This window comes from Curvibacter soli, from assembly GCF_029211125.1.
In the GTDB taxonomy this organism is placed as follows: Bacteria; Pseudomonadota; Gammaproteobacteria; order Burkholderiales; family Burkholderiaceae_C; genus Curvibacter_A; species Curvibacter_A soli.
On sequence record NZ_JARGEN010000036.1, the window covers coordinates 1 to 53419 of the forward strand.

Consider the following 53419-nt stretch of genomic DNA (forward strand, 5'->3'; position numbering starts at 1 on the left):
CCCCATCAATCAGCCATGCGACCCAAAACCAAGCATTTGTTTTAACTAAACAGTATTGGGCTCATACCTGAATTGGAAAAGACTGCAATTTGCCTATCGCGTCATCGACGCGAAATGCACTCTCGCACATTGGGAATCTTCGCACAATCTGTCAGACTGACTGACTTGGCCACTTAGGTTTATGTGCTGCTTAGCGTTGAACACTGCACCAGGTTATCGTGGCGCCGTGAACCGCCAGCCTTCCCGCCAGCCCCGCTCTTCGCCACCCCGCCGCTTCGACACCGTGGACGCCCTGCGCGGCGGCGCCATCGTTTGGATGACGACGTTCCACTTCTGCTTCGACCTCGCGCACTTCGGCTACCTGCGGGCCGATTTTTATGCCGATGCGCTGTGGACCATGCAGCGCACGGCCATCGTGAGCCTGTTCCTGTTCTGCGCCGGGTTGGGGCAGGCCATCGCCGTGCACCAGGGCCAAGGCTGGCCGCGCTTCTGGCGGCGATGGAGGCGGGTGGCGGGCTGCGCGCTGCTGGTGACGCTCGGGTCGATGCTGATGTTTCCGCGCAGCTTCATCTATTTCGGCGTGCTGCACGGGCTGGCTGCCATGCTCGTCGTGGTGCGCTGCACGGCGGGTTGGGGGCGCTGGCTGTGGCTTGTGGGTGCATTCGCAATTGCTATGCCTTTCATAGCTGCAAGCGCTTTATCCACAAGCGCCGGGGCCGATTTTTCTGCATATTTCGATGCACCCATGCTGAACTGGCTGGGCCTCGTCACGCGCAAGCCGATTACCGAGGACTACGTGCCCGTGCTGCCCTGGCTAGGCGTCATGTGGTGGGGCATGGCCGCGGGGGAATGGCTGCTGCGCACGCGGTCGGCATGGCTGGCGGCGCGGCTGCCGCGCATGCTGGCGCCGCTTGCATTACTGGGGCGCTGGAGCCTGCCGTACTACATGCTGCACCAACTGGTGCTGATGGGGGCGCTGACCGCCTGGGGCTGGGTGGCCGGCCGCTGAGCCGGAAAACTAAAACGCGGCCCCGGGCCGCGTTTGTCGTGCATGCGCAAGAAACAGGCGGGGGTTTATCCTATTTCCGGCAGTTGAATCCCCAAAATTCGAGCAAGTGCCTGTCACGCATTGAGTTTCCATGCTTTCCAGACTCACCCATCTGGAACTGCTCTGCAGTCACGCGAAGTCTTTGGAAACCCGCATGGATATTGGGTTTCTTCAGTTTTTCGGTTGGTTCAACTGCCGTTTCCAGGTTTATTCCACCTTGGCCTTGCTGCGCAGCTCCTGCTGGAATTGCGCCAGCTTCTGCTGCTGCAACTGCTGCAGGATCTGGGGCTTGACCTGATCGAGCGGGGGCAGCTTGGCATCGCGGATGTCGTCGAGGCGGATGATGTGCCAGCCGAACTGGCTTTTGACCGGCGTCTCGGTGGTCTGGCCCTTTTGCAGCTTGACCATGGCTTCGGTGAATTCAGGCACGTAGCTCGACGCGTTGGCCCAGTCGAGGTCGCCGCCCTTGGCGCCCGATCCGGGGTCCTTGGATTCCTTCTTGGCGATGTCCTCGAACTTGCCGCCCTTCTTCAGGCGCGCCAGGATGTCCTTGGCCTTGGCCTCGGTTTCGACCAGGATGTGGCGGGCCTTGTATTCCTTGCCGCTGTTGGCGGCAGCGAACTTGTCGTACTCGGCCTGCACTTCGGCGTCGGTCACCGGATTTTTCTTCTGGAAGTCGGCGAACAGTTCGCGGATCAGGATGGTCTGGCGGGCCAGCTCCATCTGGTTCTTGAAGTCCTCGGTGGCGTCTAGGCCTTCCTGCTGGGCCTGCTGCATGAAGATCTCGCGTGCGATGACTTCTTCCTTGATCTGGCCTTCGAGTTCGGGCGTGACCGGGCGGCCCGACTTGGCAACCTGCTGCGCCAGCACGTCGGCGCGGGCCTTGGGCACCGCCTTGCCGTTCACGACGGCGATGTTCTGAGCCAGGGCCGGAGCGGCCATGGCGCCTGCCAGGGCGGCCACGGCCATGCCCGCCAGAAACTTGTTCTTCATGTTGAGTCCTGAGATTGTTGGGGTGGAGTGCGCTGGCGACCGGGGCGGCGCATCAGGAGAAAATGGCATGTGATCGATGCGTTGTCAAAGAAGGTCCAGCGCTAGCGCGTGGACGCCCTGGTCGATATATTCGCGAAGCGCATCATACACAAGGCGGTGGCGTGCCAGCCGGGGCAGGCCGGCAAACATCGGTGACGCGATGCGCACGCGGAAATGCGTGCCCGCGCCTGTGCCGCTGGCGCCCGCGTGGCCGGCGTGGGCCGCGCTTTCGTCGATCACTTCGACCAGGCTGGGCTGGAGCCTTTCGCGCAGGCGCTGCTCCAGCAGCCGCGCCGTGATCGGGGCCACGGCATCCGCATTCATGGCTCGGGCGTGTTTTCGGGCTGCCGCACGTGGCGGCCCAGGTAGACGGCTTGCGCCACCACGAACGCGACCATCAGCCCCATGCCGCCGAAGAGCTTGAAGTTGACCCAGGCAGCGGTGTCGTAGTGGTAGGCGACCCAGAGGTTGAGCGCGCCCATCATGCCGAAGAACGCGGTCCAGCTCCAGTTGAGGTTGCGCCAGATGGGTTCGGGCAGATCGATCTGCGTGCCCATGAGCGACTCGATGAAATTCTTGCGGAAAAACACCTGTCCGCCCGCCAGCACGGCGGCCATGAGCCAGTAGAGCACCGTGGGCTTCCACTTGATGAAGGTTTCGTCGTGCGCCAGCAGCGTGGCGCCGCCGAACAGCACGATCACGCCCAGGCTGACCCACTGCATGGGCTCGACCTTGCCATGGTGCCAGCGCAGCCAGGCGATCTGCACGATGGTGGCGGCGATCGCCACGCCCGTGGCGACGTAGATGCCGGCGAACTTGAAGGCCGCAAAGAACAGGATGATGGGAAAGAAGTCGAGCAGCAGTTTCATGGGGGCAGGGTCACTCCGGGGTGAAGTCCAGCGAAGCGGAATTCATGCAGTAGCGCAGGCCGGTGGGGGCCGGGCCGTCCTCGAACACGTGGCCGAGGTGGGCCCCGCATTGTGCACACACGGTTTCGGTGCGCACCATGCCGTGGCTGCGGTCCACGATCTCGCGGATGGCCCCCGGCACGGCCTGCGAGAAGCTCGGCCAGCCGCAGCCCGCATCGAACTTGGTGCCGGAATCGAACAGCTTGGCGCCGCAGCAGATGCAGTGGTAGCTGCCGTCGGCCCAGAAGGCCTCGTACTTGCCTGTGAAGGGCCGCTCCGTGGCGGCATGGCGCGTGACTTGGAAGGCCGCAGGCTCGGCGCCTTTCTCGGCCAGCACGGCCTTCCACTCGGCATCGGTTTTCTGGATGGGTTGGTGGTTCATGAGGAGCAACTGATTTCTATGGAGGACGCCCAGTCGGGCGGAAAGCCGGCATGGGCGTCATGGCCGGGGTGTTCGTCATATGGCGTCGCCAGCAAGCGCTGCAAGGTCTGCAGTTCGCCGAAGTCCCGGTGCTCCCGCGCGCTGCGTATGGCCTGTTCGCCCAGGTGGTTGCGCAGCACGAACTTCGGGTTGGTCTTGCACATCAAATCGGCCGCCAGCGCTTTATCCACCTGCGACAGGCGCTCCTGATACGATAGCATCCAGGTATCGAACGCGGCGCGGTCCAGAAACAGGTCGCGCACGTCCTCCACGGGCGCGCCGGCCACGTGGCGCGACAGGCGGCGCCAGAAGATGGTGTAGTCGGTGCGCTCGCCGGCCAGCAGCCGCAGCGTGGCATCGGCGAGTGCACCGTCCCCTGGACGGGCCTCGTCCGCCAGGCCCAGCTTGGCGCGCATGCGGGCCTCGAACGCGGCGGGGAACGCGCTGCGGTAGGCCGCCAGCGCGGCCAGGGCGGTTTCCTCCTCGCCGACCAGCGGCAGCAGCGCCTGCGCCAGGCAAAAAAGGTTCCAGTACGCCACCTGGGGCTGCTGGCTGAAGGCGTAGCGGCCCTGGGTGTCGCTGTGGTTGCAGATGTGGCCGGGGTCGAAGCCGTCCATGAACTGGAACGGGCCGTAGTCGATGGTCAGGCCCAGGATGCTCATGTTGTCGGTGTTCATCACGCCGTGGCAGAAGCCCACGGCCTGCCACTGCGCCACGAGCGCCGCGGTGCGCTCGCCCACCGCTTCCAGCAGCGCCGCGTAGGCGTTGCCGGCAAAGCGCCCGCCGCTGCGGCAGGCGGGGTAGTAGCGGTCGATCACGTAGTCGGCCAGCGTGCGCAGTTCGTCGACGCGGCCGGTGGCGGCGAAATGCTCGAAGTGCCCGAAGCGGATGAAGCTGGGTGCCACGCGCGCGACCACGGCGGCGGTCTCCACTTCCTCGCGCCGCACCGGCGCGTCGGAGCCGGTGACGCACAGCGCGCGCGTGGTGGGAATGCCGAGCGCGTGCATGGCCTCGCTGGCCAGGAATTCGCGGATGCTGGAGCGCAGCACCGCGCGACCGTCGCCCATGCGCGAATATGGCGTGCGCCCGCTGCCCTTGAGCTGCACCTCCCAGCCCCCGGAGGTCTCGCCGAGCAAGATGGCGCGGCCATCGCCGAGCTGGCCGGCCCAGACGCCGAACTGGTGGCCGCTGTATACGCTGGCCAGCGGGGCGGCGCCCGCGATGGAGCGGCTGCCGGTGAAGGCATCCAGCGCGCCGGGCGCGTCCTGCCAGCCCGCTGGCAGGCCGAGCAGGGCGGCGACCTGCGGGCTCGTGCCCACCCAGTACGGCGCGGGCAGCGGCGTCGGGCGCAGCGCGGTGGAAAAGCGCGGGCCCAGCGCCGCGAAGCCGTTGCGCCATGCCAGGCCGCTGGCGAAGGGCAGGGCCGTGTCGGCGGGGCGGTCAATGGTGGCGGCAGTGTCCATGCACGGATTGTCCCGCAGGCCCGCAAAACCTCTGCGCCCCAGGGGCTTGGGCATCCAGGTGGCCGCACCTGCCGCCTTGGAGACATCCCTGGGGACAGTCCCACTGCGCGGGGGCGGATGCAGGTGCCAGAATGGCCCGTACATGCACGCCGCGCCGCGCGCCGGCCCGGCCATCCGCCATCACGAGGAGCCTTCCATGCTAGGCCTGATGCAAAGACAGCCCCTGTCCATTTCGAGCTTGCTCGTCTTCGCCGAGCGCCACCACGGCGACGCCCAGATCGTCTCGCGCCGCGTGGAGGGCGACATCCACCGCTACGACTACCGCGCCCTCGCGGCCCGCGCCCGGCGCGTGGCCCGCGCGCTGGACGCCTGGAAGCTCGAACCCAGCGACCGCGTGGCCACCCTGGCCTGGAACGGCTATCGCCACCTGGAGCTGTACTTCGGCGTCAGCGGCTCGCAGCGCGTGCTGCACACCATCAACCCGCGCCTGCACCCGGACCAGACCACGTGGATTGTCAACCACGCCGAGGACCGGGTGCTGTGCTTCGACATGACCTTCCTGCCCATCGTGCAGGCCATCCATGCCAAGTGCCCCACGGTGCGGCGCTGGGTGGCGCTGTGCGCCAGTGATCGGCTGCCCGCCGGCAGCGGCATACCCAACCTCGTGGCCTACGAGGACTGGATAGTCGCGCAGAGCGACCGCTACGACTGGCCGGTGTTCGACGAGAACACCGCGTCGAGCATGTGCTACACCAGCGGCACCACGGGCCACCCCAAGGCCGCGCTGTACAGCCACCGCTCCAGCGTGCTGCATGCCTATGGCGCCGCGCTGCCCGACGCGATGAATCTTTCGGCCCGCGACGCGGTGCTGCCCGTGGTGCCCATGTTCCACGTCAACGCCTGGGGCATTCCGTACTCGGCGCCGCTGACGGGCTGCAAGCTGGTGTTCCCGGGGCCGGCGCTCGACGGCAAGTCGCTCTACGAGCTGATCGAGGCCGAGGGCGTGACCTTCGCCGCCGGCGTGCCCACCGTGTGGCAGATGCTGCTCACGCACGTGAAGACCGGCGGCCTGAAGTTCCATGCGCTCAAGCGCACGATGATCGGCGGCTCGGCCTGCCCGCCGGCCATGATCCACAGCTTCCAGGACGACTACGGCGTGGACGTGCTGCATGCCTGGGGCATGACCGAGATGTCGCCGCTGGGCACGGTGTGCAGCCTGAAGAACAAGCACCTGGACATGCCCGGCGACACGCAGATGGCCATCCGCCTGAAGCAGGGCCGCGCGATCTACGGCGTGGACATGAAGATCGTGGACGGCGAGGGACGCGAGCAGCCGTGGGACGGCAAGTCCTACGGCGACCTGCTGGTGCGCGGACCGTGGATCGTGGACCGCTATTACAAGGGCGCGGGCAGCCCGCTGGTGGATGGCTGGTTCCCCACGGGCGACGTGGCCACCATCGACGCCGACGGCTACATGCAGATCATCGACCGCAGCAAGGACGTGATCAAGTCCGGTGGCGAATGGATCAGCTCCATCGACATCGAGAACATCGCCATGGGCCACCCCGCCGTGGCCATGGCCGCGTGCATCGGCATGCCGCACCCCAAATGGGACGAGCGGCCCATCGTCGCGGTAGTGAAGAAGCCCGGCGCTGAGGTCACGCGCGAGGATCTGCTGAAGTTCTACGAAGGCAAGATCGCCAAGTGGCAGATACCGGACGACGTGGTGTTCGTCGAGGCCATTCCGCTCGGCGCCACCGGCAAGATGCTCAAGACCCGACTGCGCGGCGAGCAACTGAAGGACTACCGCCTGCCGGGGCTGTAGGCGCGCGGCGCCTGGACGGCCGCGCAAGGCTGGGGCCGGCGCTGAAGGATGACACGCCCTAAACTCGCTGGCCAACCCAGGCTGGGGGCCGCGCCGCGCCCCTTTCACCCGCTTGCCATCCGCGATGAATCTAGAGCTTCTCACCATTTCGCTGCTCAACGGCGTCAGCTACGGCCTGCTGCTGTTCATGCTGAGTTCGGGCCTGACGCTGATCTTCAGCATGATGGGCGTGCTGAACTTCGCGCATGCCAGCTTCTACATGCTGGGCGCGTATGTCGCCTACACGCTCTCGGGCCTGGTCGGCTTCTGGCCCGCGCTGTTCGCCGCGCCGCTGCTGGTGGGAGGGCTGGGTGCGGCGTTCGAGCGCTACTGCCTGCGGCGCGTGCACCGCTTCGGCCCGATGCCCGAGCTGCTGGCCACCTTCGGCCTGTCGTACCTGGTACTCGAAGTGGTGCAGCTTGCCTGGGGCCGCTCCACCGTGCCCTACGGCCTGCCAGCGGCGCTGCAGGGGCCGCTGTTCACGCTGTACGGCACGCAGTTCCCGAAGTCGCGCGCGTTCATCATGCTGGTGGCGTTGCTGATGCTGGCATCCATCTGGCTGCTGCTCACGCGCACGCGCACCGGGCTGGTGGTGCAGGCCGCGCTCAAGCACCCCGGCATGGCGCAGGCGCTGGGCCACGACGTGCCGCGCGTATGCATGCTGGTGTTTGGCGGCGGCTGCGCGCTGGCCGGGCTGGCGGGGGTGATCGGCGGCAACACCTATGTAACCGAGCCGGCCATGGCTGCGTCGGTGGGCTCGATCATCTTCGTGGTGGTGGTGGTGGGCGGCATGGGCTCGCTGGCGGGGGCCTTCATCGCGTCCCTGCTCATCGGGGTGGTGCAGACCTTTGCCGTGGCGCTCGACTATTCGCTGGCCGGCGGCTTGCAAAGCCTGGGTTTGCCGGTGGGCGGGCGGACCTTCGGCTTTCCGGTGCTCAGCCTCACCATCGCGCAGGTGGCGCCCATCCTGCCGTACCTGCTCCTGCTGCTGATACTGATTTTCCGGCCCAGGGGGCTGCTGGGCACGCGGGAGGACTGACCATGGCCGCGTCCACCCACCGCTTACGGCTGCCTGGCACCGGGCGCATCACCGTCTGGGGCCTGTTCGCGCTGGTGCTTGCGGTGGCGCCGCTGCTGCTGCGCAGCAGCCTGGCGCTGGCCATGCTGTCGCAGACCGGCTACCTCGTCATCATCTGCCTGTCCTACAACATCCTGCTGGGGCAGGGCGGCATGCCGAGCTTCGGCCACGCCGTCTATACCGGGCTGGGCTCGTTCATCGCTGTCCATGCGATGAACATGGCGGGCCAGGGCGGGTTAGCGGTGCCGCTCACGCTCATCCCCATCGTCGGCGGGCTGGCGGGCATGGGCTGCGCCATCCTGCTGGGCTATGCGACGACCAGGAAGTCGGGCACCGCCTTCGCCATGATCACGCTCGGCGTGGGCGAGCTGGTGGCGTCCATGGCGCTGATGTTCCCGGGCTTCTTCGGCGGCGAGGGCGGCATCGCCACCAACCGGGTGTACGGCAGGCCGCTGCTGGGCATCACCTTCGGGCCGCAGATACAGGTGTACTACCTGATCGCCGTGTACTGTTTCGTCTGTACTGCGCTGATGTTCGCCTTCACCGCCACGCCGCTCGGGCGCATGCTCAACGCCGTGCGCGACAACCCCGAGCGGGTGGAGTTCATCGGCTACGACACGCGCCGCGTGCGCTACCTGGCGTTCATCGTGGCGGGGTTCTTCGCGGGCATCGGCGGGGGGCTCGCGGCCATCAGCTTCGAGATCGTCACCGCCGCCGACAGCATGGGCATGCTGCGCTCGGGCAGCTACCTGCTGTTCACCTTCCTGGGCGGGGCCGGGTTTTTCTTCGGGCCCATCATTGGCGCGGTGCTGCTGGTGCTCGCCACGGTGCTGCTGTCGGAGCTGACCCGAGCCTGGCTGCTGTACCTGGGCCTGGCGTTCCTGTGCATGGTGATGTTTGCGCCCGGCGGTATCGCCAGCCTGGCGATGCTGAACCTGCGCCTGGCGCGCCACGGGCGGTTGCGCCCGCTGGCATGGCTGTATGCCGGCCTTTTTGCCGCGGCACTGCTGGCGGCGCTGGGGGCCGCCGCGATGATCGAGATGCTCTACCACCTGCGGCTCGACGCCGCGCTGGGTACCACGCTGCGCTTCATGGGCGCCACGCTGGATGCCGGGGCCGCCGCGAGCTGGGCCGGCGCGGCGCTGCTGCTGGCGCTGGGCGCAGGGCTGTTCGAACACGTGCGCCGCCGCTTCATGCGGCGCTGGGACGCCATCCAGGAAGACATCGAGCTGCAGGCGCGGTGCAGGGAGGGCGCGGCATGACGGGCGCTGCTGCAGGGCCCCCTGCGCTGGAACTGAGGGGGCTGCGCAAGAGCTTCGGCAAGACCGAAATCATCCGCGGCGCCAACCTGACCGTTGCGCGCGGCGAGCGCGTGGCCATCATCGGCCCCAACGGCGCGGGCAAGTCCATGCTGTTCGACCTCGTCAGCGGGCGCATCCGACCCTCGGGCGGCGAGGTGCTGCTGGGCGGGCGGCGCATCGACGGTCTGCGCCCGTGCGAGATCAACCGCCTGGGGCTGGCGCGCAGCTTCCAGATCACCAACATCTTCCCCGCCCTGAGCGTGTTCGAGAATCTGCGCTGCGGCGTGCTCTGGCACCTCGGCTACCGCTATGCGTTCTGGCGCTTCCTCTCGCGGCTGCAGGACGCCAACAACCGCACCGAGGAGTTGCTGGACATGCTGCGCCTGGAAAGGAAACGCGATGTGCCCGCCATGCACCTCACCTACGCCGAGCAGCGCGCGCTGGAGATCGGCATCGCCATCGCGGGCGGCGCCGAGGTGGTGCTGCTCGACGAACCCACGGCGGGCATGGGCCACGGCGAGACGGCGCACTTCGTCGGCCTCATCCGTCAGGCGACCGAGGGCAAGACGCTGCTCACGGTGGAGCACGACATGGGCGTGGTGTTCGGCCTGGCCGACAGGATCGCCGTGCTGGTCTGCGGCGAAGTGATCGCCTTCGACACCCCCGAGGCAGTGCGCGCCGACCCGCGCGTGCAGGAGGCATACCTCGGCGCGGGGATGGCAGCCGTCCAGGCTGGGGAGAATGCATGCTCGCGGTAGAAAACCTGCACGCCTACTACGGCAAGAGCCACGTGCTGCATGGCGTGGACTTTACCGTGCGGCCCGGCGAAATCGTCGCGCTGCTCGGGCGCAACGGCGCGGGTCGCTCCACCACGGCGAAGGCTGTCATGGGCCTCGTGGACTGGCAAGGCGGCCTGCGCTGGAAGGGTCAGCCGCTCGCGGGCCGGAAGACCCACGAGATCGCCCGCCTGGGCATCGGCTACGTGCCCGAGAGCCGCGACATTTTCTCCGGCCTCACCGTCCACCAGAACCTGCTGCTGGGCCAGAAGGGCCGCGGCGGCCGCTGGGGATTCGGCGACATGTACGCGATGTTCCCGCGCCTGAAGGAGCGCGAGCACACGCCCGCGGGGGCGCTGTCGGGCGGCGAGCAGCAGATGCTCACGCTCTGCCGCACGCTGATGGGCGACCCGGAGCTCATCATCATCGACGAGCCCGCTGAAGGACTCGCGCCCCAGCTCGTGGAGCAGGTGGCCCAGTACCTGCGGCGCCTGAAGGCGCGCGGCGTCTCGGTGCTGCTGATCGAGCAGAAGCTCGCCATCGCCATGGCGATTTCCGACCGCGCGCTGGTCATGGGCCGCGGCCGCATCGTGTTCGACGGCACGCCCGACGGGCTGCGTGCCGACGCGCAGGTGCGCAGGGAGTGGCTGGAGGTCTAGGTGCAGTGTTCGATGCTTGGCGGCACCAATGAAAGCGATGCGTTGTGGCGCAGGGCAAGGCGCAAACCACAGCGATGGCCGACGCTAGCGGGAGGATTTGCAACGCCGCCATGCGGCAAAAGGCGCGGTTTCATGTGCTGCTTGGCGTTGAACACTGCACTAGTATTTACTGAGCGCTCTCACCCACGAGGCGAACGTCATCGAAGCCGTCAACGCTCGATTGCATGCGGCCTGGCAAGGGATACGAAGCGGTCAACTGCCGTTTCCAGGATCAATGCATTGGGCGAAGCGAAGGTGACCGCGTACGCGCCGCTCAACCGCCTGGGCGACGACGAGGAACTGAAAGACCTGTGCCTGCTGTATGCGAGCGAGCGACGCGGGCAAACACATCACGGGGCAGTCGATGGCGGTGGACGGCAGGCATGCGCGCGGTGGTGGGCGGCTGAATGCGCGCTAAGCTCGCGGTTTTGTCCCCTCCTGGAACTGATCGCATGGACTTCAGCGTAGACATCCCTTTCGTCACCTATCTCGGCTTCAGGCTCGAACGCTTCGACGGCGGCCACGCCGAGCTGGGTTTCGAGCCCCGGCCCGAACACCTGAACTCGTTCGCCGTCACGCACGGCGGCGCGTTGATGACGCTGATGGACGTGACCATGGCGCACGCCGCGCGCAGCGTGCAGGCCGACATGGGCGTGGTCACCATCGAGATGAAGACCGGCTTCATGCAGCCTGCGCGCGGCAAGCTGCGCGCCGTGGGCCGGCTGCTGCACCGCACGGTCACGATGGCGTTCACCGAAGGCAGCGTGTTCGACGCCGACGGTAAACTCTGCTGCCACGCCACCGGCACCTTCAAGTACGTCAAGCGCCTGCCCGTCGGCCCCGGGGAGGCCAATGCGCTGAACCCACAGGGCGTGATATCGACCGACTGATCGCCAGAACCGGCAAGCGGCGGACACGGGTGCTGCGCAGCAGCGCAGCAGGGGCGCGGTGCCTCAGCGGTGGTGGACCTTCATGGCCCGTTCCACCTCGCGCTTGCCTTCACGTTCCTTGATGGTGTCGCGCTTGTCGTGCTCGGCCTTGCCCTTGGCCAGGGCGAATTCGCACTTCACCTTGCCGCCCTTCCAGTGCAGGTTCAGGGGCACCAGGGTGTAGCCTTTCTGTTCCACCTTGCCGATCAGGCGGCGTATCTCGTCCTTGTGCAGCAGCAGCTTCTTGGTGCGCACGGCGTCGGGGCTGACGTGCGTGGAGGCGGTCTTGAGCGGGTTGATCTGGCAGCCGATCACGAACAACTCGCCGTCGCGGATCACCACATAACCATCGGTCAGTTGGACCTTGCCCTGGCGCAGCGCCTTCACCTCCCAGCCGTGCAGCACCATGCCGGCCTCGAAGCGCTCTTCGAAGAAATAGTTGTACGCAGCCTTCTTGTTGTCTGCGATGCGGGCGGGCAGGGTGGTTTTTTTATCGGAGGACATTACGGGCATGTGGGGGCACCGTAGTGCTATGCCAAGGTGGCGGTGGGCGGCTTTCCTACAATGGAGCCGGGCAAGACGCCCCGATTCTATGGCTTCGCCCCCAACCCCGCGCCGGCCCCCTGCCGGCCGAGTCTGAATGAAAACCGTCCACAAATCCGTCCTGCTCTGGTACAGCCCCGAGGAAATGTTCGCCCTGGTGACCGACGTCGCCCGCTATCCCGAATTCCTGCCGTGGTGCGACCGTGCCACGGTGCTCGCCACCGACGCGGACGGCATGACGGCGGAGGTTGGCATCTCGCTCGGCGGCATCCGTCAGGCATTCGTGACGCGCAATACCCACGAGGCGGCCCGGCGGGTGCACATGCAGCTCATCAAGGGGCCGTTCTCCAAGCTCGAAGGCGACTGGCGCTTTCTGCCCGTGGGCGACGGGCAGCAGCGCGCCTGCAAGGTGGAACTGCAATTGCAGTACGGCTTCAGCAGCGCCACGCTGGCCGCGCTGGTGGGGCCCGTTTTCGACCGCATCGCCGGTAGCCTGGTGGATGCGTTTGTCCAGCGGGCCGAGCAGGTGTATGGCGCATGAGGCCACCATGCTGCGGGTGACGGTGGCGTACGCGCCGCGTGCGCGCCAGGTGGTGGAGATCGCCCTTGAACTGCCGCGCGGTGCCACGGTGGCCGATGCGCTGCGCGCCGCCCTGCGGACGGAGCCGGCGCTGGCGGATGCGCCGCCGGATGTGGGCGTGTGGGGCCGCAAGGCGCAGCCGCGGCAGGCGCTGCGCGACCATGACCGGGTGGAAATCTACCGTCCCCTGCTGGTGGACCCGAAGGTGGCGCGACGGGAGCGTTTCCGCAAGCAGGGCGCCCGTGCGACGGGGCTGTTCGCCCGGCGGCGACCCGGCGGGAAGCCGGGTTATTGAACCGCGTTACCGCGCGCCGCAGTCCGACGCGATGATGCTCTGGGCACGGGCGGATTCGGATGCGCGCGCGGTGTCGTCCATGATGATGCGCTCACCCTGCGCGTTGACGCGCGCGATGCGCATGCCCGAATCAAGCGATGCCTTCGATTCGCGGGCGCGGGCGCAGTTTTCGGCCCGGGCCTTCGCCACCTTTTCCTCCTCGGCCTTCTTTTTCGCGACTTCGGCGGCCTCGGCCTGCTTCTTCATTTCTTCCAGTTCCTTGTCCACGCCGTCCTTGGCCGCCGGTTTGGTGGCCGCAGGCGCAGCAGCCATGGCGCTTTCGGCCGCCGCCTCTGCCTTGGCCGGCGCGCCCGCATGGGACCCGGGGGGGTACTTCAGAATGCTTTTTTCGGGGATGTCGGGCGGCGGCGGCCGGTCGCTGAAGACCTTGCGTCCATCCTTGTCGACCCATTGCCATTGGGCGGCGGCACCGAAGGAGCATGCGCAGGCAAGCGCAAACAGCAGGAAATGGCGGAGTTTCATGGCTTGACAGTTTAGCGCCCGGACCGGGGAATCGCCAGACTGACTGACTGAGTCTCCCTCGGTTGCGCTTCATGGGCCACGCGCTCACCGACAACCGCCATGGGCTGGTGGTCAGTGCCGTGGTCACCCAGGCCGACGGGCATGCAGAGCGTGAAGGGGCCAAGGCCATGATCACGATGCGCGCCAGGCACTACCGGGTGATGAACCAATCACCATCACGCTGGGAGCAGACAAAGGTTACGACGCCAAGCCTGGCACCACGGCATCCCGCAGTTCGATGGTGCGTAGCCACCGGCAAAATGCGTGGTGAACCTAGGATTTTTATGCAGATCGCCACCTGGAACATCAACTCCCTCTCCGTGCGCCTGCCGCAGGTGCTCGGCTGGCTCGCGGCCCATCCGGTCGACGTGCTGTGCCTGCAGGAGCTCAAGCTCACCGACGACAAGTTCCCGTTCGACGCCATCGAGGCCGCCGGCTACGAGGCTGCGGCGTTCGGCCAGAAGACCTACAACGGCGTGGCCATCCTCAGCCGCGCGCCGCTGCGCGATGTGGTGCGCAACATCCCCGGCTTCGGCGACGAACAGGCGCGTGTCGTCGCCGCCACGCTGGACGCACCGGGCGGGCCGCTGCGCATCGTCAACGGCTATTTCGTCAACGGGCAGGAGCCCGGCAGCGAGAAGTTCGCCTACAAGATGCGCTGGATGGAGGCGCTGCACGACTGGCTGCGCGGCGAACTGGCGGCGCACCCGCGGCTGGCGCTGCTGGGCGACTTCAACATCGCGCCCGAGGACCGCGACTCCTACGACCCCGTGGGCCTGCGCGAGACGATCCACCACACGAGCGAGGAGCGCACGCATTTCCGCGCCCTGCTCGCGCTGGGGCTGACCGACGCGTTCCGCATGTTCGAGCAGCCCGAGAAGACCTTCTCGTGGTGGGATTACCGCATGCTGGGCTTCCAGAAGAACCGCGGCCTGCGCATCGACCACATATTGGTGAGCGAAGCGCTGAAACCGCTGGTCGAAAGCTGCACGGTGGACCGCGCGCCGCGCAAGAACCAGCAGCCCAGCGACCACGCGCCGGTGGTGGCGGAGCTGCGCGGTTGAGGCGGCTTCGACGCTATCGAAAGAGTAGCTGCCGCCGCAGGTTCCAAAAGGGTTTCAGTATGAAAACCATCTGAAAACCCCTGAAACCCTGCGGTGGCAGCTACTATTTCAGGAGCACAGGCTATTCGAGCCCCAGTTCCTGGATCTTGCGCGTGATGGTGTTGCGGCCGATGCCGAGCTTCTGCGCGGCCTCGATGCGGCGCCCGCGCGTGTTGGCCAGCGCGGTGAGGATCAGGCGCGACTCGAAGCGGCGCGACAGCTCGTCCCACACGTCGTGGCGGCCGGTGGCCAGCAGTTCCTGCGCCTCGGCTTCGAGGCCCTGCTCCCACGCACTGCCCGGGCCGGCGGCCACCACCGGCAGTCTGCTGCCGCCCATGGTGATCGACGCCAGCGCGGTGGCCAGCGGGTCGTCCTGCGCATCGGCCACGGCCGGGGGCCGCGCCAGCGGCTCCACGCGCAGGGGCACGGGCTGCAGCGTGCCCAGCGCCTCGCTGCGCGGCGCGGCGGCGTGGGCGTCCTCGCTGCCCAGCACTTCGGGGGGCAGATCCTTGGGCTCGATCACCTGCGCGGGCGCCATCACGGTCAGCCAGTGGCAGATGTTCTCCAACTGCCGCACGTTGCCGGGAAAGCCGAAGGTCGCCAGCCGCACCAGCGCGGCGTCGGAAATGCGCTTGGGCTCCACGCCGAGCTGCTTGGCGCTTTGCTGCAGGAAGTGGCGCGTGAGCATGGGCACGTCCTCGCGGCGCTCGCGCAGCGCGGGCAGGCGCAGGCGGATGACGTTGAGGCGGTGAAACAGGTCCTCGCGGAACACGCCGTCCTTGACGCGCAGCTCCAGGTCCTGGTGGGTAGCGGCGATCACGCGCACGTTGGCCTTCACGGCGTTGTGGCCGCCCACGCGGTAGAAGTGGCCGTCGCTGAGCACGCGCAGCAGGCGCGTCTGCAGGTCGAACGGCATGTCGCCGATCTCGTCGAGGAACAGCGTGCCGCCCTCGGCCTGCTCGAAGCGGCCGCGGCGCATGGTCTGCGCGCCGGTAAAGGCGCCGCGTTCGTGGCCGAACAGTTCGCTTTCCAGCAGGTCCTTCGGGATCGCGGCGGTGTTGATGGCCACGAACGGGCCACCCGCGCGCGGCGAGTGCTTGTGCAGCGCGCGTGCCACCAGTTCCTTGCCCGAGCCCGATTCGCCGGTGATGAGCACGGTGACGTTGCTTTGCGACAGCCGCCCGATGGCGCGGAACACGTCCTGCATGGCGGGCGCCTGGCCCAGCATCTCGGGCGTCTCGGCCATGCGTTCCTCGGCCACTTCCTCGCGCTGGCTTTCCTCCACGGCGCGGCGGATCAGCTCGACCGCCTTGGGCAGGTCGAACGGCTTGGGCAGATATTCGAACGCGCCGCCCTGGAAGGCCGAGACGGCGCTGTCCAGGTCGGAGAACGCGGTCATGATGATGACCGGCAGCCCCGGGTGCATCTGCTTGACCTTCTCCAGCAGTTCCAGGCCCGAGCCGCCGGGCATGCGGATGTCGCTGACCAGCACCTGGGGGCCGAGGTTGTCGGGGTCGTCCTCGCCCAGGTCGGCGAGCGCCGCGAGCACCTCGCGGGGGTTGGTGAAGCTGCGCGTGGGCAGTTCCTCGCGCAGCAGCGCCTTTTCCAGCACGAAGCGGATGGATTGGTCGTCGTCTACTATCCAGATCGGCTTCATGGGTATCTCGTCATCTCTATCTATTGGTCTCGTTATGGGGCTTCAAGGCAGCGGTATCAGGATCTTGAAGTCCGTCCTCCCTGGTTCGGAATCGCACTCGATCAGGCCATGGTGCTGCTGGATGAAGGTTTGCGCCAGCGTGAGCCCCAGGCCCGAACCGCCGTCCCTCCCCGAGACGAGGGGGTAGAAAATACGGTCCTTGATCGAGTCCGGTACGCCGGGCCCGTTGTCGATGACATGCAATTCCAGTGCCAGTCGATAGCGCTGCTTGCCAAAAGTTACCTGTCGCGCAATGCGCGTGACGAACATGATCTCCGCGTCGCCCGCGGCAATGCGTTCGGCCAGTGCCTGCGCGGCGTTGTGGGTGATGTTGAGCACGGCCTGGATGAGCTGCTCGCGGTCGCCACGGAACTCGGGCACGGAGACATCGTAGTCGCGCACCACGCGCAGCCCGCGCGGAAACTCCGCCAGGATGAGCGAGCGCACACGTTCGCAGACTTCGTGGATGTTCACGTCGCCCACCACGTGCGGACACCGGTGCGGCGCGAGCAGCCGGTCCACCAGGGTTTGCAGCCGGTCGGCCTCCTGGATGATGACCTGGGTGTATTCGATGAGGTCGCGCGACTCGATCTCCATCTGCAGCAGTTGCGCCGCCCCGCGGATGCCGCCGAGCGGGTTCTTGATCTCGTGCGCGAGGTTGCGGATCAGCTCCTTGTTGGCCTGGGCCTGGTCGATCAGCCGCTCCTCGCGGCCCTGCCGTACCTGCTGCTCCAGCGGCAGCAGTTCGATGACGATCTCGCCGACCCGCTCGGTCTGCGCCACGATCACATGCACGGGCACGGGCTCGTGGTTCAGGCGCTTGAGCCAGGCGTCGTAGCGCAGCGCGGCAAACTCGTTGCTGGCCATGCCTGCGAGGGCGTTGCCGAGCAGGTGCGGCTCGGTGAAGAAGTCGTTGAGCGACGAGCCCTCGATCGTGCGGCGCGAGGTGCCCACGGCGTCTTCCAGGGCCGAGTTGGCAAAGAGCACCTTGCCGTTGGAGCGCACCACCGCCACCAGCGTGGCGAGCAGGTCGAAGGACTGGAAACGCGACGCCTTGAACGCGGGGATCTTCAAAGCGGGACTACTTTGCGGCGGACAGGCGACTCAGCTCGCGCTTGATGCCGGCGATGTCGCTCTCGTTGCGCGCGATGCTGGCCTTGAGCTCGGCCACGCGGTCGAGGTACTTCTGGTAATTGCGCTCGTTGCCCTGGCGTTCGGGTTCGCCGTTGTTGTATTCCTTCTGCAGTGCGGCCTGGCGCTCCTCGGCCTTGCGCAGTTCGGATTCGAGGATGGCGCGCGCATCGGCGTCGCGCGCGCGCTGCGCGTCGGCGTCGACCCGGGGCGCGCTGCCCGGCGCCGTCACCACGGGCGCCGAGGACGACGGCGCCGCCGTGGGCCGCACACCCTGGATGACGGTCACGTTACCGCCTTCCACGAGCTTGCAGCCGCGCTGCTGGGCCTGGCTGGCGTTGTTGGTGTATTCGTTGCCGCAGCGGTAGATGCGGTCCTGCGCCCACGCAGGCGCGGCACAGGCCGCAGTGGCGGCGCACAGCAGGATCGGAAGAAATGGCTTCATAGGTTGTTCCTCGCACCGGACATGCAGGGGCTCGGTCTGTGCCGAGTATCCCGCATCGATAGCCATCCACAAAATCGCGGCGGGAAAGCCCCGGGGCCCGCATCTGTCTGCGCGCACCCAAGAAAAAAGGGCAGCCTGCGCTGCCCTTTGCCCCGGCATGGAGCCGCCGCGCTTTACAGCGAGTAGTACATGTCGTATTCGACCGGGTGCGTGGCCATGCGAAAACGCGTGACCTCGCCCATCTTCAGCTCGATGTAGGCGTCGAGCATGCTGTCGGTGAACACGCCGCCCTTGGTCAGGAACGCGCGGTCCTTGTCCAGGTAGTCGAGCGCCTGGTCGAGGCTGTGGCACACGGTGGGCACCAGCGCGTCTTCCTCGGGCGGCAGGTGGTACAGGTCCTTGGTGGCGGCTTCTCCGGGGTGGATCTTGTTTTCCACACCGTCGAGGCCGGCCATCAGCAGGGCCGAGAACGCCAGGTACGGGTTGGCCAGCGGATCGGGGAAGCGCGCTTCGATGCGGCGGCCCTTGGGGTTGGCCACGTAGGGGATGCGGATCGAGGCGGAGCGGTTGCGCGAGCTGTAGGCCAGCTTCACCGGAGCTTCGAAGCCGGGCACCAGGCGCTTGTAGCTATTGGTGCCGGGGTTGGTGATGGCGTTGAGCGCGCGTGCGTGCTTGATGACGCCGCCGATGTAGTACAGCGCGAAGTCCGACAGGCCGGCATAGCCGTCGCCGGCGAACAGGTTCTTGCCGTCCTTCCACACGGACTGGTGCACGTGCATGCCCGAGCCGTTGTCGCCCACGATGGGCTTGGGCATGAAGGTGGCCGTCTTGCCGTAGGAGTTGGCGACGTTCCACACCACGTACTTGAGCACCTGCGTCCAGTCGGCGCGCTCGACCAGCGTGCTGAACTTGGTGCCGATCTCGTTCTGGCCCGCGCCCGCCACTTCATGGTGGAATACCTCGACCGGGATGCCCAGCGATTCGAGGATCAGAACCATCTCGGCGCGCAGGTCCTGCGTGCTGTCGACCGGGGGCACGGGGAAGTAGCCGCCCTTGACGGCGGGACGGTGGCCGCGGTTGCCGCCTTCGAGCACGGCGCCGCTGTTCCAGGGCGCCTCGTATTCCTCGATCTTGAAGAACGAGCCCGACATGTCGTTGCCCCAGCGCACGCCGTCGAAGATGAAGAACTCGGGCTCGGGGCCGAAATAGGCCGTGTCGCCCAGTCCGCTGGCCTTCAGGTAGGCCTCTGCACGGTGCGCGATGGAACGGGGGTCGCGGTCATAAGCCTTGCCGTCGCCGGGCTCAAGCACGTCGCAGGTGAGGAACAGCGTGGTTTCCTCGAAGAACGGGTCGATGTTGGCGGTGTTCGGGTCCGGCATGAGCAGCATGTCGGAGGCTTCGATACCCTTCCAGCCGGCGATGGAGGAGCCATCGAATGCGTGGCCCGACGTGAACTTGTCCTCGTCGAAGTGCGAGACCGGCACGGTCACGTGCTGTTCCTTGCCCCGGGTATCGGTGAAGCGGAAGTCGACAAACTTGACTTCGTTTTCCTTCACCAGCTTCATCACGTCTGCGACGGTCTTGGCCATCAGGTTTCTCCTGGTTGAACGCTTAAAAAAGAAAGACTCGGTTGGTATGCAGTTTTTGTGCCAAACGTGGTGCATGGCAACCGCACCAGCGCAGGGGATTTTGCCTGCAAGATGGCGGATTTACCGCAAAGATGAGCATATTTGCGACAAAACGCCCACCATGCACCATGAACATGGCAAAACGCACTGACAAGAAGCAATGGAATAGCCCTGTTTTGGTGCGATTTAATTTCGCACCAATTCGGGGCCAAGCGTGAACGCCATGGAGCGCAGTACCGCCGTCATGCGGGCATAGGCGGCATCCACCAGCGCGGGCGCGCCCTTCACGCCCAGCTCGATGTGGTGGCCATATTCCGGATGGTCCACGCTCGGCAGACTGAAGACCTTGACGCCCTCGTGTGTGCGCTCTATCTCTTCCATGAGCGGGATGAGCAGCGACTCCATGGAGCCGAACACGATCACCGACTTTTCCACATAGGGCACGGTGCCGTGCAGGTGCGCATAGTAATGGTCGAGCGCCCAGGCGATCATGGGCCAGGCCATGATCGGGAAGCCGGGCACGAAGTGCACCATGCCGCCGCCCGACCCTGCGCAACTGAAGCCCGGGATCTTGTTGTAGGGGTTGGGGATGATGCGCGCGCCCGCCGGGAACACGCCCATGTGCAGGCGGTGCAGGTTGTCGGGACGGTCGGGCTCGAAGGGCTGGTCCTGCTCGCGCGCCGTGTCCTGCATGCGCTCGCGGATCAGCGCGGCGGCCTCGGGGTGCAGGGCCAGCTCCACGCCCAGCGCCCGCGCGGCGCACTGGCGCGTGTGGTCGTCGGGCGTGGCGCCGATGCCGCCGCAGGAGAACACCGCGTCGCCGGATGCGAAGGCGCGGCGCAGCGTGGCGGTGATGCGCTCGGGCGCATCGCCCACGTAGTCGGCGTACCCGAGTTGCAGGCCGCGCTCGCCCAGCAGTTCGATGACCTTGGCGAGATGCTTGTCGGCGCGCTTGCCCGAGAGGATTTCGTCGCCGACGATGACGAGGCCGAAATGAGTGGTCATGGGGGAAAATCCCTTGCGGTTCAGGAGGATGGTGGCGGCAGGGCCGGGTCCGTCGGCGGCGCCAGCGGCAGCGGCACATCCACCGCCTGCGGCGGCTCCACAGGCGGCGTGGCCGCGCGCAACTGCACCAGCGCAGCCAGGCAGTAGTGCGCGAACCACAGCGAGGAAAAGGCGAACACCAGCGTATAGACCCAGATCGCGACCGGCACCAGGATGACGAAAGCCGCCACGAACAGCGCCCCCGAGGCCCAGACGATGCTCGGCGCCGCGCCCATGTAGCCCGTGAGAATGCCGATGCCCAGCAGCCAGCCGCGGTGGCGGCGGAAGATCGCCAGCCGCTCGTCGCGCGAGGCATGCTCGGCCAGCGCGTCGAAGGCCATCACGCGGTAGGTCAACCAGCCCCAGATCAGCGGCGGCAGCACCAGCACGAGGGGCGGCACGAACCACAGCGGCACCGAGAGCACCAGCGCCACCGTCGCCAGCAGCGTGGAGCCCAGCGACCACAGCACGCTGGCCGCGAACGAGCCGCCGCGCCTGCGCTCCAACTGGGGGAAGCGCCGCTCCGCCACCACGGCGGTGAGCGCGGGCGTCATGAACACGGCAACGACGAGCAGCGACAGCACGACGACGGCGGGAGTGACCACGAAGATGACGATGAGCGGCGCCAGCACCGTCTTCATGTCGCCCGCGCCTGCGCTCTGCAGCCAGCCCCAGAAGCTGCGCATGAGGTCCGACGCCTCCAGCAGCCCCTGCACCTGCTGCAGCGCCCAGTCCCAGTAGAAGTAGCCCAGGCCCAACGCCAGCGCGACCATGACGAGGAGAGGCAGGAACGACAGCACGATGACGCGCGGACGCAGGCAATAGACAACGGCCCGCCAGAACGAATCGAGGAAAAGGCGCATGGGGCGCCAAGCATAACTGCTGAGCAGATCAGAAGGATCGTACAGATTGAGTAGCCGCAGACCCAGCCCAGCAGGACGGGACGCACTCCCTGCACAAAACTTCAACCGAAATTGTTCAACCTGGAAACGGCAGTTGGATGCGCCTGCCGGTGCCGTGATCGGGGTGCCAGGCAAGACCGGGCGACGCGGCGGGCTTGCTGCCCGCAAGGAGGAGCAACGCCGCATGGCGCGCCGAGCGCGGTGCTGGCAGGTGCATGGCGCTCTCACCCACGAGGTGAACCCCATCGAAGCCGGCAACGCTCGATTTCATGCGGCCTGACAAGGGATACGAAGCGGTCAACTGCTGTTTCCAGGTTCATTAGCCCTCCTCCCGCGCCCTTCACGACAACGGAGCCGCGGCTCCGTTTTTTTCTGCCCGCGCCCGTCGGTGCCTACCTACAGGGCACGGCCCGCGCGTCCTACTACGCGGCCGAGCATCGCTACTTACAGTGACATCACCTGCTGCCGACGAACGACAGCCGGCTCACACATAAAAGGAGTGCACATGAACAAGGACACCGTCGAAGGCAACTGGAAGCAGTTCAAGGGGAAGGTGCAGGAGCAGTGGGGCAAGTTGACCAACGATGACCTAGATGTCATCGAAGGCCGGCGCGAGCAACTGCTGGGCCGCATCCATGAACGCTATGGTGTCACGCGGGACGCGGCCGAGCAACAGGTTTCGGACTGGGAATGCAAGAACCCTGACTTCTTCCAGAAGTCCGTCTGACGCAGCACCACTACCATCAATACATAGGTCAATCTTCAAGGAATTACAAGCATGCAAACCTCTTTATTCAAGCAATCGTTGATCGCCTTGTGCGTGGCCCTGTCCTGCGGCTTCGCGGCACAGGCTAGCGCCATGACCAGTGCGGAATACAAGGCTGCGGAAGACCGCATCTCGGCCGACTACAAGGCTGCCAAGCAGCGCTGCGACGACCTGGCTGGCAACACCAAGGACGTATGCGAGAAGGAAGCCAAGGGCAATGAGAAGATCGCCAAGGCCGAGTTGGAAGCTCAGTACAAGCCCAGCGACAAGACACGCGCCAAGATCGCGGAAGCCAAGGCCGACGCTGCCTATGAGGTAGCCAAGGAAAAGTGCGATGCTCTGGCCGGTAACGCCAAGGACGTCTGCCAGAAGGAAGCCAAGGCAGCCCGTTCGGCTGCCAAGACCTGACGGAGCGTGCACAGCGCGAAGAGTGCGGCCCGGTTGGCGTGCGATAGCACGAGGCAGACCCTGTTCGGGCCGATGCCTTCGGCGACGCAGGCTACCAAGGCGTAGACCTGCGCCCGGATGCCCGGGCGCAGGTCGAGTGGCACGTGGCGCGATGAAGCCGTCCAAGCGCCGGTCGCGGGATGGCGTAGAACAAGGCGCCGTGTCGTCCGGGTGGCTCAGCCCAGCCGGGCGCGGTGGCGCCCGATCTGCAGCCGCACCTGCTCGGGCGCGGTGCCGCCGAGGATGTTGCGGGCGTTGAGCGAGCCGCGCAGGCTCAGCACCTCGTACACGTCCTCGCCGATCTGGGGGTTGAACTGGCGCAGGGCTTCCAGCGGCAGCTCCGACAGGTCCACGCCCTGCCCGATGGCGGTCTTCACCGCGTGCGCGACCACCTCGTGCGCGTCGCGGAACGGCAGGCCCTTCTTCACCAGGTAGTCGGCCAGGTCGGTCGCGGTGGCGTAGCCGCGTCGAGCGGCGCGCTCCATGGCCTCGCGCTTGACGGTGATGCCGCCCACCATCTCGGCGAAGATGCGCAGCGTGTCCTTCAGCGTATCCACGGTGTCGAACAGCGGCTCCTTGTCCTCCTGGTTGTCCTTGTTGTAGGCCAGCGGCTGGCCCTTCATCAGGGTGATGAGGCCCATCAGGTGGCCGACCACGCGCCCGGTCTTGCCGCGCGCCAGCTCGGGCACGTCGGGGTTCTTCTTCTGCGGCATGATGGACGAGCCGGTGCAAAAGCGGTCGGCGATGTCGATGAAGCCGAAAGCCTGGCTCATCCACAGCACCAGTTCCTCGCTGAAGCGGCTGATGTGCACCATGGCCAGCGTGGCGGCGGACGTGAACTCGATGGCGAAGTCGCGGTCGCTCACCGCGTCCAGGCTGTTCTGGCATACGCCGCCCATGTCCAGCGTGGCGGCCACCCGCGCGCGGTCCAGCGGGTAGCTGGTGCCCGCCAGCGCGGCCGCGCCCAGCGGCAGGCGGTTGACGCGCTTCCTCGCGTCCTGCATGCGCTCGGCGTCGCGGCTGAACATCTCCACGTAGGCCAGCATGTGGTGGCCGAAGCTCACCGGCTGCGCCACCTGCAGGTGGGTGAAGCCCGGCAGGATCACGTCGGCGTTCTTCTCGGCCAGCGCCAGCAGCGCGCGCTGCAGGTCGCCGAGCAGGCCGACGACGAGGTCGATCTCGCCGCGCAGCCACAGCCGCACGTCGGTGGCCACCTGGTCGTTGCGGCTGCGGCCCGTGTGCAGGCGCTTGCCGGCGTCGCCCACGAGCTGGGTGAGGCGCGCCTCGATGTTGAGGTGCACGTCCTCCAGGTCGAGCTTCCACTCGAACGCGCCGGACTCGATCTCCTGCCGGATCTGCGCCATGCCGCGCTCGATGGCCGCGAGGTCGTCCGCGCCGATGATGCCCTGCGCGGCCAGCATGTCGGCGTGCGCCAGGCTGCCCTGGATGTCGGCCTGCCACAGCCGCTTGTCGAAGAACACGCTGGCCGTGTAGCGCTTGACCAGCTCGCTCATGGGCTCGGAAAACAGCGCCGACCAGGCTTCTGATTTCTTGTCGAGCTGGCTTGCCGCAGGGGGTGGGGGAACGGACGGGCTGGAGGACATGAAGGGGGCAATAATGGGGTTCGAGACACCCGGCTGCGCCGGCTGCCCGCAATGAAGAATCCTGAAATTTTATCGGTCTTGCCCGAATCGCCCGATGCCGTCCTGCCCGCGCACGATATGCCGCGGCAGGCGCTGGTGTTCGACGCCTGCCACGCCGGCGTGGTACTGCGCGCCGTGCTGTTCGTGGAACTGGTGCTCGGCGCGGGCGCGCTGTTCGACGCCGGCACGCCGCTGGACTGGCTGGTGCAAGTGGCCTTTCTCACCGGTGGCGCCCTGCCCGCCACGCTGGCCTGGCTGATCGCGGCCTGCAGCCTCAAGAAGATCCTCGCGCGGCTGCCCGAGCGTGCGCAGTGGGTCTGCGGCATGGCGCTGGGCGCGCTGGCGGGGCTGTACGCCTGCGCCATGCTGGCGCTGGTGGAGCCCGAGCGCGCCGCGCCCTGGTTCGCCAGCGCCGCAGCGGGCGCGCTGCTGTCGGCGGCGCTGGTGGGCGCGCTGATGATGCGTGCGCGCGGGCGCACGCCCGCGGCCACCACCGCGCGTCTGGCCGAGCTGCAGTCGCGCATCCGCCCGCACTTCCTGTTCAACACGCTCAACAGCGCCATCGCCCTGGTGCGTGCGGAGCCGGCACGCGCCGAGGCGCTGCTCGAAGACCTGAGCGAGCTGTTCCGCCACGCCCTGGTGGAGCAGGACGGCGCCGCCACGCTGGGCGAGGAGATCGCGCTGGCGCAGCGCTACCTCGACATCGAGCAGGTGCGCTTTGGCCCGCGCCTGCGTGTCAACTGGTCGCTCGACCCCGCCGCCGTCGGCGCGCGGCTGCCGCCGCTGCTGCTGCAGCCGCTGGTGGAGAACGCCGTCAAGCACGGCGTGGAGCCCAGTGCCACCGGCTCGGAGTTGCGCATCGCCACGCGCGTGCGCAATGGCCAGGCCATCGTCGACATCACCAACACCCTGCCCGTTGCCACCGCGCAGCGGCGCGGCCACGGCATCGCGCTGCGCAACGTGCGCGACCGGCTGCACCTGCTGCACGACGTGCAGTGCGAGTTCGCCGCCGGCACGCGCGACGGCCTGTACCATGTGCGCATCGCGCTGCCGCTGGCATGAAACACCCCCGAAGCGCCTTTGGCACTTCCCCCTCAAGGGGCGATGCCAGCGGCCCGGCGGAGCCGGTTCTGCGGCATCCCAGGCATGGCCTGCTCCGCGGCCTTCGGTACGGCTTGATCTCATATGCTGCGGGTGGCACATAGCGCAATGGATGACTGAGAAAGTGTGATGCACATCCTCATCGTCGATGACGAACCCCTGGCCCGCATGCGCCTGCGCACGCTGCTGGGCGATTGCGCCGACGCGGGCGCCAGCCCGCTGGAAGTCGCCGAGGCGCAGCATGCCCAAGAGGCGGTCACGTGCGTGCGCGAGGCGGCGCTGCGCGGGCAGCCGTTCCAGCTCGTGCTGCTCGACATCCACATGCCCGGCGCCGACGGCCTGCAGCTCGCGCAGGCCCTGCATGCACAGCCGCAGGCGCCCGCAGTGGTGTTCGTCACCGCGCATGCCGAGCACGCCGTGGCGGCGTTCGAGATCGACGCGGTGGACTACCTGACAAAGCCCGTGCGCCTGGAGCGGCTGCAGCAGGCGCTGGCCAAGGCGCGCCGCAAGGCGCCCGCGCCGGCCGCCGCCGCCGAGCACCTGGTGATCCACGACCGCGGCCGCACCGAGCGCGTGCCGCTGGCCGAGGTGGTGTACTTCAAGGCCGAGCTGAAGTACGTCACCGTGCGCACCGCCGCGCGCAGCTACATCCTCGACGGCTCGCTGTCCGAACTGGAAAGCCGCTACGGGCCGCGCTTCCTGCGCATCCACCGCAACGCGCTGGTCGCCCGGCATGCGATGCGGGCGCTGGAAAAGCACTACGACGCCGAGGACGGCGAAGGCTGGGCCGTGCGCCTGCTCGGCGTGGCCGAGCCCGTGCCGGTGTCGCGGCGCCAGGTGCAGGCGGTGCGCGAAGCGCTGTCGCGCTAACTCCGCAACCACAATCGAAAGCGCCGCCCACGATGGGGCGGCGCCTGCCCGGCCCGCATGCGGGCCGGGTTGCCTTGGCCCGTCAGTCGGATGCCGGCGGGCTGGCGGGCTTACGCCTGGCCCGGACGGCGTCCACCCGCCTGGCTGGGGTGCTGGCTGTCCTGGTTCTGCTGGTGCTGAGGGTTATTCTGGGCCCCCTGCCCTGCCTGCTGGTCACGCTGCGGCTTCTGCGCGTCCTGCTGGCGGTTGTTGTCCTGGCCTTCGCGCCCGGCCTGGTTCTGCCGGTTGGGGCCGTTGGGTTGCTGCTGGTTGCCGCCGGGCGTCTGGTTCTGGCTCTGGGTCATGGTCGATTTCCTTTGGAAGTGAAGTGGATGGGAACAGGTGGCCGTTCTTGCCAGCCACCGCGTTCACGGTAGGCCCCAGACCCCGGCGCCCGCGTAGGCAACGGCCTACCTTGCAGTAGGAGAGGCGGCGCGTTACCCAATCTCACATTCATATACTCCTTGGGAGTATGTACAAATAGTTATTGTATTTAGTGCGGTGCAAGACTGCCTATAGGGGAGTATCCTGCCACCCGCCCGCCATGAGCCCGTCGCGCACATGGGGATGGCGCAACACCAGGCGCAGTTCGCGCCGCATGCGCATGTTGTCGAGCTGCCGCGATTCGCCCATGAAGCCCAGCAGCGCCATGGGCAGCGCGCGTTGCGCCGCGGCGCGCTCCACGCGCGGCGGGCGCGGCATGCCGTACAGGTCGGCGGCCAGGTCGAAGTAGTCGCCCATCTTCATGCGCGTGCCGTCGCACACGTTGTAGATGCGCTGCGCCCGTCCGCGCCACAGCGCCGCTACGCAGGCGCGCGCCAGGTCGTCGGCATGGATGTGGCTCGTGTACACATCGTCCGCCGCGTGCAGCACCGGCGTGCCTTTTTCGAGCCGGACACGGGCGCCGCCCGCGCGGTCGTCCGCATAGATGCCCGGAATGCGCAGGATGCTGGCGCGCACGCCGGCACGGCCCAGGAAACGCACGGCGGCCTCGGCGTCGGCGCGGCGGTGGGCGCGCGGCGTGGCCGGGGCCGGGGTGCGCACCTCGCTGACCAGCGCCCCCCCGCAGTCGCCGTACACGCCGCTGGTGGAGCCATAGACTAGCGCCGCGGGCGGCGTGCGCATGCGCAGCGCCCGCAGCAGGGCCACAGTGCGCAGGTCGCGCCACCAAGGGTGCCGACCCTCACCAGGCGGCGGCGCCAGGTGCACGGCGTGCGTGGCGATGCCGGCCAGGCGCCGCAAGGTGGCGGGCCGGTCCAGGTCGCCGCGCAGCGGCACGATGCCGCGCGCGCGCAGCGCCGCCACGCGCTCCTTCGACGAGGTGAGCGCCAGCACGCGCGCGCCGCGCAGGCCGCGCGCCACGCGCAGCCCCACGTCGCCACAGCCCACGATCAGCACGCGCGGGCGCCGGAACCGCGCGGGCAGGGATCCAAGAGGAGTTTGGTTTGAAGGCAAAATCACGGCTCCGCTTGCATGACAACAATTCCAGAGGATAGCCAAAAGATGTCCAGCGCCACGCCCGCCGCCCCCGTGTTCCAGATCACCGTCCAGCCCAGCGGCCGCACCTTCACCGCTGCCCCCGGCGAGGCCATCCTGGCCGCGGCCATCCGCCAGGGTGTGGGCCTGCCCTACGGCTGCAAGGACGGCGCCTGCGGCTCGTGCAAGTGCAGGAAGATCGATGGCGCCGTGGCGCACGGCGAACACCAGGCCAAGGCCCTGAGCGCGGAGGAGGAAGCCGCCGGCTTCGTGCTGACCTGCTGCGCCCGGCCTCTGAGCGACGTGGTGCTCGAATCGCGCCAGGTGACCGACGAAGGCGCGTTCCCAGTCAAGAAGATGCCCGTGCGCGTGGCCCAGCTCGAAAAGAAATCGCCCGATGTGATGCTGGTGCGCCTGCTGCTGCCTGCCACCGACACGCTGCGCTACCACGCAGGGCAGTACGTCGAGTTCATCTTGCAGGGCGGCGCCCGCCGCGCCTATTCGATGGCCAATGCCCCGTACACGCAGGCCGAGCACCCCGGCGTGGAACTGCACATCCGCCACCTGCCGGGCGGCAAGTTCACCGACCACGTGTTCGGCGCCATGAAGGAAAAGGAAATCCTGCGCATCGAAGGGCCATTCGGCAGCTTCTACCTGCGCGAGGATTCGGACAAGCCCATCGTGCTGCTGGCGTCGGGCACGGGCTTTGCGCCGATCAAGGCCATCGTCGAGCACATGCGGCACCTGGGACTCACCCGCCCCGCCACGCTCTACTGGGGTGGCCGGCGCCCGCAAGACCTGTACATGGACGGCTGGGTGCGCGAGCAGGTCGCCGCCATGCCGAACCTGGCCTACGTGCCCGTGGTATCCGACGCCCTGCCCGAGGACGGCTGGACGGGCCGCACGGGCTACGTGCACCAGGCCGTGCTGGAGGACTTCGCCAGTCTGGCGGGCCACCAGGTCTATGCCTGCGGCGCGCCCATCGTCGTGGACTGCGCCCGCGCCAGCTATACGGAGCAGCGCGGCCTGCCGGCGCAAGAGTTCTATGCCGACGCCTTCACCACCGAGGCCGACAAGCACGCAGGCTGATTCATGTATCAAAAAGGCCCGCAGCGCTTATTCCACCTGCGGTAGCAGCTACTAAAACAATAGCATCCAGCCCTGCCTGCCCATGCCGCGCGAGGTCAGGCGGCGCCCCCCGCATACCAGGCGCGCGAGCGGTTGACCACGCGCACCACCAGCAGCATCACCGGCACCTCGACCAGCACGCCGACCACGGTGGCCAGCGCCGCGCCCGAATGGAAGCCGAACAGGCTGATGGCGGCCGCGACGGCCAGCTCGAAGAAGTTGGATGCGCCGATCAGCGCCGACGGGCAGGCGATGCTGTGCTGCTCGCCGACCCGGCGGTTGAGCCAGTACGCGAGTCCGGCATTGAACAGCACCTGGAGCAGGATCGGCACCGCCAGCATGGCAATCACCAGCGGCTGCCGCAGGATGGCCTCGCCCTGGAAGGCGAACAGCAGCACCAGCGTCAGCAGCAACGCCGCGATCGACAGCGGGCCGATGCGCTCCACCGCGCGGTCGAACGCGGCCTGGCCCCGGCGCAGCAGCGCGCGGCGCCAAAGCTGGGCGATGATGACTGGGATCACGATGTACAGCACCACCGAGGCCAGCAGCGTGGCCCAGGGCACGACGATCGACGACAAGCCCAGCAGCAGGCCGACGAGGGGCGCGAAGGCGAACACCATGATGGTGTCGTTGAGCGCCACCTGCGACAGCGTGAACGCCGGGTCGCCGCCGGTCAGCCGGCTCCAGACGAAGACCATCGCCGTGCAGGGTGCGGCGGCCAGCAGGATCAGGCCCGCGACGTAGCTGTCCAGTTGGTCCGCCGGCAGCCAGGCGGCAAACAGATGGCGGATGAACAGCCAGCCCAGCAGCGCCATCGAGAACGGCTTGACCGCCCAGTTGACGAACAGCGTCACGCCGATGCCGCGCCAGTGCCGGCGCACCTCGCCCAATGCGCCGAAGTCCACCTTGAGCAGCATCGGGATCACCATCACCCAGATCAGCAGGCCGACCGGCAGGTTGACCCGGGCGATCTCCATGCGGCCAACGGCCTGGAACAGGCTCGGCGCGAGCTGCCCGAGCCCGATGCCGGCGACGATGCACAGAACGACCCAGACACTCAGGTAGCGCTCGAAGAAGCCGAGGGCGGGCACCGGTGCCGTCGGGGCAGGAAGAGGGGTGGCAGCGGCCATGGCGGGCGTCAGCTCCTGGAAATGATGTCCAGCGTGGTCTGCAGATCGGCGTTGGACATCGTCTCCAGCGGCAGCATCAGCAGTTGCATCATGCGGTAGGCCATGGCCTGCCGCGTCAGCTCGAAGGCGATGCGCCGGTCCTCGTCGCTGCCGGGTGCGTTCGACGGATCGGGATAGCCCCAATGCACCTTGACCGGGCTGCCCGGCCAGTGGGGGCAGACCTCCTGCGCCGCGCTGTCGCACACCGTGATGACGATGCGCATGGCGGGCTTGTCCGGACCCACGAACTCGTCCCAGCTCTTGCTGCGCAGGCCGCTGGTGGCTATGCCCGCGTCGGCGAGCACCTGCAGGGCGAACGGGCTGATCCGCCCGCTGGGCGCGCTGCCGGCGCTGTGGGCCCGGACATCCTTGCCCATCACCCGCGCGAGTTGGTTGAGCATCGCCTCGGCCAGCACGCTGCGCGCCGAATTGTGGGTGCACAGAATCAGCACCTGGGTCGATGCCTGCGTCCCAATCTCGCGCACCTGCTTCTGGATCGCCAGGCGGTCGAGCTTTTCCAACGGTAGTTCGAGCATCAGCTCCAGGCGGCGCTTGAGCGCCAGGGCCGTGCCCATGAAGGCGCGCTTCCTGACCTCCTCGCTGCCCTCGACGGCGGCAGGGTCCGGCAGGCCCCAGTGCGCCGTGATCGGCTGGCCCGGCCAGACGGGGCAGACCTCGCCGGCGGCCTTGTCGCACACCGTGATGACGAAATCCATCACCGGCTGCCCGTCCTGGCTGAACTCGTCCCAGCTCTTGCTGCGGAACCCGGAGCCGCCGACATGCAGCGTATGCAGAGTCTCGATGGCAAGCGGGTGCACGGCGCCCTTGGGGTGGCTGCCCGCCGAATATGCCTGGAAGCGCCCGCCCCCCAGATGGTTCATGAGTCCTTCGGCGAGGATCGAACGCGCGGAATTGCCCGTGCAGATGAACAGGACGTTGAGTTTCTTGTCCGACATGGGAGCCTCCTCAGCAGCAAGAAGTGGTCGTGACGGCCACGGCGACCGGCTTGCCGCGCGGCGCCGCACCCGTGCAGCATGCGCTGGCGGGTTCGGAGCCGGCCGCACGCGATGCGCCAAACACCTCCGCGGCGCCCATCGTGCGGTAGTGCTCCCAGGCCACGCCCTGCGGGTCGGTGACCCAGTGCTTCTCGCTGCGCGCATAGCAGCACACCGTTTCGCCCTCGTCTAGCAAGGCGCTGTCCGCGGCCTGGGCGCGGGCCTTCAATTCCGCCAGTTCGGCCTCGTCCTCGGCCTGGATGCCCAGGTGGTCCAGGCCGCTGGCGTGGCCGCGCGTGGAGATGGCGAAGTTGACGCGCGGGTCTTCCAGCATCCACTTTGCATAGTCGGCCTCGACGCGGGCCGGCTGGGCGGCAAACAACCGGGAGTAGAAGGCGATGCTCCGGGCCAGATCATCGACGTGCAGGTGGACGTGAAAGCGTTTCATGGCGATCCTTGTGGGAGTTGGTTGCAGGAGGTCAACAATGGGTGCAGGCGCTGGCGCCTGCGGTGAGATCGCAGGCCCCGCCCTCGCAGCAGTGCTCGGTCAGGTAGCCCAGCAGGGCGTTCATGCGCACGAAGTCGGCGCGGTAGATGAGGTTGCGGCCCTGCGGCTCCACGCTGACCAAGCCGGCGTGCGCCAACTCCTTCAGGTGGAACGACAGCGCGTTGCGCGCCACGCCCAGCAGGCCGGCCAGCACGCTGGGCACCAGCCCGGACGGGCCGGCCACCACCAGCGCGCGAAACACGCGCAGCCGCTGGGCATGGGCCAGCGCGGCGAGGGAGGAAACGGCCTGATCTTCATCCATGGTTCAATGATACAACATTCATTGAATCATGGAAAGAAAAGCCTGAATGCCGATGTAGGACAATCCACCCTCATGAAACGCCGCCACATTCTTCTGGGCGCCACTGCCGGCGCCGCCACCGCCGCCTTCGGCCAATCGTCCCGTGTGATCCGCCTCATCGTGCCCTATGCGCCGGGCGGCCCGCTGGACATCACTTCGCGCGCGCTGGCCGAGGCCGCGCGCGGCGACCTGGGCACCATCATCGTGGACAACAAGCCCGGCGCGGGCGGCAACATCGGCGTGGACATGATCGCCAAGGCGCCCGCCGACGGCCTGACCATCGGCCTGGCGGCCACGGCCACGCACGCGGTGAACCCCTGGCTGTTCAAGAGCCTGCCCTACGACCCCATCAAGGACTTCGCCCCCATCACGCAGATGGTGCGCGTACCCAACGTGCTGGTGGTAAACGCCGAAGTCGCCCAGCGCCTGTCCATCCACACGCTGGCCGACCTGATCGCCTACGCCCGGAAGAACCCCGCCAAGCTCAACTACGGCAGCGGTGGCACCGGCAGCGCGGGGCACCTGGCCGGCGAAATGTTCAAGCAGCAGGCCGGCATCTACGCCCTGCACATTCCGTACAACGGCGGCAACCCGGCGCAGCTCGCGCTGCTGTCGGGGCAGGTGGACTTCAATTTCGACAACCTCGCCACCGCCGCGCCCAACATCCGCTCGGGCAAGCTCCGGGCGCTGGCCGTCACTTCGCTGCAGGCCAGCCCCGCGCTGCCGGGCGTGCCGCCGGTGGCCGATACGCTCAAGGGCTTTGCGATCGACACCTGGTGGGGCCTGGTGGCGCCGGCGGGCACGCCGCGCGACGTGGTGGCGCACCTGAACCAGGGCTTCGTCGCCGCGCTCGGCACGCCGGAGACCAGGACGCGCTTCGCCAGCATGATGGCCGAGCCCGTGCCCACCACGCCCGAGCAGTTCGGCGCCTTCATCAAGGCCGAGCTCGCCAAGTACGAGAAGGTGGTGAAGGCGTCGGGCGCGAAAGTCGAGTAGCCCACAAAACAAAACGCCCCACACGGGCACAGCGCGTGCGGGGCGGGGTCCCGGGCCCGGCGCCATGCCGGGGGGCTTTTTCTCTTCGCGTCAGAGCGCTTCGTTGACGCGCTCCTGCGGCATGCGCCCACCCTCCACCATCACCTCCTCGGCCACGGAAGCCCGTGGGCGCCCTCGCTTCCTGCCGCGCAGGCACGAGGGCGGCAGCGCGCGGCGGAAGTTCTCCTCCACCATCGGCCCGAGCACGAAGCCCAGCATGATCAATAGTGCAGTGTTCAACGCTAAGCAGCACATGAAACCGCGCCTTTTGCCGCATGGCGGCGTTGAACCTGGAAACGGCAGTTGCATAGCGCTCTCAGCCACGAGGTGAACGCCATCGAAGCCGTCAAGCATTGATCATCCTGGAAACGGCAGTTGGATGCGCCTGCCGGTGCCGTGATCGGGGTGCCAGGCAAGACGCGACGACGCGGCGGGCTACTGCCCGCAAGGAGGAGCAACGCCGCATGGCGCGCCGAGCGCGGTGCTGGCAGGTGCATAGCGCTCTCACCCACGAGGTGAACGCGATCGAAGCCGTCAACGCTCGATTTCATGCGGCCTGGCAAGGGATACGAAGCGGCCAACTGCCGTTTCCAGGTTCAAGTGAAATCTTGCTCCAGCGCTTGTATATCAAGCGCTGGCAGCTATTTTTTCAATAGCAATCACCAGGCATCGGGCAACCGCTCGATGCGCTGGCTGCGCACCGCCGCGAGCGCGGCGGCATCGACCAGGCCCGGCGCGATCTCGGCCAGCGGCAGCAGCGCGAAGGCCCGCTCGTGCAGGCGCGGGTGCGGCAAGGTGAGCTGCGGGTCGGCGCTGCACACGCCCTCGAAGCACAGGATGTCCAGGTCCAGCGTGCGCGGCGCGTTGCGGTAGGGGCGCTGGCGGCCCTCGGCCTGCTCGATGGCCTGCAGGGCGCGCAGCAGTTCCAGCGGTGCGAGGATGGTGGCCGCCTGCACCACGGCGTTCAGGTAGTCCGGCCCCGCGGCATCGACCGGCGCGCTGCGGTAGAGCGACGAGCGGGCCCGCAGCGCGGTGCCCGGCAGCGCGGCGATGGCCGCGGCGGCGCGCCGCAAGGTGGCCGCCGCATCGCCCAGGTTGGCGCCCAGCCCGATGGCAGCGATGGCGGCGATGGCGGCCATGGGCCTGCGCTCAGGCGTCGGCGTCGCCCGGCGCGGGCGGCGTGCCGGCACGGGCGCCGGCGGGCTTGCGCCGGCGGCGGCGCTTCCTGGCCGGGGCGTCGCCCAGGGTGGGCGGCGGCGCGCCGTCGTCATCGTCGCCAGCGGCTGCAATGTCCTCCTGCGCGTTCTCGGAGCCCGCGGCGCGCGGCCTGGCATGCACGCGCGGCCCGGGGGCGAGGCGCTGCTGGCGGGGCTTCTGCTGCTGCTCCTCGCGGGCCTGGGCGATCAGGTCTTCGCGGCGCGCGTCGTCGGCCTCCTGGAAGTCCTGCCACCAGGCGGCCAGGGATTCCTCCACCTCGCCCACGTCGGCGCGCAGGCGCAGGAAGTCGAAGCCGGCGCGAAAGCGCGGCTGCTGCACCAGTCCGTGCGGCGTGCTGCCGGCACGCTTGTCGAAGCGCGGCTGCATGACCCAGATCTCGCGCATGTCGGCGGCCAGCTTGCCGCGCCCGGAAACGTCGCCGATGCGCGCGTCGAACACGCTGTCGATGGCCTCGTGCAGCGCGGGGATGGTGTGCTGGCCCTGCGCCAGGCGCTGGTTCCAGCCGTCGTGCACGTCCGACCAGAGCACGCAGGCGAGCAGGAAGCTCGGGGCCACGGCCTTGCTCTCGGCCACGCGGCGGTCGGTGTCGGCCAGCGCGGCATGCACGAAGGCAGCGTCGGCGCGCTCGACCACCACATCGAGCAGCGGGTAGATGCCGTGCGCCAGGCCCAGCTTGCGCAACTGCGCGATGGTGGCGATGGCGTGGCCGGTCTGCAGCAGCTTGAGCATCTCGTCGAACAGGCGGCTCTGCGGCACGTCGGCCAGCAGGGCCTGCGACTGCACCAGCGGCGCGGCGGTCTTGGGGTCGAGCGCGAAGCCCACGGCGCTGAGCTTGGCCGCGAAGCGCACGGCGCGGATGATGCGCACCGGGTCCTCGCGGTAGCGCGTGGCGGGGTCGCCGATCATGCGCAGGGTCTTCTTCTGCGCGTCCTTGATGCCGCCGTGGTAGTCGACCACGATCTGGCGCTCGGGGTCGTAGTACATGGCGTTGATGGTGAAGTCGCGGCGCACGGCGTCTTCCTCCTGCGGGCCCCAGACGTTGTCGCGCAGCACGCGGCCCGATGCATCCACCGCGTGCTTCATGCCCGCCAGCGCGCTCTTGCTGGTGCGCTCGTTGCCGGCCACCTGCTCGGCGGCGGCGTTGTCGAGGTAGGCACGGAAGGTGGAGACTTCGATCACCTCATGCTCGCGCCCCCGCCCGTACACCACGTGCACGATGCGAAAGCGCTTGCCGATGATGAAGGCGCGGCGGAACAGCGCCTTGACCTGCTCGGGCGTGGCGTTGGTGGCCACGTCGAAGTCCTTCGGGTGCAGGCCCAGCAGCAGGTCGCGCACGGCGCCGCCGACGATGTAGGCTTCATGGCCCGCCTCCTTCAGCGTGCGCACCACGTCGACGGCGCGCCGGTCCACCAGCGTGGGGTCGATGCCGTGCACGGACTGCGGTACTTCCACGCGCTTGCCGAAAGTGGGCTTCTTGAGCTTGAGGGGGCCTGCCGCGCCGGTCTTGCCGAGCAGCTTGTCGATGAATTGCTTGATCATGGTTGTTCTTGGGCAAACAGCTCCAGTATGGGCCAGCCGCGCTCGGCGGCGATGGCGCGCAGGCGCGCGTCGGGGTTGGTGGCGACGGGGTGGTCCACCGTTTCCAGCAGCGGCAGGTCATTGGTCGAGTCGGAATAGAAGGTGCTGTCCACCGCGTCCCAGTCCAGGCCGCGGGCGGCCAGCCATTCGCGCATGCGGGCGACCTTGCCCTCGCGCATCGAGGGCGTGCCGTCGATCTCGCCGGTGATCCAGCCGTCGGCGCCGCGCGCCAGCCGCACGGCGATGAGTTCGTCCACGCCCAGTGCCTGCGCGATGGGCGCGGTGACGAATTCGTTGGTGGCGGTGATGATGACCACGCGGTCGCCCGCGTCCCTGTGGCGGCGCAGCAGCGCGCGCGCCTGCGGGTGGATGGCCGGGGCGATCACCTCGCGCATGAAGCCCTCGTGCGCCCGCGCGGCGGCATCGGCCCCGCGCCGGCGCACGGCTTCGGTGGCGAAGCGCACGTAGTCGTGGATGTCGAGCGTGCCGGCCTGGTAGTGGGCGAAGAACTCGTCGTTGCGGCGCGCGAACTCGCCCGCGTCGCTCCAGCCGATGCGCGTGGTGTACTGGCCCCAGGCGTAGTCGGAGTCCAGCGGCAGCAGCGTGTGGTCGAGGTCGAACAGGGCGAGTCTGGTGGTCTTCATGCGGTTGCCAGGGTTGTCCATTGCGCGGCGATGGCGGGAAACGCGCGCTGCAGGGCCGCGCGCCCTTCTTCGGCGCGCCGACGCCAGTCAGGGCCCCGGGCCAGCGCGTCTTGCCAGGCGGCGTGCAGCGCGTCGGGCTGGGCTTGCAGCATATGTTCGATCAGCGCAGCGGCCTGCTGCACGTCCTTGTGGGCCTTGGTGCGCAGGGCGCCGGCGCGCTCGCCCACCACCAGCAGCTTGTGCACCGCGTAGCGCGCCGGGGCGGGCACCGTCACCATCGCGCTGGCGCCGTTGCGGTCCATCAGCACGGCCGGCTCCACCTGCTCCAGCGAGAACTCCATGAAACGCAGCGGCTGCAAGGCCACGTTGAGGTTGGAAATGCGCACCGGCTTGTCGATGTCACTGCCGCCGTCGGTGAGGCGCGGCGAAGTGAGGAAGTCGAGCTGGAACTCCGCGTCGCCGCTGCGCCGGTATGACGCGCCCGCGTCGCCGCCCAGTTGTACCAGCGGAATGAAGCCCTGCTCGAAACTGGCCAGCGCGCCATGCACGTCGATCTGCACGTTGGCGGGCAGCGCGACCGAGATGTTCTTGCCCGCATGGGCGAAATCCACGTCGGTGGTGCGGTCCGCCGCGCGCCAGCGCAGGCCCAGCATGTTGCCGATGGCGATGAAGGCGTGGGTGCCAATCAGCACCCCCCCCGCGCGAAAAAAGCCGTATTCGGCCAGCCGACGCACCGCCCGCAGGTGCTTGGGCAAGGCCCCCGCGCAGCCCAGTGCCACGGCGGACTTGGCCAGCGGGACCAGGGTCGCATCGGGCCGCGCGGGACTGCCGCGCGCCTGCTCGACCGCGGCGCGCACGGCGTCGCTATCAGGCCCCACGTAGAGTTGCCGCACCTGGCCGTCGATGTCGCGGAAGGCAAAGTACCAATACGCCGTGCCCTTGACGGTTTTCTTCGAGAAACTGCCGTGCAGGTGGGTGATGCTGCGCTCCAGCCCGACGGCGGTGGCAACGTCGCGCAACTGGGCGTAGGCGGTCTGGGCGGAAAGGGGCAGCTCCGAGAACAAGGCAGGCATCGCGGTGGACTATACAACAATTTTAATTTTGTTGTATAACCCTCGCGCCCTGCCAGCCCCTGTGCCTCATTCGGATTCGAGCATGGCCTTGAGCAGCGGAATGGTGACGGCGCGCTGCATTTGCAGCGCATAGGCGTCCAGCCGTTCGAGCAGCGCCATCAGGCTGCCGAGGTCGCGCGAGAAGCGGGTGAGCATGAAGTCCATCACCTCGTCAGAGAGGAAGACGCCGCGCGCGTCGGCGGCCTGGCGCAGCACGGCGCGGCGCGCGGGTTCGTCGGGCGCATGGAGCTGGAACACGTGGCCCCAGCCCAGGCGGGTGCGCAGGTCTTCCCGCAGCGGCAGGTCGGCGGGCGGCAGCAGGCCCGCGGCCAGCACGCCGCGCGGCGCGCCGCTGGCGGGGCTGACGGCGTTGACGAACCAGTTGAAGGCGGCGTGCTGCTGCTCGGTGCCGTAGAGGTGCACGTCGTCCATCAACACGGCGGCCCAGCGCTCGTCGAACGCGGGCGGGCTTTGCACCGAGGGGTCGAGCCAGCCAGTGGCCGCGCCCCGCTCGGCCAGCGCCTGGCGCACGGCGTGCAGCAGGTGGCTCTTGCCGCTGCCGCCCTCGCCCCAGAGGTAGGTGGGCACGGGCGAGCGCGGCCCCTGGCCCGCCCAGAGCTGCAGGTGCCGCAGCGCGGCCTCGTTGGCACCGGGGAAGAAGCGCTCCAGCGTGGGGCCGAGGGCCAGGCCGATGTCGAGGGCGAGCTGCTTCATCGGCGGCGCGGCGTGCGGTGGCGGGTGGTGCGGGGGCGGACGGTCGATGGCATGGAGGCTGGGCGCCGGGGCGCCCCGCTTAAAATCGCGGCAATTTTATTCCCCGCCCATGCGCGCTGCGTGCGGCCCGCCCTTGCCCCTTCGTCTGCTCCCCTGCCCGCCCATCCTTCCATGAGCCCCTCCACCCCCACTCCCCTTTCGTACAAGGACGCCGGCGTCGACATCGATGCGGGCGACGCGCTGGTCGAGCGCATCAAGCCGCTGGCCAAAAAGACCCTGCGCGAAGGCGTGCTGGCCGGCATCGGCGGCTTCGGCGCGCTGTTCGAGGTGCCCAAGCGCTACCGGGAGCCGGTGCTGGTCAGCGGCACCGACGGCGTGGGCACCAAGCTCCGGCTGGCGTTCGAGTGGAACATGCACGACACCGTGGGCATCGACCTGGTGGCCATGAGCGTCAACGACGTGCTGGTGCAGGGCGCCGAGCCGCTGTTCTTCCTCGACTACTTCGCCTGCGGCAAGCTGCACGTCGATACGGCGGCGGCGGTGGTCGCAGGCATCGCGCGGGGCTGCGAGCTGAGCGGCTGCGCGCTGATCGGCGGCGAGACGGCCGAGATGCCCGGCATGTACCCCGACGGCGAATACGACCTGGCGGGCTTCGCCGTGGGCGCGGTGGAAAAGTCGATGATCCTCACCGGCCAGAACGTGCGGCCCGGCGACGCTGTGCTGGGCCTGGCGAGCCACGGCGTGCATTCCAACGGCTTCAGCCTGGTGCGCAAGGTGATCGAGCGCGCCGGCGCCAGCCTGCCCGCCGCGCTGGACGGCCAGCCGTTTCGCCAGGCCGTCATGGCGCCGACGCGGCTGTATGTGAAGCCGGTGCTGGCCGCGCTGGCCGCGCACCCGGCGGGCATCAAGGCGCTGGCCCACATCACGGGCGGCGGCCTGCTGGAGAACATCCCGCGCGTGCTGCCCGAGGGCATGGCCGCCCATCTGCGCAAGGGCGGCTGGCCGCGCACCGAGCTGTTCGCCTGGCTGCAGCAGGTGGCGGGCATCGACGACGCGGAGATGAACCGCACCTTCAACAACGGCATCGGCATGGTGGTGGTGGTGGATGCGGCGCAGGCCGACGCCGTCGCCGCCACGCTGCGCGCGCAGGGCGAGACGGTCCACGCCATCGGCGTGATCGCGCCGCGCGGCGACGCTGCGCCGGTGGTCGTGCGTTGAACGCCCCGGCCTTGCGAGGCAGCGCGCTCGCCAGCTACCTGCTGGTCGCCGCGACGCTGCTGCTGGTCATGTGGCAGGGCCTGCTGTCGGGCCTGCTGTGCGTGTGCATCGGCTTCCTGGCCACGCGCTGGCTCGCGCGCGCCATCGGCGCCGGGCTGGCGCGCCTGCGGCTCCCGCGCCCCGGCACGGCCGGCGCGCTGGCGGTGCTGCTGGTGCTGCTGGGCCCGCTGGCGCTGCTGACGCTGGGGCTGTCGCAGTCACGCACCTACATCCTCGACGCGCCCGAGCAGTACCGCGAGCTGCTGAACTTCATCGCGCGCACCGTGCTGGAGCTGCGCGACAAGCTGCCGCCCGACCTGGCCGCGTACCTGCCCGAAGGCGCCCAGGGCGTGCAGCGCATGGTCGCCAGCTACCTGCACGCCCAGGCCGGCACGCTGGCGCTGGCGGGCCGGGCCTGGCTGCACACCCTGCTGTTCGCCTACGTGGGCCTGGTGGTCGGCAGCCTGGCGTCCGCCGCCGCGCCCGTCGCCGCGCGCAGGCCGCTGGCCGCGCAACTGCACCGGCGCGCCACGCTGTTTGGCGATTCCTTCCGGCAGATCGTCGCGGCGCAGTTCTGGATCGCCGCCTTCAACGCCTTCCTGACCGCCGTGTTCCTGCTGCTGGCGCTGCCGCTGGCGGACATCCACCTGCCCTACCGGCCCGCGCTGGTCACACTGACCTTCCTGGCCGGGCTGGTGCCCATCGTGGGCAACCTGGTCTGCAACGCGGTGATGACGCTGGTGGGGCTGTCGGTATCGCCCACCGCGGCCCTGGCCTGCCTGGCGTTCCTGGTGCTGATCCACAAGGCCGAATACGTCATCAACGCCAAGGTGGTGGGCGCGCGCACCCAGATGGCGGTGTGGGAGCTGCTGGCCGTGATGTTCGTGGCCGAGGCAGTGTTCGGCCCCGCCGGGCTGGTGGCCGCGCCGCTGTTCTACGCCTACGCCAAGAAGGAGCTGCAGGCGCACGGGCTGGTGTAGCAGGCTGCCAGAGGATATTGTCCTGAAATGACCGGTTTTCGTCGCATTCCGGGTGGCTGAAAATCCGCCACCGCCCAAGAATACTGCGGTGCACGATAGCCGGTTGCGGGGGATTCTTTCATGAAAACTTGTCTCATAGTGATCGACGCGCAAGAGTCGTTCCGCCACCGCCCCGACTTCCGCGAAGACACGCTGCCCGCCTACCTGCAGGCGCAGAACGCGCTGATCCAGGGCTGCGCGCAAGCCGGCGCACCCGTGGTGCGCGTGCTGCACAGCGACGGCCCCGAGGAACCCGCCAACCCGTTCGCGCCGGCATCGGGCCATGTGCGCCCGCTCGAAGGGCTGGCCGCGTTCGCGCCCGCGGCGCAATTCACCAAGCACCGCCACAGCGCGCTGGTGGGCACGGGGCTGGACGTGTGGCTGAGCGCCAACGGCATCGGCCGCATCGTCGTGAGCGGCATCCGCACCGAGCAGTGCTGCGAGACCACCACGCGCCACGCCAGCGACCTGGGCTGGCAGGTGGACTACGCGCCCGACGCCACGCTGACCTGGGACATGGCCCAGCCCGACGGCACGCCGCTGGCCGCCGCCATCAAGGCCCGCACCGCCACCGTGCTGGCGGGCCGGTTCGCCACCATCTGCACCGTAGACGAAGCCCTGCGGCGGCTGCGCTCCGCCTGAACCGCAAGGACACCCCATGCTGGAACTGCGCCCCACCTGCGAGCACTGCAACGCGGCGCTGCCGCCCGCCTCGACCGAGGCGCGCATCTGCAGCTTCGAATGCACCTTCTGCGCCACCTGCGCGCAGGACGCGCTGGGCAACGTGTGCCCCAACTGCGGCGGCGGCTTCGCGCCGCGCCCCATCCGCCCCGCACACGACCTGCGCGGCGGCAATGACCTGGGCCACTACCCGGCCAGCACCACGGTCAAACACCGGCCTGCCGACCTGGCGGCGCATGCGGCGCTGGTGGCGGCGCTGGCCGGCCTGGCGCCCGAATGCCGGTGACGGCGGGCGGCGCGGCGGCGCCCAGCCACGGCGCCATCCGCGTCGTCTTCGTGCTGCTCGACGGCAGCCTGGTGCTCGACTGGGCCGGCCCCGCCGAGGCGCTGCGCATCGCCAACCAGCACCTGCGCGCCATGGGGCAGGCCGAGCGCTTCGCCATCGAGTTCGCCGGCCCCGCGCCGCAATCGACCGGCTCGCTCGGCATCGCGCTCGCGGGGCTGGCGCCGCTGCCCGCGCTGGACGCGGCGCACGCCCCGCCCGCGTGGGTGGTGCTGGTCGGCCTGCCGGGCCAGACCATCGACGTGGGCGGCGCCCAGGCGCAGGCGCTGCTGGCCTGGCTGCGCGGCCTGCGGCTGGCGCGCGGGCGCGTGGAACTCGTGGCCGTCTGCGCCGGCGCGCTGCTGGCCGCGCATGCCGGGCTGCTGGCGGGCCGGCGCGCCACCACGCACCACGAGCACCTAGACGAATTGCAGCAGGCCGAACCGCGCTGCGACGTGGTGGCCAACCGCGTGTTCGTGGCGGACCCGCCCGTCTACAGCAGCGCGGGCGTGACCGCGGGCATCGACCTCATGCTGCACCGCATCGCCGAGACCTGCGGCGACGCGCTGGCCGCGCGCGTGGCGCAGACCATGGTGGTGGCGCTGCGGCGCGGGCCGCACGACCCGGCGCTCTCGCCCTTCCTGGCCCACCGCGACCACCTGCACGCCGCGCTGCACCGCGTGCAGGACGCGGTGAGCGCGCGCCCGCAGGACGATTGGACGGTGCCGCGCATGGCGGCGCTGGCCGCCACCTCGCCGCGCAACCTGGCACGCATCTTCGCCGAGCATGCGGGCATCGCGCCGCTGCTGTGGCTGCGCGGCCTGCGCCTGGCCATGGCCCAGGCCGCGCTCGCCGCGGGCGCGAACGTCACGCAGGCGGCGCTGGGGGCGGGGTTCGCGTCGGATACGCAACTGCGGCGGGCGTGGCGCCAGTTCGGGCTGGCGGGGTCGCCGGGCGGGGGGCGGCGGGCGGACTGATTGCGAAACAAGCGACTGTTGTCGAACGCCTGCTGTAAACCGACGTCCAGCAGGACTTGGGGATTGTGGCGACCATAGTGATCGGTCAGTTCGTGATTTCTTGATAGCCCATGTCGGCCGCCATGCAGCGCACGCCTGCAACGAAGACCCGCAGACTGTGTGAACGGTTGCTGACGGGGCGCAGGTGTCGGGCCATGGCGCGCGCGCCACTGTTTTTCTGAAACGCGGGCACAAGGCGTTTGACTTCCACAGAGGGCTTTTGCCAGTCGTCGGGGTCGGTAAAGCGCTTGCGGTGCGCAGGGGTATCCGCCCTGGGCGTATCGAAGGCCGCGGCCAGGGCCGCCAAATCGCCGAGGTACCAGCTTTCGAGTTCTTGGCAGACTAGGTAGGCGTATCAGCGTCTCCGGGCGTCCGGCTTGCTCACACAAGGTCCGCAATCCAGCCTTCAGGTCGATGCAGTTGGCGCTGTCGTTGTCGCGCACGATGACGAAGCGGTCGCCCGGAATGCGCCACGCTGCCAGCTTGCGCGGGATGCTGCGATCCAGATCACTTTTGCCTTGATGCGGTACGCACTGAAAGTGTTGGCCGTCCACCCAACCGGGGAAGAGGCGCGGCAGCCAGTCGTCAAGCAAAGCCCGCATCGAAGACTCTTCGAGCAGGAAGACGATGCGCCCCTGCATCAGCACACATCCTTGTTGAGCCCCTCGAACAGGCCCTGCTTCCACAAGTAGCCGGGGAGGTCGCCCGCGTCGAACAGGGAGCGCAGATTTTCGGAGTCGCTGGCGCGTGTGATGGCGGTGAACCCCTGATCCTTGCGCAGGCAGTAAATTTCATCGAGCGTCAGCGCGTTCAGAAAATCGGGCGAATGCGTGGAGATGAAGACTTGGCCGCCACGCTCGGCATAGTCGCGGAACTCCTCAGCCAACTCGAGCAGCAGTTCGGGGTAGAGCTGGTTCTCGGGCTCTTCGACTGCCAGCAGTGGGTAAGGCTTGGGATCGTTGAGCAGCACGAGGTAGGCGAACATCTTGATCGTGCCGTCCGAGACGTAGCGGGCGATGAAGGGGTCCTTGAAGCTGCCGTCCTGGAAACCCAGCACCAGACGCCCATCCTCTGTTTGCTTGGGCTCTACCACCGATACACCCGGCACACGACGCCGCATGGCATGGAGTACGCGGTCGAAGCGGTCACGATGGTGCTCAAACAGGTAGTTGGCGACCAGCGACAGGTTGTCGCCACGGGTCGAGAGGTGTTCGGCAAAGCCGTCTTCCTGGCTAGGACGGGCCTCGGAGACGTGGAAGTCGGAAATGTGCCAGTTCTCGATCATCAGCCGAAAGGCACTGGCGGCCTTGAAGCGCTCGAACTGGCCCAGGCCCTTGATGGCGAGGATGTCGGGCGCATCAAGTTCCTGCTCTTCGCGGGCCAGTTCTTCGTCGGGCCTGGAGAAATCTTCCTCATTGGTGATGGCATAGCCCTTGCCCGCCGAGAAATCGAGGAAGCGGAACGGCGCGCCGTAGGCACCGCGCTTGTAGCGCAACACTTCGCGCTCGACCAGCGGCTTACCGTCCTTGCCTGGAGCGATCTTGAGAACATAGGTCACCAGCCGCTCGCGGCCGGTGATCTCCAGGCGGAACTGCAGCGTGATCTCGATGGGTTCATGCGCAAAGCCCCGGCTCGCCACTTCGCGGTAGCCGCCGCGCTTGGCCAGTGCCTTGCCCACGTTCATCGACAGAGCATCCTTGAGAAAAGAGAATATGTCGAACAATGTGGATTTACCGGTGCCGTTGGCACCGACCAGCACGCACAGGCGCGGAACGTTTTCCAGCATTGCATCGCGGAACAGCCGATAGTTCTTGATGGCAATGGATTCAATTTGCATGGGTTATTCCTTCGACAGCGTTTGCTGAATCATGGCGCTGAACGCCTGTTGCCCCCATCTTGCCGAGCCGAGGTGCCGCCTCAGTCAGCCAGATAACGGTCTCCGCGACCTCGATCTGGCAGAAGACGGGACGCCTGGTCCGGTAGTCGTATTGCCGAATGGTGTCTTTAGGCATCAGGCGACGCCTGATGGCGCTATCGCCAAGCATTCTAGAAGCGGGTCAGCCCCCGTTGCGCCGCAGCGCCGCCACCCGCTCGGCGATGGCGGCGATGTCCGCGCCTTCCGCCGCATGCTCCAGGTAGGCTTCGAGGTCCGTCACCGCGGCGCTGCGGTGGCCCTGCTCGGCCTGCGCCAGGCCGCGGTCGCGGTACTCGCTCCAGGCCTCGGGCAGCAGCACGATCAGGCGGTCCTGCACCGCCACCAGGCGGGCCCAGTCCTGCTGCGCGCGGTGGATCTCCTTCAGGTTGCGCAGCATGCGCGCGACGGTCTCGCGCGGCGTGGCGGCCTGCAGGTACAGGCCCAGCGGCACATGGAAATCGTCGGCTGGCCGCGCGCGGCGCGTGTAGGGCTCCAGCCGCTCGGCGAGTTCCTCGCGGCTCAGCGAGCGGCCGTTGAACGGGTCGATCACCACCTGCCCGCGCGGCAGGTCCACCTTCACCATGAAATGGCCCGGGAAGCCCACGCCGCATGCCCGCAGCCCCAGGCCCTGCGCCAGTTCGAGCCACAGCACCGCCAGCGAGATCGGAATGCCGCGGCGCGTGCGCAGCACCACGCTGAGGTAGCTGTTGTCGGGGTCGTAGTAGTCGTTGACGTTGCCGCCGAACCCCATGTCGAGGAAGAAGAACTGGTTGAGCGCGCGCAGGCGCTGCAGGGCCGGGGCATCGGCGGCCACGCGGCGGTGCAGGCGCGCCTGCAACTGGTCCACGTCGCCCAGCACCTGCTGGAGATCGAGGTCCGGGTATTCGTCCTGCGCCAGGCTGGCGGCGGCTTCGAGCAGTGGAAAGTACTCCTCGCTGCGGACCAGCGCGTCGAAGTAGGCCAGCGGCGAGGGCGCAGGGTAGCTGAACTGCATGCGTCGATTTGTACCGCAAAAGGCCGCTGGCCGCCAAATACCATGCTCGCGGCGCGCCGGCATCGCCCTGCGGGCTTTGCCGGCGGCGCAGTTCTGCCAGCTCGCCGATCAGCGCGTCGATCTGCCGCTGCTGGCGGAAGATGGTGTGGTTGTTCCTGCAGATCCTCGGCAAAGCTGGCCTTGATCTCCAGCGCCATAAGGCGCTGTTCGGTGCCGGTGTTCGGGTGTTCCAGGCCGCCATTGTCCGCATGGGAGTGCCAACAGATTTGTCAGGCCATGTCCGCCTGAATCACTCCAACGGGCCTCCACGAAAGCCGGGGCGATTCAGGACGCCGCGCACCTTGTCGATAATGTCCAGCGTCGCATCCCATCGGGCTGCGCGGAGCACTGTCGATGCGTTTGTTGATCATTGAAGACGATGACCTCCTTGGGGACGCCTTGGCCACCGGATTGCGCCAGCTCGGACACGCCGTCGACTGGTTCGGCGACGGCGCCAAGGCAGACGCAGCCCTTGCCGGCGCGGCTTTCGATGCCGTGGTGCTCGATCTTGGCCTGCCTCGCGGCGACGGCATGATGTGGCTTCGGCGATGGCGCAAAAACGGCCTCAAGATGCCGCTGCTGATTCTCACGGCGCGAGACGGCATCGAGCAGCGCATCGACGGACTGGATGCGGGCGCTGACGACTACCTGGTCAAACCGATCACCATCGACGAACTGGCCGCTCGTCTGCGGGCCCTGGTCCGCCGCACCGCAGGCCAGGCCCAGGCCTCTTGGCAACACGGCAAGCTGGAGTACGACCCGGCGACCAAGGTGGTGCGATGGAAGGGCGTGCAAGTCGAGCTGACCGGGCGTGAGCTGACACTGCTCGAAGCGCTGTTGAGCCAGTCGCAACGCGTATTGTCCAGGGCACATTTGCTGGAGAAGCTCTACGACTGGAGCGGTGCTGAACCCGAAAGCAATGCGCTGGAGGTGCACATCCACCACCTGCGCCGCAAGATCGACCCGAACATCGTGCGAACCGTGCGCGGCGTGGGCTATGCGATCGGCTCCGGCGAGGCCGCTTCGTGAGTCTCCAGCGCCGGCTTCTGCTGTACCTGCTGGTCTGCGCTCCGCTCGTCTGGGGCGTCGCGCTGTACTTGTCCATCAGCAGAACTCAACATGAGGTCAACGAACTCTTCGACGCCGAGCTGATACGACTGGCGCGCCAGATTCAGGCCACCTTGGGCCCCGGGTTTCCATCGGAAACGGCGCAACTTCCCGCCGCGCCGCGGGCAGGTGCCGCCGACAAGGGCGACGCCGACGTTCGCGATTTTGCGGTGGCCATCTGGGACCGGAGCGGCCGCCTGCTTCTGTCCGACCGCGAAGGCGTCCAGTTGCAGCATCGCCCCAACCGGAGCGGCTTTATCGACGAAGACATCGACGGTAAGCCGTGGCGCGCCTACTACCTTCAGTCCTTCGATGGTCGCTGGCTGGTGGCAGCCGCGCAGCGTACCTACGAACGCAACGAACTGGTCTATGGCCTGACCGTCACCCAGATCGTGCCCTGGCTGCTGCTGCTGCCGATCCTGCTCGCGGTCATGGCGTCGGCGATTCGCCGCGCCCTGTCGCCAATGGCGAGGCTGACCGAGGCGCTGCAGGGGCGCCCCGCCGACGATCTGCGGCCCCTTGCCGAAGACCGGGCACCGGCCGAACTCAAGCCGCTTCTGAGCGCCCTGAACGGCCTCTTCCAACGGATCGAAAAGTTGCTGGTGCGGGAACGGCGCTTCACCGCCGAGGCGGCACACGAACTTCGCACTCCCTTGGCCGTGCTCCGGGCGCAATGGGACGTCGTGCGGCGTTCCAGCAACCCGATCGAGCGAACCAAGGCCGAGGACAAGCTCAGCACAGGCATCGACCGGATGGGCCGGCTTGTCACCCAGATGCTCGCGCTGTCGCGCGTCGAGTCGGGAACGACGCCGGCGTTCAACGAAGTGTGCTGGACGCCAATCGTCGAACAGGCGGTGAGCGATTGCCTCGCGCTGGCCGAACGCCGCGGGATCGATCTGGCCTGCGAGTGGCCGCTGCAAGGCCGGCATCCGATGCCGCTGCTGGGCGACGAGCACCTGCTGGCCGTGCTGCTGCGCAACCTGCTGGACAATGCCGTGCGCTATGCCCCAGCAGGCACTGGCGTGACGCTGCGCATCGCGTCGGACACCATCGAGGTAGAAAACCAGGGGCCGGCACTGACGGCCGAGCAGTTGGCCCAGCTTGGCGAGCGCTTCTACCGGCCCGACGGCCAGCAGGAGGGCGGCAGCGGCCTGGGCCTGTCCATCGTGCGGCGCATCGCCGAGTTGCACGGGCTCGAATTTCAGTTCGGCCCGCTGGCCGACGGATCCGGTGTCAAGGCGATCCTGCGACGCGACGCTGCCCACCGCTGAACGGCGCCAGGGCGGTTACTTCGCTTTGATTTTCTCCAGCAGTTCCCGGGCTTCTTCGCGCCGGCCCGTGTCGGCCACCTGACGGTCGGGCCGCGGCGGCGCCTGCAGGGCGCGCTCCAGGTAAGCGACGGCCTGCTGCGGCTGCCGGGTCTCGATCAGGTATTCGCCATAGAAGAAGTTCGGGTCGATGCCCTTCGGGTTGAGCGCCAGCGCTTTCTGCAGCAGCTCCTTCGCCTTGTCGTTGTCGCCAAAGCCGATCGGCCATCCAGGCACCTTGTAGTAGAGAACGCCCAGGCTGTTGTAGGCCGAACCTTCGAGCACATTGCCGTCGATGGCGATCGCGGCTTCATACAGCGACTTCGCCTGCTTCGCCAGGCCCAGTGCGCCCAGGCCGCCCTTCTCGCCGGCCCAGGAACTCACGACGATGCCTTCCCATACCAACGGCTCCGCGCGGCCGGGAAAGGCTTCGCTGACCTTGTGCGCCTTGACCGCGAGCGCCTCGAAAGCTTTCGCACGGTCGCCCGGCGGGCTCTGGTAGCGGATGACCTCCCAGTCGTGCTGCAGGTCGGCCACCGCTTCGGCGACGGCTGCCGGCTGCGCATGCGCAGCCGGCAGCATGGTCGCCGCGAGGCACGCGGCCAGGCTTCCCACGAGCCGCCGGCGCGACAGGGACTGGATGTGATTGATATGAATCATGGGAGGTTTCCTTGTTGAAAATCAGATTGCCCCGGGCATCGGTGAAGGGCTGCCGGCTTCGGCGGGGCCGGCCTGCACGCCGCAGTCCAGCGACGGCGAGGCAGCAGCAGGGGCAGGCACGGGCGGGAGGCTGCGGCGGTGCTTGGCGAATGCGCCGTCCAGCAGCGCCGGGGCCAGCCCGTTGATGCGCGCCGCGATGCTTTCCGGAAAGCCGAGAAACCGCTCGGCCGCGCCGCTCTCCAGCAGCTTGAGCAGGGCCTGCGCCGCGACGTCGGGGCTGTCCACCGCGGTACCCGTGGCCTGGTTGTAGGCGTCCACCGCATCGCTGTTGAAGCGGGTGCGCGTGCTGCGCGGGCCAAGGTACTGCACGCCGATGGCGCTGTCGCCCAGCTCGCGGCGCAGCGCTTCGGCAAAGCCGCGCAGCCCGAACTTGCTCGCGCTGTAGACGCTGTAGCCCGGCAGGCCCATGCGGCCGAGCACCGAGCCGACGAACACGATGCGCGCCTGCGCCAGCGTGCGCAGGTGCGGCGTCAGCGCCTGGGTCAGCAGCATGGGAACGAACAGGTTCAGGTGCAGGACCTGCGCCATTTCGGTCGCATCCAGCGCTTCGATGCGGCCGAAACCGGGTACGCCGGCGTTGTGCACCAGCGCGTTGCAGCCCCAGCCCGCGGCGACGTCGGCCGTGCTGCCGATGCTCGACATGCGCGCGAGGTCGGCAGCGTGCCAGCCGATCCGGCGCGCGTCCTGGCTGGCCCCTTCGCGTCCGAGCTCCCGCGCCTGGGCCGCCAGCCGCCCTGGAGAGCGCCCCACCAGCATCACCGAAGCGCCGGCCTGCACCAGCGCCGCCGCCATCGCCTGGCCGATCCCGCCGCTCGCGCCGGTCAGCACAACCCGTGCGTCGTGGAGCTTCATGGCGCTGCCTCCTGCGCCGCCGCCAAGGCCGGCGCCTGGCCTGCCGCCGGCAGCGGAAGGCTGCGGAACACGTCGCCATAGAGCCGGTAGAAGGCCCGCGCGGCGTGAACGATGTCGGCCTGGTCGCGGGGCGATTCGATCCGGCCCATCAGCACCTCGAAATGCGCCGTGTGCACCTGATCCAGTGTGCCGTGCGAGCGCAGGTAGCTGAAGGCCGCGTCGGGCAAGCCCAGTGGTTTCTGGATCTGGTCGGCGGCCAACAGCGCCAGCGACACGCTGGTGCCTTCGAGCACGTGGACCATGCCGAAGAAGCCCAGCGGATTGCGGCGCGCGATGGTGTCGTAGGCATACGCCACCATCACCTCGGTGGCGTGGCCGGGGGCGCCATCGCGCACCGCATCCGGGTCGCCGCCGCCGGCGCGGATGTCGTCGAGGATCCACAGATCGTGGCCCTGTTCCTCGTCGACGTACTCGTCCAGCGGCCCCTGCAGCCATTGCTGCGACGGCGCCAGCGCCGCCTTGCAGGCGCGCAGCAGCGGCACGGTGTGGTGCACATGGTGGTAGGCCTCGCGCAGGAAGGCCAGATAGCTGGGCAGCGAGACCTCGCCGCGCAGGCAGCCCTGAATGATCGGCGTGCCCAGCAGGCCCGCGCGGGTGTCGGCAGTCTGTTCGACCAGTCGTTCGTAGAATCCCATGAAAAATCTCCAGAGTCAGGCAGTGGTGCGCGGCGTCTGCGTGAGAGCGTCCGCGTGCAGTTGAAAAATGGCCGAGCGCTGGGGCCGGCCGTTGGCGGTCGCCAGTCCGGAGGCGGGGCCGAAATCCGCGCGGGCGCGCACCCAGCGGGCGATTTGCGCATAGTCGGGCAAGGTTTCGTTGGCCGCATCGACGGCGGCTTGCAGCGCCGCATCGGACAGGTCGGCCCGCAAGGGCCACAGCACGGCGGCGAGCGCCGGCTCGCCGTCGCCGAAGACCACCGCCTGCGCGACGGCGTTGTCGCTGCGCAGCGCGGTCTCGACCCATTCGGGCGAGACGTTGCGGCCGAAGGCGGTGATCAGCACATGCTTCTTGCGCCCGCTGATGTGCACAAATCCGTCGCCATCGATCTCGCCGAGGTCGCCGGTGGGCCACCACGCAGGCGGCGCCTGCGCACTGCCCAGGTAACCGTTGAAGAGGCTGCCTGCCACCTCCACTTCGCCATCCGCGGCGATGCGCAGGCGTGCATGCGCAAGCGCGCGGCCGGCGCTGCCGGGCCGGTCGGCGCCCGGCAGGTTCAGCGTCTGCACCGATGCGCCCTCCGACAGGCCGTACCCCTCGTACGCCGCAATGCCGACCGCATGTGCCGCCTGCAGCAGCTTGACCCCCGCCGCGGCGCCACCGACGGCCGCCATTCGCAGCGAGGCCGGCGCGCGCTGCCCGCTCAGCCTCAGGTAGTCCGCCCAGGCGCGCAGCATCTGGGGCAAAAGGATGACGCTGTTCGGCTGCTCGGCCACCACGACCGCGTGAAAACGCGCCGCGTCGAAGCTCGACGAACCAGTCAGGCCCAGTTCGCCGAGCGGGCGCACCACGCAGGTTGCGCCGCGCAGCAGCGGGGCCGCCACGCCGGCGATGTTCTCCAGCAGCACCGCGAACGGCAGGGCGCAGAGATGGCGCCGGATGTCCAGCGGCTCCAGGGCCACGACCAGACTCTGGGCCACCTGGTGCATCGCGCTGTCCGACAGGCACACGCCCTTGGGGGCGCCGGTCGTGCCGGACGTGAAGGTGATCTTGGACGTGCCCTCGGGCAACGGCACCGCCGCAGGCGGCAGACGAACCATGGCCAGGGGCTGCTCCGCGATCGCACACTCCGACACCGGCGCGCCTTTCCACATGGCGGCCAGTGCCGGTGCCGCAAGCACCGTGTCCACGCCCGCGGCGCGCAGCGCATGACCGATCTGTTCGGACGTAAAGAACACCGGCAGCGGCACATGCACGATGCACGCCTTGGCGGCTGCCAGGTCGGCAACGATCCATGCCGGCGTGTTATCCATCAGCGTGGCCAGCACCCGTGTGCCCTGCGCCAAGAACCGTGCGGCCAGCGCGGCGACCTCGGCGTTCAGTTCATCGAACGACCAGGTACGCCGGCCATCGTCGAGCGCGGCAGACGCCCCCTCCGACAGGTGCTTCATGGGGCGGCCTTGGCGTCGCCAGCCCTGAGCGCCAAATGCCGCAGGGCCTGGCCAAGATGGCCCGCCAGCACCACCGGCCGGTGGTCGTAATACGTGCCCCAACGCGCGGCATCCGGGCCCAGTGCGGCGGGGTCCGCCGTTCCCAATGCCAGCGGCGTGACACCGAGGCGGACGAAGAGATGGCGCAACTCCGCAGTGATGGTACACACCACCCACTGAAAGCCCTGCGCGGCGAGATGCGGCCCCATAAGGGCAATCAGCCGACGCCCTTCGCCCACCCGGCTGGCTGCGAGGTTTCCGACCTCGACGACGCTGCTGCGACACAGGCGATGGGCACGAGCCTCGGACGCCAGCAAGGCCTCGACCGGCGATGGAAGGTAGCGCTCCAGGAACAATGGGGCATAGGCAGCGCTGCGGTAACCCGCTGCCGCGACGATCTCGCCGCCATCCTGAAGACTCACCAGTACGGGCGCGAAGTGCTGTATCTTGGCGCCGTAGCGCTGCGCAAAGACGCTGAAAATGAATGCCTCGACTTCCGTGCGCCGAGGATCATTGAGCCCATGCACGGCTAGTTCGGGCCGCAAGGAGACTGTATTGGCGGCCGGCGGTACATCGCCAGCCTGGGGGGAAACAGCCATGAACATTTACGCTCCTTCGAGACCCACGGCAGGCGGTGGGTAGACTCAAGCAGCGATGGTGGAGATTCACGATTAAGCTGGCATTAAGAGCCATGCCTTTCACCCTGGAAACGGCAGTTGGATGCGCCTGCCGGTGCCGTGATCGGGGTGCCAGGCAAGACCGGGCGACGCGGCGGGCTTGGTGCCCGCAAGGAGAGGAGCAACGCCGCATGGCGCGCCGAGCGCGGTGCTGGCAGGTGCATGGCGCTCTCACCCACCAGGTGAACCCCATCGGAGCCGTCAACGCTCGATTGCATGCGGCCTGGCAAGGGATACGAAGCGGTCAACTGCCGTTTCCAGGTTCAACGTCTTTCAAACTATGCGGCCCACATATCGTCGAGATGGCGAAAGCCCCATTTCTGCGCGTCTTCGAGCCCTGCAATGCGTTCGCGGCATCCGGGGGCGCTGAGGTCGATCGCCATGCGGGCGATCGGCTCGCTCGACCGGGTCGAATAGAACACCGTCACCACGGGCGCGAGCAGAGTGCCACTGCCTTGACCGGTCACGACGCCCAGCTTCTGCGACTCCAGCCGCACCAGCGATCCGATGGGGTAGATGCCAATGCTCTTGATGAAAGCCTGCAGCACGCGGGGGTCGAAGTGTCCGCGCCAGGTGTTCATCTGGCGGATCGACACTGCCGGGTCCCACCCCGCCTTGTAGGGACGGTTGGAGGTGATGGCGTCGTACACGTCGCACACCGCGCCCATGCGGGCAAGCAGCGCGATCCCGTCGCCGCGCAACCCATGCGGGTAGCCGCCGCCCTCGAACTTCTCGTGGTGGTGCAGCACGGTGTCGAGCACGGCCTCGGGCGTATCGTCGTTGGCGCGCAAAATGGCCCAGCCCGCCTCGGGGTGGCCCTGCATGATGGAAAACTCCTCGGCAGTGAGCTTGCCAGGCTTGTTGAGCACGTCCAGCGGCATGCGCGCTTTGCCGATGTCGTGCATCAGGCCCGCCAGCCCCGCGAGCCGCACCTGCTCGTCGCCGAACTGGAACTGGCGCGCCAGCGCCGTCATCAGCGCACAGACGGCCACCGAATGCATGTAGGTGTAGTCGTCGCGGGTCTTGAGCCGCGCGATACTGACGAGGGCCTGCGGGTTCCGCTCAACCGAGTGTGCGATC

The 53419-nt window shown here is 68.1% G+C and carries 59 protein-coding genes and 5 pseudogenes (1 of these 64 cut by a window edge); 26 read left to right on the forward strand and 38 right to left on the reverse strand.

Going from position 1 to position 53419, the window contains the following annotated elements:
* Positions 1-283 precede the first annotated feature (283 nt).
* On the forward strand, positions 284-1009 hold the full coding sequence (locus tag PY257_RS09220; RefSeq protein ID WP_275741083.1) for an acetyltransferase domain-containing protein: 726 nt from the start codon (positions 284-286) through the stop codon (positions 1007-1009).
* 246 nt (positions 1010-1255) lie between these two features.
* Here the strand turns inward: PY257_RS09220 and PY257_RS09225 are convergent, their stop codons facing one another.
* The 5 genes from PY257_RS09225 to PY257_RS09245 form a co-directional block, all read right to left on the reverse strand.
* Entirely contained in the window at positions 1256-2041 is a 786-nt protein-coding gene (locus PY257_RS09225) for a peptidylprolyl isomerase (RefSeq protein WP_275741084.1), read from the reverse strand.
* Between the two features lie 84 nt (positions 2042-2125).
* Positions 2126-2404, reverse strand: coding sequence for a BolA family protein (locus PY257_RS09230; protein WP_275741085.1), 279 nt, complete (start codon positions 2402-2404; stop codon positions 2126-2128).
* Positions 2401-2949 (reverse strand): septation protein A, encoded by a 549-nt coding sequence (locus PY257_RS09235; RefSeq protein ID WP_275741086.1) that lies wholly within the window; start codon positions 2947-2949, stop codon positions 2401-2403. Before PY257_RS09235 ends, PY257_RS09230 begins: the two co-directional genes overlap by 4 nt.
* A 10-nt stretch (positions 2950-2959) precedes the next feature.
* The gene (gene msrB / locus PY257_RS09240) at positions 2960-3370 is read right to left on the reverse strand and encodes a peptide-methionine (R)-S-oxide reductase MsrB (protein ID WP_275741087.1); all 411 of its coding nucleotides are present in this window, start codon (positions 3368-3370) and stop codon (positions 2960-2962) included.
* The gene (locus tag PY257_RS09245) at positions 3367-4872 is read right to left on the reverse strand and encodes a protein adenylyltransferase SelO (protein ID WP_275741088.1); all 1506 of its coding nucleotides are present in this window, start codon (positions 4870-4872) and stop codon (positions 3367-3369) included. Before PY257_RS09245 ends, msrB begins: the two co-directional genes overlap by 4 nt.
* Positions 4873-5068: 196 nt before the next feature.
* On the opposite strand from PY257_RS09245, the gene PY257_RS09250 reads away from it, so the two are divergent.
* The 7 genes and pseudogenes from PY257_RS09250 to PY257_RS09280 all read left to right on the forward strand — a co-directional run bounded on the left by PY257_RS09250 (position 5069) and on the right by PY257_RS09280 (position 11479).
* On the forward strand, positions 5069-6697 hold the full coding sequence (locus PY257_RS09250; RefSeq protein WP_275741089.1) for a 3-(methylthio)propionyl-CoA ligase: 1629 nt from the start codon (positions 5069-5071) through the stop codon (positions 6695-6697).
* A gap of 124 nt (positions 6698-6821) precedes the next feature.
* On the forward strand, positions 6822-7775 hold the full coding sequence (locus PY257_RS09255; RefSeq protein ID WP_275741090.1) for a branched-chain amino acid ABC transporter permease: 954 nt from the start codon (positions 6822-6824) through the stop codon (positions 7773-7775).
* Between the two features lie 2 nt (positions 7776-7777).
* The gene (locus PY257_RS09260; RefSeq protein WP_275741091.1) at positions 7778-9076 is read left to right on the forward strand and encodes a branched-chain amino acid ABC transporter permease; all 1299 of its coding nucleotides are present in this window, start codon (positions 7778-7780) and stop codon (positions 9074-9076) included.
* Positions 9073-9873, forward strand: a complete 801-nt coding sequence (locus PY257_RS09265; protein ID WP_275741092.1) for an ABC transporter ATP-binding protein — start codon at positions 9073-9075, stop codon at positions 9871-9873. Before PY257_RS09260 ends, PY257_RS09265 begins: the two co-directional genes overlap by 4 nt.
* On the forward strand, positions 9861-10550 hold the full coding sequence (locus PY257_RS09270; protein ID WP_275741093.1) for an ABC transporter ATP-binding protein: 690 nt from the start codon (positions 9861-9863) through the stop codon (positions 10548-10550). The genes PY257_RS09265 and PY257_RS09270 overlap by 13 nt, the downstream gene beginning before the upstream one ends.
* Before the next feature lie 270 nt (positions 10551-10820).
* A pseudogene (locus PY257_RS09275) lies at positions 10821-10996 on the forward strand (SDR family oxidoreductase); the annotation flags it as partial.
* Between the two features lie 45 nt (positions 10997-11041).
* Complete coding sequence (locus tag PY257_RS09280) at positions 11042-11479, forward strand: PaaI family thioesterase (RefSeq protein WP_275741094.1); 438 nt, start codon at positions 11042-11044, stop codon at positions 11477-11479.
* A 63-nt stretch (positions 11480-11542) separates the two neighbouring features.
* On the opposite strand, the gene smpB is transcribed toward PY257_RS09280, so the two are convergent.
* A complete protein-coding gene (gene smpB, locus PY257_RS09285) occupies positions 11543-12022 on the reverse strand; it encodes an SsrA-binding protein SmpB (protein WP_275741095.1) in 480 nt (159 codons plus the stop codon).
* A gap of 136 nt (positions 12023-12158) precedes the next feature.
* Here smpB and PY257_RS09290 point away from each other — a divergent pair, with 136 nt between their 5' ends.
* Both PY257_RS09290 and PY257_RS09295 read left to right on the forward strand, forming a co-directional pair.
* On the forward strand, positions 12159-12602 hold the full coding sequence (locus PY257_RS09290; RefSeq protein WP_275741096.1) for a type II toxin-antitoxin system RatA family toxin: 444 nt from the start codon (positions 12159-12161) through the stop codon (positions 12600-12602).
* Positions 12592-12936, forward strand: a complete 345-nt coding sequence (locus PY257_RS09295) for an RnfH family protein (RefSeq protein ID WP_419095684.1) — start codon at positions 12592-12594, stop codon at positions 12934-12936. The genes PY257_RS09290 and PY257_RS09295 overlap by 11 nt, the downstream gene beginning before the upstream one ends.
* Positions 12937-12942: 6 nt before the next feature.
* On the opposite strand, the gene PY257_RS09300 is transcribed toward PY257_RS09295, so the two are convergent.
* Positions 12943-13458 carry a DUF4124 domain-containing protein gene (locus tag PY257_RS09300; protein ID WP_275741098.1) on the reverse strand — a complete coding sequence of 172 codons (516 nt, stop codon included), beginning with the start codon at positions 13456-13458 and terminating at the stop codon, positions 12943-12945.
* A 62-nt stretch (positions 13459-13520) separates the two neighbouring features.
* Between PY257_RS09300 and PY257_RS09305 the strand changes: the two are divergent.
* A pseudogene (locus tag PY257_RS09305) lies at positions 13521-13750 on the forward strand (IS5/IS1182 family transposase); the annotation flags it as partial.
* 31 nt (positions 13751-13781) lie between these two features.
* Positions 13782-14561 carry an exodeoxyribonuclease III gene (gene xth / locus PY257_RS09310; RefSeq protein WP_275741099.1) on the forward strand — a complete coding sequence of 260 codons (780 nt, stop codon included), beginning with the start codon at positions 13782-13784 and terminating at the stop codon, positions 14559-14561.
* A gap of 121 nt (positions 14562-14682) precedes the next feature.
* Here xth and ntrC read toward each other — a convergent pair whose 3' ends face one another.
* From ntrC to PY257_RS09345, 7 genes are all read right to left on the reverse strand, one after another.
* Complete coding sequence (gene ntrC, locus PY257_RS09315) at positions 14683-16257, reverse strand: nitrogen regulation protein NR(I) (protein ID WP_275741100.1); 1575 nt, start codon at positions 16255-16257, stop codon at positions 14683-14685.
* Between the two features lie 42 nt (positions 16258-16299).
* A complete protein-coding gene (gene glnL / locus PY257_RS09320) occupies positions 16300-17370 on the reverse strand; it encodes a nitrogen regulation protein NR(II) (RefSeq protein ID WP_275741101.1) in 1071 nt (356 codons plus the stop codon).
* A gap of 7 nt (positions 17371-17377) precedes the next feature.
* On the reverse strand, positions 17378-17872 hold the full coding sequence (locus PY257_RS09325) for a hypothetical protein (protein WP_275741102.1): 495 nt from the start codon (positions 17870-17872) through the stop codon (positions 17378-17380).
* Positions 17873-18045: 173 nt separating this feature from the next.
* Positions 18046-19461, reverse strand: coding sequence for a type I glutamate--ammonia ligase (gene glnA / locus PY257_RS09330; protein WP_275741103.1), 1416 nt, complete (start codon positions 19459-19461; stop codon positions 18046-18048).
* A gap of 225 nt (positions 19462-19686) precedes the next feature.
* Positions 19687-20505, reverse strand: coding sequence for a competence/damage-inducible protein A (locus PY257_RS09335; protein WP_275741104.1), 819 nt, complete (start codon positions 20503-20505; stop codon positions 19687-19689).
* Positions 20506-20525: 20 nt separating this feature from the next.
* Positions 20526-21407: an EI24 domain-containing protein gene (locus PY257_RS09340; RefSeq protein ID WP_275741105.1), complete on the reverse strand. Its 882-nt coding sequence runs from the start codon at positions 21405-21407 to the stop codon at positions 20526-20528.
* A 115-nt stretch (positions 21408-21522) separates the two neighbouring features.
* Positions 21523-21717 (reverse strand): hypothetical protein, encoded by a 195-nt coding sequence (locus tag PY257_RS09345; RefSeq protein WP_275741106.1) that lies wholly within the window; start codon positions 21715-21717, stop codon positions 21523-21525.
* 234 nt (positions 21718-21951) lie between these two features.
* Here PY257_RS09345 and PY257_RS09350 point away from each other — a divergent pair, with 234 nt between their 5' ends.
* The 3 genes and pseudogenes from PY257_RS09350 to PY257_RS16335 all read left to right on the forward strand — a co-directional run.
* Positions 21952-22173: a CsbD family protein gene (locus PY257_RS09350; RefSeq protein WP_275741107.1), complete on the forward strand. Its 222-nt coding sequence runs from the start codon at positions 21952-21954 to the stop codon at positions 22171-22173.
* A gap of 51 nt (positions 22174-22224) precedes the next feature.
* Positions 22225-22614, forward strand: a pseudogene (locus PY257_RS09355) (hypothetical protein); the annotation flags it as partial.
* 77 nt (positions 22615-22691) lie between these two features.
* A pseudogene (locus PY257_RS16335) lies at positions 22692-22801 on the forward strand (IS5/IS1182 family transposase); the annotation flags it as partial.
* 34 nt (positions 22802-22835) lie between these two features.
* Here the strand turns inward: PY257_RS16335 and argH are convergent.
* Positions 22836-24263, reverse strand: coding sequence for an argininosuccinate lyase (argH, locus tag PY257_RS09360; protein WP_275741108.1), 1428 nt, complete (start codon positions 24261-24263; stop codon positions 22836-22838).
* Positions 24264-24314: 51 nt separating this feature from the next.
* On the opposite strand from argH, the gene PY257_RS09365 reads away from it, so the two are divergent.
* Together PY257_RS09365 and PY257_RS09370 are read left to right on the forward strand one after the other, a co-directional pair.
* Positions 24315-25364, forward strand: a complete 1050-nt coding sequence (locus tag PY257_RS09365; RefSeq protein WP_275741109.1) for a sensor histidine kinase — start codon at positions 24315-24317, stop codon at positions 25362-25364.
* A 168-nt stretch (positions 25365-25532) separates the two neighbouring features.
* Positions 25533-26273 carry a LytR/AlgR family response regulator transcription factor gene (locus PY257_RS09370; protein ID WP_275741110.1) on the forward strand — a complete coding sequence of 247 codons (741 nt, stop codon included), beginning with the start codon at positions 25533-25535 and terminating at the stop codon, positions 26271-26273.
* 110 nt (positions 26274-26383) lie between these two features.
* Here PY257_RS09370 and PY257_RS09375 read toward each other — a convergent pair whose 3' ends face one another.
* Complete coding sequence (locus tag PY257_RS09375; protein ID WP_275741111.1) at positions 26384-26617, reverse strand: hypothetical protein; 234 nt, start codon at positions 26615-26617, stop codon at positions 26384-26386.
* A 208-nt stretch (positions 26618-26825) separates the two neighbouring features.
* A complete protein-coding gene (locus PY257_RS09380; protein ID WP_275741146.1) occupies positions 26826-27767 on the reverse strand; it encodes an NAD-dependent epimerase/dehydratase family protein in 942 nt (313 codons plus the stop codon).
* Positions 27768-27815: 48 nt separating this feature from the next.
* Between PY257_RS09380 and PY257_RS09385 the strand changes: the two genes are divergently transcribed.
* Positions 27816-28877: a CDP-6-deoxy-delta-3,4-glucoseen reductase gene (locus PY257_RS09385; RefSeq protein ID WP_275741112.1), complete on the forward strand. Its 1062-nt coding sequence runs from the start codon at positions 27816-27818 to the stop codon at positions 28875-28877.
* A 95-nt stretch (positions 28878-28972) separates the two neighbouring features.
* Here the strand turns inward: PY257_RS09385 and arsB are convergent, their stop codons facing one another.
* From arsB to PY257_RS09410, 5 genes and pseudogenes are all read right to left on the reverse strand, one after another.
* A complete protein-coding gene (gene arsB / locus PY257_RS09390) occupies positions 28973-30046 on the reverse strand; it encodes an ACR3 family arsenite efflux transporter (RefSeq protein WP_275741113.1) in 1074 nt (357 codons plus the stop codon).
* Positions 30047-30054: 8 nt separating this feature from the next.
* Entirely contained in the window at positions 30055-30561 is a 507-nt protein-coding gene (locus PY257_RS09395; RefSeq protein WP_275741147.1) for an arsenate reductase ArsC, read from the reverse strand.
* Positions 30550-31041, reverse strand: a pseudogene (locus PY257_RS09400) (arsenate reductase ArsC); the annotation flags it as partial. The pseudogene PY257_RS09400 and the gene PY257_RS09395, both read right to left, overlap by 12 nt.
* Positions 31042-31051: 10 nt before the next feature.
* The gene (locus PY257_RS09405; RefSeq protein WP_275741114.1) at positions 31052-31528 is read right to left on the reverse strand and encodes an ArsI/CadI family heavy metal resistance metalloenzyme; all 477 of its coding nucleotides are present in this window, start codon (positions 31526-31528) and stop codon (positions 31052-31054) included.
* Positions 31529-31559: 31 nt separating this feature from the next.
* The gene (locus PY257_RS09410) at positions 31560-31889 is read right to left on the reverse strand and encodes an ArsR/SmtB family transcription factor (RefSeq protein ID WP_275741115.1); all 330 of its coding nucleotides are present in this window, start codon (positions 31887-31889) and stop codon (positions 31560-31562) included.
* Between the two features lie 72 nt (positions 31890-31961).
* Here PY257_RS09410 and PY257_RS09415 point away from each other — a divergent pair, with 72 nt between their 5' ends.
* Positions 31962-32924 carry a Bug family tripartite tricarboxylate transporter substrate binding protein gene (locus tag PY257_RS09415; RefSeq protein WP_275741116.1) on the forward strand — a complete coding sequence of 321 codons (963 nt, stop codon included), beginning with the start codon at positions 31962-31964 and terminating at the stop codon, positions 32922-32924.
* Between the two features lie 90 nt (positions 32925-33014).
* Here PY257_RS09415 and PY257_RS09420 read toward each other — a convergent pair whose 3' ends face one another.
* The 6 genes from PY257_RS09420 to hda all read right to left on the reverse strand — a co-directional run bounded on the left by PY257_RS09420 (position 33015) and on the right by hda (position 38229).
* Positions 33015-33182, reverse strand: coding sequence for a hypothetical protein (locus PY257_RS09420; protein ID WP_275741117.1), 168 nt, complete (start codon positions 33180-33182; stop codon positions 33015-33017).
* Positions 33183-33622: 440 nt separating this feature from the next.
* Complete coding sequence (folK, locus tag PY257_RS09425; protein ID WP_275741118.1) at positions 33623-34102, reverse strand: 2-amino-4-hydroxy-6-hydroxymethyldihydropteridine diphosphokinase; 480 nt, start codon at positions 34100-34102, stop codon at positions 33623-33625.
* Between the two features lie 10 nt (positions 34103-34112).
* Positions 34113-35720, reverse strand: coding sequence for a polynucleotide adenylyltransferase PcnB (gene pcnB, locus PY257_RS09430; RefSeq protein ID WP_275741119.1), 1608 nt, complete (start codon positions 35718-35720; stop codon positions 34113-34115).
* Positions 35717-36403: a histidinol-phosphatase gene (locus tag PY257_RS09435; protein WP_275741120.1), complete on the reverse strand. Its 687-nt coding sequence runs from the start codon at positions 36401-36403 to the stop codon at positions 35717-35719. Before PY257_RS09435 ends, pcnB begins: the two co-directional genes overlap by 4 nt.
* Complete coding sequence (locus tag PY257_RS09440; RefSeq protein ID WP_275741121.1) at positions 36400-37476, reverse strand: nucleotidyltransferase domain-containing protein; 1077 nt, start codon at positions 37474-37476, stop codon at positions 36400-36402. Before PY257_RS09440 ends, PY257_RS09435 begins: the two co-directional genes overlap by 4 nt.
* Before the next feature lie 66 nt (positions 37477-37542).
* Positions 37543-38229: a DnaA regulatory inactivator Hda gene (gene hda / locus PY257_RS09445; RefSeq protein ID WP_275741122.1), complete on the reverse strand. Its 687-nt coding sequence runs from the start codon at positions 38227-38229 to the stop codon at positions 37543-37545.
* Positions 38230-38400: 171 nt separating this feature from the next.
* On the opposite strand from hda, the gene purM reads away from it, so the two are divergent.
* The 5 genes from purM to PY257_RS09470 all read left to right on the forward strand — a co-directional run bounded on the left by purM (position 38401) and on the right by PY257_RS09470 (position 42485).
* Positions 38401-39447, forward strand: coding sequence for a phosphoribosylformylglycinamidine cyclo-ligase (gene purM, locus PY257_RS09450; protein WP_275741123.1), 1047 nt, complete (start codon positions 38401-38403; stop codon positions 39445-39447).
* Positions 39444-40466, forward strand: a complete 1023-nt coding sequence (locus PY257_RS09455) for an AI-2E family transporter (protein ID WP_275741124.1) — start codon at positions 39444-39446, stop codon at positions 40464-40466. The genes purM and PY257_RS09455 overlap by 4 nt, the downstream gene beginning before the upstream one ends.
* 120 nt (positions 40467-40586) lie before the next feature.
* Positions 40587-41147, forward strand: coding sequence for an isochorismatase family protein (locus PY257_RS09460; RefSeq protein WP_275741125.1), 561 nt, complete (start codon positions 40587-40589; stop codon positions 41145-41147).
* Between the two features lie 16 nt (positions 41148-41163).
* Positions 41164-41472 (forward strand): DUF1272 domain-containing protein, encoded by a 309-nt coding sequence (locus PY257_RS09465; protein WP_275741126.1) that lies wholly within the window; start codon positions 41164-41166, stop codon positions 41470-41472.
* Entirely contained in the window at positions 41463-42485 is a 1023-nt protein-coding gene (locus PY257_RS09470) for a GlxA family transcriptional regulator (RefSeq protein ID WP_275741127.1), read from the forward strand. The genes PY257_RS09465 and PY257_RS09470 overlap by 10 nt, the downstream gene beginning before the upstream one ends.
* An 85-nt stretch (positions 42486-42570) precedes the next feature.
* Here PY257_RS09470 and PY257_RS09475 read toward each other — a convergent pair whose 3' ends face one another.
* The 4 genes from PY257_RS09475 to PY257_RS09490 form a co-directional block, all read right to left on the reverse strand.
* The gene (locus PY257_RS09475) at positions 42571-42831 is read right to left on the reverse strand and encodes a hypothetical protein (protein ID WP_275741128.1); all 261 of its coding nucleotides are present in this window, start codon (positions 42829-42831) and stop codon (positions 42571-42573) included.
* A gap of 333 nt (positions 42832-43164) precedes the next feature.
* Entirely contained in the window at positions 43165-44361 is a 1197-nt protein-coding gene (locus PY257_RS09480) for an AAA family ATPase (RefSeq protein WP_275741129.1), read from the reverse strand.
* Entirely contained in the window at positions 44351-44536 is a 186-nt protein-coding gene (locus PY257_RS09485) for a hypothetical protein (RefSeq protein WP_275741130.1), read from the reverse strand. The genes PY257_RS09480 and PY257_RS09485 overlap by 11 nt, the downstream gene beginning before the upstream one ends.
* 45 nt (positions 44537-44581) lie before the next feature.
* Positions 44582-45433, reverse strand: a complete 852-nt coding sequence (locus PY257_RS09490; RefSeq protein WP_275741131.1) for a SirB1 family protein — start codon at positions 45431-45433, stop codon at positions 44582-44584.
* A 393-nt stretch (positions 45434-45826) separates the two neighbouring features.
* On the opposite strand from PY257_RS09490, the gene PY257_RS09495 reads away from it, so the two are divergent.
* Both PY257_RS09495 and PY257_RS09500 read left to right on the forward strand, forming a co-directional pair.
* Positions 45827-46501, forward strand: coding sequence for a response regulator (locus PY257_RS09495; protein WP_275741132.1), 675 nt, complete (start codon positions 45827-45829; stop codon positions 46499-46501).
* Entirely contained in the window at positions 46498-47850 is a 1353-nt protein-coding gene (locus PY257_RS09500; RefSeq protein ID WP_275741133.1) for an ATP-binding protein, read from the forward strand. The genes PY257_RS09495 and PY257_RS09500 overlap by 4 nt, the downstream gene beginning before the upstream one ends.
* Positions 47851-47865: 15 nt before the next feature.
* Here PY257_RS09500 and PY257_RS09505 read toward each other — a convergent pair whose 3' ends face one another.
* The 6 genes from PY257_RS09505 to PY257_RS09530 all read right to left on the reverse strand — a co-directional run.
* On the reverse strand, positions 47866-48546 hold the full coding sequence (locus PY257_RS09505) for a tetratricopeptide repeat protein (protein WP_275741134.1): 681 nt from the start codon (positions 48544-48546) through the stop codon (positions 47866-47868).
* Between the two features lie 21 nt (positions 48547-48567).
* Positions 48568-49458: an SDR family oxidoreductase gene (locus PY257_RS09510; RefSeq protein ID WP_275741135.1), complete on the reverse strand. Its 891-nt coding sequence runs from the start codon at positions 49456-49458 to the stop codon at positions 48568-48570.
* Entirely contained in the window at positions 49455-50153 is a 699-nt protein-coding gene (locus PY257_RS09515; RefSeq protein ID WP_275741136.1) for an iron-containing redox enzyme family protein, read from the reverse strand. The genes PY257_RS09510 and PY257_RS09515 overlap by 4 nt, the downstream gene beginning before the upstream one ends.
* Positions 50154-50168: 15 nt before the next feature.
* The gene (locus tag PY257_RS09520; protein ID WP_275741137.1) at positions 50169-51623 is read right to left on the reverse strand and encodes an AMP-binding protein; all 1455 of its coding nucleotides are present in this window, start codon (positions 51621-51623) and stop codon (positions 50169-50171) included.
* A complete protein-coding gene (locus PY257_RS09525) occupies positions 51620-52267 on the reverse strand; it encodes a thermostable hemolysin (RefSeq protein WP_275741138.1) in 648 nt (215 codons plus the stop codon). Before PY257_RS09525 ends, PY257_RS09520 begins: the two co-directional genes overlap by 4 nt.
* Positions 52268-52617: 350 nt before the next feature.
* Positions 52618-53419, reverse strand: partial view of a cyclic di-GMP phosphodiesterase gene (locus tag PY257_RS09530; RefSeq protein WP_275741139.1) — the 3' portion only. The gene runs 419 nt beyond the window's last position; the window shows 802 of its 1221 coding nt (coding positions 420-1221); its start codon lies off the right edge, out of view — the gene reads right to left on this strand; the stop codon is at positions 52618-52620.

Bases quoted from the DNA above. Each gene is read 5' to 3' on its own strand.
- PY257_RS09295 (WP_419095684.1), top strand. From the start codon at position 12,592: ATGGCGCATGAGGCCACCATGCTGCGGGTGACGGTGGCGTACGCGCCG.
- PY257_RS09345 (WP_275741106.1), bottom strand. From the start codon at position 21,717: ATGAAATCGAGCGTTGCCGGCTTCGATGGGGTTCACCTCGTGGGTGAG.
- PY257_RS09415 (WP_275741116.1), top strand. From the start codon at position 31,962: ATGAAACGCCGCCACATTCTTCTGGGCGCCACTGCCGGCGCCGCCACC.
- PY257_RS09470 (WP_275741127.1), top strand. From the start codon at position 41,463: ATGCCGGTGACGGCGGGCGGCGCGGCGGCGCCCAGCCACGGCGCCATC.
- xth (WP_275741099.1), top strand. From the start codon at position 13,782: ATGCAGATCGCCACCTGGAACATCAACTCCCTCTCCGTGCGCCTGCCG.
- glnA (WP_275741103.1), bottom strand. From the start codon at position 19,461: ATGGCCAAGACCGTCGCAGACGTGATGAAGCTGGTGAAGGAAAACGAA.
- PY257_RS09365 (WP_275741109.1), top strand. From the start codon at position 24,315: ATGAAGAATCCTGAAATTTTATCGGTCTTGCCCGAATCGCCCGATGCC.
- argH (WP_275741108.1), bottom strand. From the start codon at position 24,263: ATGTCCTCCAGCCCGTCCGTTCCCCCACCCCCTGCGGCAAGCCAGCTC.
- PY257_RS09280 (WP_275741094.1), top strand. From the start codon at position 11,042: ATGGACTTCAGCGTAGACATCCCTTTCGTCACCTATCTCGGCTTCAGG.
- PY257_RS09420 (WP_275741117.1), bottom strand. From the start codon at position 33,182: ATGCTGGGCTTCGTGCTCGGGCCGATGGTGGAGGAGAACTTCCGCCGC.
- PY257_RS09505 (WP_275741134.1), bottom strand. From the start codon at position 48,546: ATGATTCATATCAATCACATCCAGTCCCTGTCGCGCCGGCGGCTCGTG.
- PY257_RS09520 (WP_275741137.1), bottom strand. From the start codon at position 51,623: ATGAAGCACCTGTCGGAGGGGGCGTCTGCCGCGCTCGACGATGGCCGG.
- PY257_RS09495 (WP_275741132.1), top strand. From the start codon at position 45,827: ATGCGTTTGTTGATCATTGAAGACGATGACCTCCTTGGGGACGCCTTG.
- smpB (WP_275741095.1), bottom strand. From the start codon at position 12,022: ATGTCCTCCGATAAAAAAACCACCCTGCCCGCCCGCATCGCAGACAAC.
- PY257_RS09235 (WP_275741086.1), bottom strand. From the start codon at position 2,949: ATGAAACTGCTGCTCGACTTCTTTCCCATCATCCTGTTCTTTGCGGCC.
- PY257_RS09260 (WP_275741091.1), top strand. From the start codon at position 7,778: ATGGCCGCGTCCACCCACCGCTTACGGCTGCCTGGCACCGGGCGCATC.
- PY257_RS09490 (WP_275741131.1), bottom strand. From the start codon at position 45,433: ATGCAGTTCAGCTACCCTGCGCCCTCGCCGCTGGCCTACTTCGACGCG.
- PY257_RS09255 (WP_275741090.1), top strand. From the start codon at position 6,822: ATGAATCTAGAGCTTCTCACCATTTCGCTGCTCAACGGCGTCAGCTAC.
- ntrC (WP_275741100.1), bottom strand. From the start codon at position 16,257: ATGAAGCCGATCTGGATAGTAGACGACGACCAATCCATCCGCTTCGTG.
- PY257_RS09385 (WP_275741112.1), top strand. From the start codon at position 27,816: ATGTCCAGCGCCACGCCCGCCGCCCCCGTGTTCCAGATCACCGTCCAG.
- hda (WP_275741122.1), bottom strand. From the start codon at position 38,229: ATGAAGCAGCTCGCCCTCGACATCGGCCTGGCCCTCGGCCCCACGCTG.
- PY257_RS09225 (WP_275741084.1), bottom strand. From the start codon at position 2,041: ATGAAGAACAAGTTTCTGGCGGGCATGGCCGTGGCCGCCCTGGCAGGC.
- PY257_RS09375 (WP_275741111.1), bottom strand. From the start codon at position 26,617: ATGACCCAGAGCCAGAACCAGACGCCCGGCGGCAACCAGCAGCAACCC.
- msrB (WP_275741087.1), bottom strand. From the start codon at position 3,370: ATGAACCACCAACCCATCCAGAAAACCGATGCCGAGTGGAAGGCCGTG.
- PY257_RS09335 (WP_275741104.1), bottom strand. From the start codon at position 20,505: ATGACCACTCATTTCGGCCTCGTCATCGTCGGCGACGAAATCCTCTCG.
- PY257_RS09245 (WP_275741088.1), bottom strand. From the start codon at position 4,872: ATGGACACTGCCGCCACCATTGACCGCCCCGCCGACACGGCCCTGCCC.
- folK (WP_275741118.1), bottom strand. From the start codon at position 34,102: ATGGCCGCCATCGCCGCCATCGCTGCCATCGGGCTGGGCGCCAACCTG.
- PY257_RS09300 (WP_275741098.1), bottom strand. From the start codon at position 13,458: ATGAAACTCCGCCATTTCCTGCTGTTTGCGCTTGCCTGCGCATGCTCC.
- PY257_RS09250 (WP_275741089.1), top strand. From the start codon at position 5,069: ATGCTAGGCCTGATGCAAAGACAGCCCCTGTCCATTTCGAGCTTGCTC.
- purM (WP_275741123.1), top strand. From the start codon at position 38,401: ATGAGCCCCTCCACCCCCACTCCCCTTTCGTACAAGGACGCCGGCGTC.
- PY257_RS09270 (WP_275741093.1), top strand. From the start codon at position 9,861: ATGCTCGCGGTAGAAAACCTGCACGCCTACTACGGCAAGAGCCACGTG.
- PY257_RS09405 (WP_275741114.1), bottom strand. From the start codon at position 31,528: ATGAAACGCTTTCACGTCCACCTGCACGTCGATGATCTGGCCCGGAGC.
- PY257_RS09440 (WP_275741121.1), bottom strand. From the start codon at position 37,476: ATGCCTGCCTTGTTCTCGGAGCTGCCCCTTTCCGCCCAGACCGCCTAC.
- PY257_RS09350 (WP_275741107.1), top strand. From the start codon at position 21,952: ATGAACAAGGACACCGTCGAAGGCAACTGGAAGCAGTTCAAGGGGAAG.
- pcnB (WP_275741119.1), bottom strand. From the start codon at position 35,720: ATGATCAAGCAATTCATCGACAAGCTGCTCGGCAAGACCGGCGCGGCA.
- PY257_RS09515 (WP_275741136.1), bottom strand. From the start codon at position 50,153: ATGGGATTCTACGAACGACTGGTCGAACAGACTGCCGACACCCGCGCG.
- PY257_RS09410 (WP_275741115.1), bottom strand. From the start codon at position 31,889: ATGGATGAAGATCAGGCCGTTTCCTCCCTCGCCGCGCTGGCCCATGCC.
- PY257_RS09370 (WP_275741110.1), top strand. From the start codon at position 25,533: ATGCACATCCTCATCGTCGATGACGAACCCCTGGCCCGCATGCGCCTG.
- arsB (WP_275741113.1), bottom strand. From the start codon at position 30,046: ATGGCCGCTGCCACCCCTCTTCCTGCCCCGACGGCACCGGTGCCCGCC.
- PY257_RS09265 (WP_275741092.1), top strand. From the start codon at position 9,073: ATGACGGGCGCTGCTGCAGGGCCCCCTGCGCTGGAACTGAGGGGGCTG.
- PY257_RS09290 (WP_275741096.1), top strand. From the start codon at position 12,159: ATGAAAACCGTCCACAAATCCGTCCTGCTCTGGTACAGCCCCGAGGAA.
- PY257_RS09230 (WP_275741085.1), bottom strand. From the start codon at position 2,404: ATGAATGCGGATGCCGTGGCCCCGATCACGGCGCGGCTGCTGGAGCAG.
- PY257_RS09480 (WP_275741129.1), bottom strand. From the start codon at position 44,361: ATGCAAATTGAATCCATTGCCATCAAGAACTATCGGCTGTTCCGCGAT.
- PY257_RS09465 (WP_275741126.1), top strand. From the start codon at position 41,164: ATGCTGGAACTGCGCCCCACCTGCGAGCACTGCAACGCGGCGCTGCCG.
- PY257_RS09525 (WP_275741138.1), bottom strand. From the start codon at position 52,267: ATGTTCATGGCTGTTTCCCCCCAGGCTGGCGATGTACCGCCGGCCGCC.
- PY257_RS09435 (WP_275741120.1), bottom strand. From the start codon at position 36,403: ATGAAGACCACCAGACTCGCCCTGTTCGACCTCGACCACACGCTGCTG.
- PY257_RS09460 (WP_275741125.1), top strand. From the start codon at position 40,587: ATGAAAACTTGTCTCATAGTGATCGACGCGCAAGAGTCGTTCCGCCAC.
- PY257_RS09485 (WP_275741130.1), bottom strand. From the start codon at position 44,536: ATGCCTAAAGACACCATTCGGCAATACGACTACCGGACCAGGCGTCCC.
- PY257_RS09340 (WP_275741105.1), bottom strand. From the start codon at position 21,407: ATGCGCCTTTTCCTCGATTCGTTCTGGCGGGCCGTTGTCTATTGCCTG.
- PY257_RS09510 (WP_275741135.1), bottom strand. From the start codon at position 49,458: ATGAAGCTCCACGACGCACGGGTTGTGCTGACCGGCGCGAGCGGCGGG.
- PY257_RS09325 (WP_275741102.1), bottom strand. From the start codon at position 17,872: ATGAAGCCATTTCTTCCGATCCTGCTGTGCGCCGCCACTGCGGCCTGT.